Source organism: Streptomyces sp. NPDC041129 (genome assembly GCF_055592265.1).
In genome coordinates, this window is record NZ_JBVIYV010000003.1 from 164277 (window position 1) to 221621 (window position 57345).

Annotated in this window: 47 protein-coding genes, 2 pseudogenes and 1 riboswitch (2 of these 50 running past the window's edge); of the genes and pseudogenes, 16 read left to right on the plus strand and 33 right to left on the minus strand. The window is 72.3% G+C overall.

Annotation, left to right across the window (positions count from 1 at the left end):
• Positions 1-2916, plus strand: partial view of an SMP-30/gluconolactonase/LRE family protein gene (locus tag ACZ6B1_RS13550; RefSeq protein WP_468777814.1) — the 3' portion only. The gene continues 1464 nt to the left of window position 1, outside the view; 2916 of the gene's 4380 nt are visible here — the last part of the coding sequence; its start codon lies beyond the left edge, outside the window; the stop codon is at positions 2914-2916.
• Positions 2917-2988: 72 nt separating this feature from the next.
• Here the strand turns inward: ACZ6B1_RS13550 and ACZ6B1_RS13555 are convergent, their stop codons facing one another.
• The gene (locus ACZ6B1_RS13555) at positions 2989-3594 is read right to left on the minus strand and encodes an SMI1/KNR4 family protein (protein WP_468777816.1); all 606 of its coding nucleotides are present in this window, start codon (positions 3592-3594) and stop codon (positions 2989-2991) included.
• 75 nt (positions 3595-3669) lie between these two features.
• Positions 3670-4248: a histidine phosphatase family protein gene (locus ACZ6B1_RS13560; RefSeq protein WP_468777818.1), complete on the minus strand. Its 579-nt coding sequence runs from the start codon at positions 4246-4248 to the stop codon at positions 3670-3672.
• A 94-nt stretch (positions 4249-4342) separates the two neighbouring features.
• A riboswitch (cobalamin riboswitch) is annotated at positions 4343-4497 on the plus strand.
• A 36-nt stretch (positions 4498-4533) separates the two neighbouring features.
• On the opposite strand from ACZ6B1_RS13560, the gene ACZ6B1_RS13565 reads away from it, so the two are divergent.
• On the plus strand, positions 4534-4755 hold the full coding sequence (locus ACZ6B1_RS13565; protein ID WP_468777820.1) for a CbtB domain-containing protein: 222 nt from the start codon (positions 4534-4536) through the stop codon (positions 4753-4755).
• A 25-nt stretch (positions 4756-4780) separates the two neighbouring features.
• Complete coding sequence (locus ACZ6B1_RS13570) at positions 4781-5545, plus strand: CbtA family protein (RefSeq protein ID WP_468777822.1); 765 nt, start codon at positions 4781-4783, stop codon at positions 5543-5545.
• Between the two features lie 129 nt (positions 5546-5674).
• On the opposite strand, the gene ACZ6B1_RS13575 is transcribed toward ACZ6B1_RS13570, so the two are convergent.
• The 3 genes from ACZ6B1_RS13575 to ACZ6B1_RS13585 all read right to left on the minus strand — a co-directional run bounded on the left by ACZ6B1_RS13575 (position 5675) and on the right by ACZ6B1_RS13585 (position 7923).
• Complete coding sequence (locus ACZ6B1_RS13575; RefSeq protein ID WP_468777824.1) at positions 5675-6865, minus strand: spore photoproduct lyase family protein; 1191 nt, start codon at positions 6863-6865, stop codon at positions 5675-5677.
• Positions 6866-6943: 78 nt separating this feature from the next.
• Positions 6944-7444 (minus strand): TspO/MBR family protein, encoded by a 501-nt coding sequence (locus ACZ6B1_RS13580; protein ID WP_468777826.1) that lies wholly within the window; start codon positions 7442-7444, stop codon positions 6944-6946.
• A gap of 38 nt (positions 7445-7482) precedes the next feature.
• On the minus strand, positions 7483-7923 hold the full coding sequence (locus ACZ6B1_RS13585; RefSeq protein ID WP_468777828.1) for an SsgA family sporulation/cell division regulator: 441 nt from the start codon (positions 7921-7923) through the stop codon (positions 7483-7485).
• 272 nt (positions 7924-8195) lie between these two features.
• On the opposite strand from ACZ6B1_RS13585, the pseudogene ACZ6B1_RS13590 reads away from it, so the two are divergent.
• Positions 8196-8309: pseudogene (locus ACZ6B1_RS13590) on the plus strand (DUF4383 domain-containing protein); the annotation flags it as partial.
• A gap of 245 nt (positions 8310-8554) precedes the next feature.
• On the opposite strand, the gene ACZ6B1_RS13595 reads toward ACZ6B1_RS13590, so the two are convergent.
• From ACZ6B1_RS13595 to ACZ6B1_RS13605, 3 genes are all read right to left on the minus strand, one after another.
• Entirely contained in the window at positions 8555-10135 is a 1581-nt protein-coding gene (locus ACZ6B1_RS13595) for an FAD-dependent oxidoreductase (protein ID WP_468777830.1), read from the minus strand.
• Complete coding sequence (locus tag ACZ6B1_RS13600; protein WP_468777832.1) at positions 10132-10866, minus strand: methyltransferase domain-containing protein; 735 nt, start codon at positions 10864-10866, stop codon at positions 10132-10134. Before ACZ6B1_RS13600 ends, ACZ6B1_RS13595 begins: the two co-directional genes overlap by 4 nt.
• Before the next feature lie 70 nt (positions 10867-10936).
• Positions 10937-12133 carry a lycopene cyclase family protein gene (locus tag ACZ6B1_RS13605; RefSeq protein WP_468777834.1) on the minus strand — a complete coding sequence of 399 codons (1197 nt, stop codon included), beginning with the start codon at positions 12131-12133 and terminating at the stop codon, positions 10937-10939.
• Between the two features lie 293 nt (positions 12134-12426).
• Here ACZ6B1_RS13605 and ACZ6B1_RS13610 point away from each other — a divergent pair, with 293 nt between their 5' ends.
• The 4 genes from ACZ6B1_RS13610 to ACZ6B1_RS13625 are packed head-to-tail and all read left to right on the plus strand — an operon-like array spanning position 12427 to position 17244.
• Complete coding sequence (locus tag ACZ6B1_RS13610; RefSeq protein WP_468777836.1) at positions 12427-13698, plus strand: polyprenyl synthetase family protein; 1272 nt, start codon at positions 12427-12429, stop codon at positions 13696-13698.
• Positions 13695-15236, plus strand: coding sequence for a phytoene desaturase family protein (gene crtI / locus ACZ6B1_RS13615; RefSeq protein WP_468777837.1), 1542 nt, complete (start codon positions 13695-13697; stop codon positions 15234-15236). Before ACZ6B1_RS13610 ends, crtI begins: the two co-directional genes overlap by 4 nt.
• The gene (locus ACZ6B1_RS13620; protein WP_468777839.1) at positions 15233-16237 is read left to right on the plus strand and encodes a phytoene/squalene synthase family protein; all 1005 of its coding nucleotides are present in this window, start codon (positions 15233-15235) and stop codon (positions 16235-16237) included. Before crtI ends, ACZ6B1_RS13620 begins: the two co-directional genes overlap by 4 nt.
• Positions 16234-17244, plus strand: coding sequence for a DUF5914 domain-containing protein (locus ACZ6B1_RS13625; protein WP_468777841.1), 1011 nt, complete (start codon positions 16234-16236; stop codon positions 17242-17244). The genes ACZ6B1_RS13620 and ACZ6B1_RS13625 overlap by 4 nt, the downstream gene beginning before the upstream one ends.
• A gap of 249 nt (positions 17245-17493) precedes the next feature.
• Here the strand turns inward: ACZ6B1_RS13625 and ACZ6B1_RS13630 are convergent, their stop codons facing one another.
• Positions 17494-18531, minus strand: coding sequence for a MerR family transcriptional regulator (locus ACZ6B1_RS13630; RefSeq protein ID WP_468777843.1), 1038 nt, complete (start codon positions 18529-18531; stop codon positions 17494-17496).
• Between the two features lie 240 nt (positions 18532-18771).
• Between ACZ6B1_RS13630 and ACZ6B1_RS13635 the strand changes: the two genes are divergently transcribed.
• Positions 18772-19407, plus strand: coding sequence for an RNA polymerase sigma factor (locus ACZ6B1_RS13635; protein WP_468777846.1), 636 nt, complete (start codon positions 18772-18774; stop codon positions 19405-19407).
• A gap of 69 nt (positions 19408-19476) precedes the next feature.
• Here the strand turns inward: ACZ6B1_RS13635 and ACZ6B1_RS13640 are convergent, their stop codons facing one another.
• Positions 19477-20502: a DUF6424 family protein gene (locus tag ACZ6B1_RS13640; RefSeq protein WP_468777848.1), complete on the minus strand. Its 1026-nt coding sequence runs from the start codon at positions 20500-20502 to the stop codon at positions 19477-19479.
• Positions 20503-20806: 304 nt separating this feature from the next.
• Here ACZ6B1_RS13640 and ACZ6B1_RS13645 point away from each other — a divergent pair, with 304 nt between their 5' ends.
• Together ACZ6B1_RS13645 and ACZ6B1_RS13650 are read left to right on the plus strand one after the other, a co-directional pair.
• Positions 20807-21430 carry a lasso peptide biosynthesis B2 protein gene (locus ACZ6B1_RS13645; RefSeq protein ID WP_468777851.1) on the plus strand — a complete coding sequence of 208 codons (624 nt, stop codon included), beginning with the start codon at positions 20807-20809 and terminating at the stop codon, positions 21428-21430.
• Positions 21431-21491: 61 nt separating this feature from the next.
• The gene (locus ACZ6B1_RS13650; RefSeq protein WP_468777853.1) at positions 21492-23210 is read left to right on the plus strand and encodes an asparagine synthase-related protein; all 1719 of its coding nucleotides are present in this window, start codon (positions 21492-21494) and stop codon (positions 23208-23210) included.
• Here ACZ6B1_RS13650 and ACZ6B1_RS13655 read toward each other — a convergent pair.
• The 5 genes from ACZ6B1_RS13655 to ACZ6B1_RS13675 form a co-directional block, all read right to left on the minus strand.
• Positions 23194-24525, minus strand: a complete 1332-nt coding sequence (locus ACZ6B1_RS13655; RefSeq protein ID WP_468777855.1) for a hypothetical protein — start codon at positions 24523-24525, stop codon at positions 23194-23196. The two genes, ACZ6B1_RS13650 and ACZ6B1_RS13655, sit on opposite strands and share 17 nt — an antisense overlap.
• A 185-nt stretch (positions 24526-24710) precedes the next feature.
• Positions 24711-25376, minus strand: a complete 666-nt coding sequence (locus tag ACZ6B1_RS13660) for a M23 family metallopeptidase (protein ID WP_468777857.1) — start codon at positions 25374-25376, stop codon at positions 24711-24713.
• Positions 25377-25385: 9 nt separating this feature from the next.
• The gene (locus ACZ6B1_RS13665; protein WP_468777861.1) at positions 25386-26105 is read right to left on the minus strand and encodes a peptidoglycan-binding domain-containing protein; all 720 of its coding nucleotides are present in this window, start codon (positions 26103-26105) and stop codon (positions 25386-25388) included.
• A 23-nt stretch (positions 26106-26128) separates the two neighbouring features.
• Positions 26129-27646 (minus strand): esterase/lipase family protein, encoded by a 1518-nt coding sequence (locus ACZ6B1_RS13670; RefSeq protein ID WP_468777864.1) that lies wholly within the window; start codon positions 27644-27646, stop codon positions 26129-26131.
• 90 nt (positions 27647-27736) lie between these two features.
• Positions 27737-28453 carry an AfsR/SARP family transcriptional regulator gene (locus tag ACZ6B1_RS13675; RefSeq protein WP_468777867.1) on the minus strand — a complete coding sequence of 239 codons (717 nt, stop codon included), beginning with the start codon at positions 28451-28453 and terminating at the stop codon, positions 27737-27739.
• A 275-nt stretch (positions 28454-28728) separates the two neighbouring features.
• Between ACZ6B1_RS13675 and ACZ6B1_RS13680 the strand changes: the two genes are divergently transcribed.
• Genes ACZ6B1_RS13680 through ACZ6B1_RS13690 form a run of 3 tightly spaced genes read left to right on the plus strand, consistent with a single transcriptional unit; the run spans position 28729 to position 36999 of the window.
• A complete protein-coding gene (locus ACZ6B1_RS13680; RefSeq protein ID WP_468777870.1) occupies positions 28729-31941 on the plus strand; it encodes a hypothetical protein in 3213 nt (1070 codons plus the stop codon).
• Between the two features lie 5 nt (positions 31942-31946).
• Positions 31947-36533 carry a peptidoglycan-binding domain-containing protein gene (locus ACZ6B1_RS13685; protein ID WP_468777872.1) on the plus strand — a complete coding sequence of 1529 codons (4587 nt, stop codon included), beginning with the start codon at positions 31947-31949 and terminating at the stop codon, positions 36531-36533.
• A gap of 19 nt (positions 36534-36552) precedes the next feature.
• Complete coding sequence (locus ACZ6B1_RS13690) at positions 36553-36999, plus strand: hypothetical protein (protein WP_468777874.1); 447 nt, start codon at positions 36553-36555, stop codon at positions 36997-36999.
• 4 nt (positions 37000-37003) lie between these two features.
• Here the strand turns inward: ACZ6B1_RS13690 and ACZ6B1_RS13695 are convergent, their stop codons facing one another.
• Genes ACZ6B1_RS13695 through ACZ6B1_RS13745 form a run of 11 tightly spaced genes read right to left on the minus strand, consistent with a single transcriptional unit; the run spans position 37004 to position 47180 of the window.
• Positions 37004-38038, minus strand: coding sequence for a Rieske 2Fe-2S domain-containing protein (locus ACZ6B1_RS13695; protein ID WP_468777877.1), 1035 nt, complete (start codon positions 38036-38038; stop codon positions 37004-37006).
• A gap of 2 nt (positions 38039-38040) precedes the next feature.
• Complete coding sequence (locus ACZ6B1_RS13700; protein ID WP_468777879.1) at positions 38041-38277, minus strand: recombinase-like helix-turn-helix domain-containing protein; 237 nt, start codon at positions 38275-38277, stop codon at positions 38041-38043.
• Between the two features lie 32 nt (positions 38278-38309).
• Positions 38310-39254 (minus strand): PDR/VanB family oxidoreductase, encoded by a 945-nt coding sequence (locus ACZ6B1_RS13705; protein ID WP_468777882.1) that lies wholly within the window; start codon positions 39252-39254, stop codon positions 38310-38312.
• Between the two features lie 21 nt (positions 39255-39275).
• Positions 39276-40901, minus strand: coding sequence for a thiamine pyrophosphate-binding protein (locus ACZ6B1_RS13710; RefSeq protein ID WP_468777884.1), 1626 nt, complete (start codon positions 40899-40901; stop codon positions 39276-39278).
• Positions 40902-40912: 11 nt separating this feature from the next.
• Entirely contained in the window at positions 40913-41695 is a 783-nt protein-coding gene (locus ACZ6B1_RS13715) for an SDR family oxidoreductase (protein ID WP_468777885.1), read from the minus strand.
• Between the two features lie 56 nt (positions 41696-41751).
• Positions 41752-42501: an SDR family oxidoreductase gene (locus ACZ6B1_RS13720; RefSeq protein ID WP_468777888.1), complete on the minus strand. Its 750-nt coding sequence runs from the start codon at positions 42499-42501 to the stop codon at positions 41752-41754.
• A complete protein-coding gene (locus ACZ6B1_RS13725; protein WP_468777890.1) occupies positions 42494-43015 on the minus strand; it encodes a cupin domain-containing protein in 522 nt (173 codons plus the stop codon). Before ACZ6B1_RS13725 ends, ACZ6B1_RS13720 begins: the two co-directional genes overlap by 8 nt.
• A 2-nt stretch (positions 43016-43017) precedes the next feature.
• On the minus strand, positions 43018-43866 hold the full coding sequence (locus ACZ6B1_RS13730) for an alpha/beta fold hydrolase (RefSeq protein WP_468777893.1): 849 nt from the start codon (positions 43864-43866) through the stop codon (positions 43018-43020).
• Positions 43863-44657 carry an aspartate dehydrogenase domain-containing protein gene (locus ACZ6B1_RS13735; RefSeq protein ID WP_468777895.1) on the minus strand — a complete coding sequence of 265 codons (795 nt, stop codon included), beginning with the start codon at positions 44655-44657 and terminating at the stop codon, positions 43863-43865. The genes ACZ6B1_RS13730 and ACZ6B1_RS13735 overlap by 4 nt, the downstream gene beginning before the upstream one ends.
• On the minus strand, positions 44654-45637 hold the full coding sequence (locus ACZ6B1_RS13740; RefSeq protein WP_468777897.1) for a VOC family protein: 984 nt from the start codon (positions 45635-45637) through the stop codon (positions 44654-44656). The genes ACZ6B1_RS13735 and ACZ6B1_RS13740 overlap by 4 nt, the downstream gene beginning before the upstream one ends.
• Positions 45638-45695: 58 nt before the next feature.
• A complete protein-coding gene (locus ACZ6B1_RS13745; RefSeq protein WP_468777900.1) occupies positions 45696-47180 on the minus strand; it encodes an aldehyde dehydrogenase in 1485 nt (494 codons plus the stop codon).
• Between the two features lie 247 nt (positions 47181-47427).
• Here ACZ6B1_RS13745 and ACZ6B1_RS13750 point away from each other — a divergent pair, with 247 nt between their 5' ends.
• Together ACZ6B1_RS13750 and ACZ6B1_RS13755 are read left to right on the plus strand one after the other, a co-directional pair.
• On the plus strand, positions 47428-48795 hold the full coding sequence (locus ACZ6B1_RS13750) for an MFS transporter (protein ID WP_468777902.1): 1368 nt from the start codon (positions 47428-47430) through the stop codon (positions 48793-48795).
• A gap of 376 nt (positions 48796-49171) precedes the next feature.
• Positions 49172-49708, plus strand: a complete 537-nt coding sequence (locus ACZ6B1_RS13755; RefSeq protein ID WP_468777904.1) for a MarR family winged helix-turn-helix transcriptional regulator — start codon at positions 49172-49174, stop codon at positions 49706-49708.
• 185 nt (positions 49709-49893) lie between these two features.
• On the opposite strand, the gene ACZ6B1_RS13760 is transcribed toward ACZ6B1_RS13755, so the two are convergent.
• From ACZ6B1_RS13760 to xylB, 7 genes and pseudogenes are all read right to left on the minus strand, one after another.
• Positions 49894-50349, minus strand: a complete 456-nt coding sequence (locus ACZ6B1_RS13760; protein ID WP_468777906.1) for a hypothetical protein — start codon at positions 50347-50349, stop codon at positions 49894-49896.
• Between the two features lie 718 nt (positions 50350-51067).
• The gene (gene exaC / locus ACZ6B1_RS13765; protein ID WP_468777908.1) at positions 51068-52591 is read right to left on the minus strand and encodes an acetaldehyde dehydrogenase ExaC; all 1524 of its coding nucleotides are present in this window, start codon (positions 52589-52591) and stop codon (positions 51068-51070) included.
• Between the two features lie 56 nt (positions 52592-52647).
• Entirely contained in the window at positions 52648-53970 is a 1323-nt protein-coding gene (locus ACZ6B1_RS13770) for a GAF domain-containing protein (protein WP_468777910.1), read from the minus strand.
• 78 nt (positions 53971-54048) lie between these two features.
• Complete coding sequence (locus ACZ6B1_RS13775) at positions 54049-54651, minus strand: N-acetylmuramoyl-L-alanine amidase (RefSeq protein ID WP_468777912.1); 603 nt, start codon at positions 54649-54651, stop codon at positions 54049-54051.
• Positions 54652-54765: 114 nt separating this feature from the next.
• Positions 54766-54939 (minus strand): annotated as a pseudogene (locus ACZ6B1_RS13780) (acetamidase/formamidase family protein); the annotation flags it as partial.
• A gap of 319 nt (positions 54940-55258) precedes the next feature.
• Positions 55259-56482, minus strand: a complete 1224-nt coding sequence (locus ACZ6B1_RS13785; protein ID WP_468777914.1) for an ROK family protein — start codon at positions 56480-56482, stop codon at positions 55259-55261.
• A 70-nt stretch (positions 56483-56552) separates the two neighbouring features.
• A protein-coding gene (gene xylB / locus ACZ6B1_RS13790) for a xylulokinase (RefSeq protein WP_468777917.1) crosses the window boundary here: on the minus strand, positions 56553-57345 show its 3' portion. The gene runs 653 nt beyond the window's last position; the window shows 793 of its 1446 coding nt (coding positions 654-1446); the start codon falls outside the window, past its right edge — the gene reads right to left on this strand; the stop codon is at positions 56553-56555.

The window sequence follows — 57345 nt, forward strand, 5'->3', positions numbered from 1 at the left end:
GACTTCTACCGCTCGCCCAACTGGAAGGGCACCGGGATGGGCGGCTACCAGCCGCAGGGCCTGTTCCCGGCGGTGGTCCTGGAGGGTGACCCCAACGGCCGGCTCGACACCGAGGACGGCACCAACGACCGCTGGCACATCCCCGCGCAGATCCTCCTCGGGGTCACCGCCCAGGAATCCAACATGTGGCAGGCGGGCCGCTACGCCGTGCCCGGCGTGACCGCCAACAGCCTCATCGGCAACTTCTACGGCATCAAGTACTCCGCCGACGGCACCCAGAACGACCCCTGGAAGATCGACTGGTCCAAGGCCGACTGCGGCTACGGCATCACCCAGGCCACGGACGGCATGCGTCTGCCCGGTCACGACCAGCCCACCAAGTCCGTCCTCCAGCAGGAGGCCATCGCTCTCGACTACACCGCGAACATCGCGGCCGGCGCGCAGATCCTCTCCCAGAAGTGGAACGAGACGCGCAAGGCCGGACTGAAGGTCAACGACGGCCACCCGCAGTGGATCGAGAACTGGTTCTTCGCCCTGTGGGCGTACAACTCCGGCTTCTACGCCGACGCGGACTCCGCCGGGCACCAGGGGGTGGGCTGGACCAACAACCCGGCCAACCCGCTGTGGAAGGCCAACCGGCTGCCCTTCCTGGAGAGCGCGGTCGGCGGCGACGACTACAGCCACGCCGCGCACCCGCAGGACTGGCCGTACGAGGAGAAGGTGATCGGCTGGGCCGCCCGTCCCATCTCCGCCATGTTCGCCCCGGGCGACATGCAGGCCGGTTACCGCCCCGCCTGGTGGAACACCATCGGTGACCGCAGTAACGCCAAGCCGCCCGTCGACCTGTTCTGCGACTCCTCCAACAGTTGCGAGCCGTCGAAGATCGGCGACAACGACTCCAACGACCCCGGCCAGGGCGCCTGCACGCTCGACTCCGGCACCAGTGACACCAACCCGCACTGGCTGCACTGCTGGTGGAACAAGTCCGTCCAGTGGAAGAACTGCACCACCGGCGCGCAGTGCGGCAACCAGGTCCACCGCTTCAACACCAGCTACCCCGAGCAGCCCGACGCCAACTCCTACCCGCCGCGCTGCAGCAGCGGTCTGGCCTCCGACACCCTGATCGTCGACGACGTCCCCGACGGTGTCACCCCCGCCGGATCCGCCGGCCGCAGTTGCGGTGCCGTCAAGTCGGACGGGACGTTCACCCTGAGCTACAACGCGTGGAACGGCACCTACCCCGGCAAGATGGACACGCACCAGATCGGCGCCGGTTACGGCAACCACTTCTGGTTCGCCCACACCCGGCAGCCCGAGTCCGGCGACAAGGCCGACCGGATGGAGGTCACCGGCACCTGGAAGCTGGGCAAGGCGGTCCCCGGCGGCCAGGCCAGGGTGTACGCGCACATCCCCGACCACGGGGCGCAGACCGGTGAGGCCGTCTACCGCATCAAGACGCCGTTCGGCGTGAAGACCAGGACGATCTCCCAGTCCGCCAACCAGTCCAACAAGTGGGTCGACCTCGGCGCCTACCGCTTCAACGACAGCATCCCGGAAGTCAGCCTGTCGAACTTCAACAGCGGTGGCACCGGCGACAAGGACATCGCCTACGACGCCGTCGCGTTCGTGCCCGGCAACTACGACGGCATGCCGAACATCGCCTTCTCCGACCCGGACGTCAACTCGGCCCAGCCCGGGGACATCACCACCCCGCAGGACATGACCCCCGACGGGGTGGTCATCGGAGATCCGCTGGACTCCATCCAGCAGCAGTACTCCGACCCCAGGCACACCTACGTCCCGTGGTGCGCGGCCAAGCCCTTCGGCTGGGGGACCAGCCGCAAGATCTGGACCAACCGCACCGAAGGTTGCATCAAGGGCCGCTTCGGGTTCGTAAAGTCGGTCAACGGGGAGGTCACCGGCACCGCGACCTTCGAGTTCCAGGCCGAGATGAAGCTGTACCCCGACGAGACCGGCTGGAACACCGCGTTCAAGTTCCGGATCGTCGACGCGACCGGCGAGGCGATGACCGAGCCCATCTACGTCACCGTCGACGACACGTGCAGCCTGGACTGCAAGAAGAACGGCCCGCGCTCGGATTCCGGCAACCTGTGGTGGGAGTACGGCCTGGGCGACAAGCACGTGTACTCCATGTCGCAGATCTGGAACTGGGGTGAGTCCAGGCCGTCCGACCTGGCCTTCCTCAAGTGGTCGATGAGGGGCGAGATCGGCGGCGTCATGTCCGGCAACGACACGGACGTCACCAGCGGCGCCGAGGCGCAGATCCGCTGCGACTCCACCGTCCCGCAGGCCTACCCGGGCTGCGTGTTCGACCGGTACAAGCCGACCTACGTGATGAACTCGAAGAAGTTCCCCGCAGCGGCCGCCCACGCCTGGCTCGTCCAGAACAAGCTCCCCGGGCACTTCGGCAGCAAGACCCTCGGCACGCCGCTCACCTACCTCGGCAGCAACGTGATGTCGGCGAGCGATCCCACCAAGAAGCAGAGCACCGCCAACCGCGAGGTCATCTGCCCCAGCAGTTGGCCGCGCAACCCGGACGTCACCCTCTCGCCGGAGCTGAACGAGGGGGACCCGCCCAAGGACGACAGACCGTCCTGTGACGAGTTCGCCTTCGCCGCCAGCTACGACAGCGCGGGCATGGCAAACGGATACAACCCGGTCGCCTCCGGCGACGAGTGCCTGCAGACCTACGCCAAGAAGGGCAGCGACGGCATCTGGCACCTGCTGTCCGATCCCCGCTACCCGCTGCCCGAGTGGAACGAGAAGTGCGGACGCGCCACCATCTCCAACAACCAGAACACCCAGTCCATGCGGCCCTTCGGACAGTTCATCGTCCGCAACAGGCTGACGGACAAGGACCAGTACTGGCTCGACCTCGACGGGTTCACACCGTGACCGTGAACCGCTGAACAGCACTGTGGCCCGGAAGCCTTCCGCTCCCGGGCCACAGCCCTGTACAGGGGCCGGCTACCAGGCGATGAGACCCTCGCGCACCGTCGGCAGGTGCGGGGCCCGGCGGCCCATCACCGTGAACGGGCGGACCCCCTCCAGCGCGTCCGCCACCGTGCCCAGGTAGTCGGCCAGCGACGGAAAGGCCGGCTCGGGGAAGCTCTCCTCCTCGTACCTGCACAGGGGTGCCGGGTCCTGCCCGCCGGACACGTCGAGGAACAGCCCGGAGTGCGCGTCCTTCTGCCGGAAGGCCGGAATCCAGCCTTCCTTCCAGTACTCGTAGCGGGAACCCGGCTCCCGCATGGATTCGCTGGCCTGCCTGTTGCCCGTGTACAGCGAGCAGATGAGCCCGACGTCGTTGAACACCAGGCCGGAAGGGAACGGGGCGTCGCCGCCCGGAACGTCGTGGAAGGTGCGGGCGGCCGGGGCCCGGTGCTCGGCCGTGCTGCCGTTGTTCACCATCAGGACCTGCCGCAGGTCGGCCGGCAGGCCCACCCCCATCCGCGACTCGGCCCGCACGATCTCCTCCTCCGTCGCCGGAGGGTTCAGGGCGTCGGCGTGCGCAGGGGCGTTCACGGAGATCCAGCGGGCGATACGGGACCACGCCTCGACTGCGCTGCTCAATGCGGCCTCTTTCCTCACGGGAGCGCTTCGTGCCTCGGAGCTGAGTGAATGATCGCACGAATGCCCCGAGGCGCCTCAGGTCCCGCTCTGGCCCAGCGGCGTTCCCAGTGCCACGTTCCAGCGCCCCGCCCGGCCGCTGAACTCGGTGGCGGTCAGGGGCGGTACGTCCATCCGCCAGAAGGCGGCCTCCGGAGCGCCGAGCACCCGCACGGTCACGGCCCGCACGACCTCCGGCTCGACCACCGCCACCGTCCGGCCGGCGGACCGGGCGGCCTTCTCCAGCCAGCCCCCGACCCGGGCGCACAGAAGGCGCACCGACTCTCCGCCGTGCGGGCTCGCCGCGGGGTCGGCCAGCCACCGGGCCAGCGCCTCCGGCTCCCCTACGCCCACCTCCTCGAGCGTCCGGCCCCGCCAGCGGCCCATGTCGAGCCCGGCCAGGGCGGGTTCGGCACATGCGTCGAGACCCAGCGCGGCCGCCGTCTCCCGGCAGCGCACCGTGGGGGAGACCAGGGCCGTGGCGGCGGGCCGCAGTTCGCCCGCGGCCGACCGGGCACGCGCGGCTCCGGCAGCCTCGAGTGAGCACCCGTCGTCGAAGCGGGCCTCCCGCACGGCCGGGTTCATCGCCGGTGAGATCAACATCACTCGGGTCGTCATGAGGTCGCCTGCATGGTCAACAGCCCTTTCGGCGCAGGGGTTTCACAGCGTACGGCGGCTGTGGGGCGCACCGCCCCGCACCCGTGCGCCCTTGGCCGCACCCGCGCTTCGCGGTACCTTCTCGGCGATATCGACGACGGAATGCGGAAGCCGGTGGGAATCCGGCACGGTCGCGCCACTGTAAGCCCCGTTCACACCACTCCTGGTGCGGGCCGGGCAAGTCAGACCCGCCCGTCGTCCCGTGCACCACCGAGCAGGGACGCGAGTTCCCCAGGAGGTCCTGCCATGGCGCAGTCCGCCGTACAGCCCACCACCAACCCCACCGCCATCCCCGCCAAACTGCCGATCGGCGCCATCGCCCCGTGGGCGGTCTTCTTCGGCGTCCTGATGCTGGTCCTGCTCTACTTCGTCGGCGCCGAACAGGGCGCGACCTCCGTGATGTCCGGCGAGAACGTGCACGAGTGGGTGCACGACGCCCGTCATCTGCTCGGCTTCCCCTGCCACTGACCGGGGCGAGGAAACGTACGAGCTCATGAACTCGGCAACGGTCCGTAACCTGTTGGTGCGTGGCATGCTCGCGGGACTCGCCGCGGGCCTGCTCGCCCTCGTCGTCGCCTACTTCCTCGGTGAGCCGCGTGTCGACTCGGCCATCGCCTACGAAGAGGCGCACTCCCACGAACACGGCATGGAGGCGGTCTCCCGCACGATTCAGTCGACCGCCGGCCTGTCCACCGGCGTGCTCGTCTACGGCATCGCGTTCGGCGGCATCGCCGCCCTCGCCTACTGCTTCGCGCTGGGCCGCGTCGGCCGCTTCGGGCCGCGTGCGAGCGCGCTGCTCCTGGCGGTGGCCGGCCTCGTCGCCGTCTACGTCGTGCCGTTCCTGAAGTACCCGGCCAACCCGCCGTCCGTCGGCGACCCCGACACGATCGGCAAGCGCACGGCGCTGTACTTCCTGATGATGGTCCTGAGCGTGCTGCTGGCGGTCGCCACGGTGATCCTCGGCAAGCGGCTCGCCCCCCGTCTGGGCAACTGGAACGCGACGGTGGCCGCGGGCGCGTTCTTCCTCCTGATCGCAGGGCTCGCCTACGCGTTCCTGCCGGCCGTCGACGAGGTCCCCAAGGACTTCTCCCCGAGTCTGCTGTGGCAGTTCCGTCTGGCGGCGCTGGCCGTCCAGGCGACGCTGTGGACGGCGTTCGGGCTGGTCTTCGGGGTCCTCGCGGAACGCGTGCTCACCGCGGAGCGCCGGGCAGGCGAGCGGCAGGCGGCCGGGCTGCGCGCCCCGGCCGCGCACCACTGAGGCAAGCGGCGCTACGGCGCGAGGCACCGGCCCGCCCGCGGGCCGGTGCCTCGCGCGTTCGCGGGCCGGTGCGTCGCGTGTTCGCCGCGGACCCGCGGCCGTCGTCAGAAGCGGTCCGCGGGGCCCGGTTCAGAAGGCGTACCGGATGCGCAGCCAGGGAGCGTGCGCCGCGACCAGCCCGCGCAGGTCGTCCACGGCCCTGGCTTTGACCAGGTGGTCGTAGCGCACGTTCAGCGCCCCGTTCTCGGAGCGTTTGCCCTGCTGGATGCCGGGCCGCCAGAGCACGTCCTCGGCACGCGGATGCCAGCCGAGGTTGACCTCGTGCAGTTCCCGGTTGTGGGTCAGCATGATCACCTCGGCGGCCGCCTGCCGTTTGACCCGGTCCGGGAGCACGTCGTCGAGCTGCCGGAGCAGCTCGGTCCACGCCTCCTGCCACCCGGGGCGCAGCACCACGGGGGAGAGGTTGAAGTGCACCTCGTACCCCGCGTCCAGGAAGTCGGCCGCGGCGGCGACGCGCTCGGCCACCGGTGACGTCCGGATGTCCAGCAGCCGGGAGTCCTCGCCGGGCATGACCGAGAACCGGACGCGGGTGCGGCCCCGCGGATCCAGCGCCAGCAGATCCGGGTTCACGAACTTGGTGGCGAAGGACGCCTTGGCGGTGGGCCACTGCCGGAAGGCGTGCACGAGGTCGGCGGTGTTGTCGCAGATCAGCGCGTCCACCGAGCAGTCGCCGTTCTCGCCGATGTCGTAGACCCACGCCTGGTCGTCGCACTGGTTGGGTTCCCGCTTGGGCCCCTCTCGCGCGATGTGGTGCCCCAGGTGGGCGATGATCCGCTCGATGTTGGTGAAGACGGTGACGGGGTTGGCGTACCCCTTGCGGCGCGGCACGTAGCAGTACACGCAGGCCATCGCGCAGCCGTTGGACGGACCGGGAGCGATCCAGTCGGCGGACCGGCCGTTGGGCCGCGTGGTGAGCGTCTTGCGTTCGCCCAGCACCAGCGTCTCGCCCTTCACCCGCACCCAGCGCCCGACGTTCCCCTCGTTGCCGTGCAGCTCGGGAATGCGCCAGTGGGAGTCCACCTCGACGACTCGCGCGGCCGGATGGCGGGCGAGGATCTGGCGGCCGCGGGGCGAGGCGGCGGCAGCGGGCTCGCAGTAGATCGTCCGCACGGGCAGCAGCCGCCGGGCGGCGTCGGAGTCGCGGAACGGCGGACCGGTGGGCGGCGTCCGTTCCGGCTCGTCGCCGGGAGGCGCGACGCCGGGCAGGGCGTCGAGCCCGAACAGCGCGCCGTCGTCCGGCTCGGTGGAGAAATCCCTCATGTGCGGTTCGCTGGGTTTCCTCGCCGACGTCGCATACGCGCCACTGTACGCAGTCGCGACAGGAGGGAACGAAGGCCGTCAGCGGTTGAGCCGGACGATGGAGGCGTTCAGGGCGGCCGCGAAGGCGCACCAGGCGGCGTAGGGCATCAGGGCCCCGGCCGCGGTCCGGTCGGTGCGGGCGACCTGCCTGATGAGCTGCGCGTTGCCGAGGCTCAGCAGCACATTGCCGGCGAGCGCCGCCTTCGGAGCGCGGTGGGCGAAGAACAGTCGGCTCCACGCCGCGTTCAGCGCCAGGTTCGCGGCAAGGTCGCGCATGATCGCGGCCCGCCGGCGCGGATCCGGGGCGCGCCCGGGCGCGTGCCCCGCCGCGTAGGCGATCGACGCGTACAGCGGGGTCCACACCACGCCGAACGCCCAGGCCGGTGGCTGCCAGGACGGTTTGCGCAGCGAGGCGTACCAAATGCTGTCCGGATCGGTCGCGGTGGCGCCCACGGCGGCGGTGACGGCCACCGCCGCCGTGGCCGCGCCGTACCGCGGCCAGGGGCCGGGCCGTCGGGTGCTTCCGCGTTCGCTAATCATGTCCTCACGTCTTCCCGGGCGCCGTCCGAAGCCACCGGTCAGTCGCGGCGGCGCAGCAGTTCCGTCAGGATGTCGTTCCAGGGCAGGTGGGAGCTCTCCGTGCCCGCGGGTACGGCCTCGAACGTCTCGGTCAGCCAGCCCTCGAACGGGTCGGCCGGTATGTACAGCACGGCTGCCCCGCCCGGGCCGCGCAGCAGGATCCGCACCGTGGTGGATCCGTGGCAGCGGCAGGGCGGCCAGACGCGAACGGAGCCCTCGCCGGACGGAACACGCAGGCCGGCGTCGAGCAGGTCGCGTGAGAACAGCCAGGGCGCGATGGTCTCGGGGCCGTCGCGGAAGTCCATGCGCACGGCGAACGGATCGGCCGGGTCGTAGCTGAAGCGGACCTCGACCTGGAGGGCTTCCGCTTCGCTGAGGACCAGGCCGATGTCCAGGTCGGTGTGGAGACGCCTGGTCCGGTGGGGGTCGGCGGAGTTCATGACGCCTCCCGGATGAGCTGGATCGTGGGGTCCGCCCTGCGCGGAGCCCCGCACTCCACACTTCCGGGCGGGGGCCGGAGGCGGATGCGGGCGGGCGGCGGGCACCGCGGGGCGCAGGGGGGTTCCCGGAACCACCGGGGTGCAACCGTTCCGCACCGGCCGCCGGAAGAGACACCGACGTGGGTGGGAGGGCGGTCCGAGCCCGCTCCGCCTCCGGGGGGCCTGGCACGCATCGGAAAGGATGTGTCTCGAGGCTTCGCGACGAATGGCCGGTGGACCACAGGCTGGCGAAGGTCTACCGGTACGGCGCCGGCCTCTGCGGCGGCGTCCTGCTGCTGTTCGGCTGTCTCGGCTTCGCCGACGAACTCAGCCCCTTCGGCACGGCGCCGGGAGCGGGCCCGCGCCGCCCTGGCCCCGGCGGGGGACGCCCCGTCCCGGTTCCCGGCCACCCGCTTCTCAAGGCTGAACCCGTGTGCCGGCACGACGGCGTTCCCGGCACGAAAGTCTCCCGGCAGTCCTTCCGGCACGACAGCCTCCCCGTACGACAGGGGCGGCACCGCCACTCGCGGTGCCGCCCCGCACGACGGGAGGCCTGCCCCGACGGCTCACCCCCGCCCCGCCCCCGTCCCTCTCACCCACCGCCCCCCGCCCGAGCCGTCGCCCAGCGCAGGGCGGCGAGTCGGCCCTGGCCGGGCACGGTCCACAACGCGTGCCCGCGCAGGCCCCAGCGCCGCAGCAGCGTGTTGGCGGCGAGGAAGCCGCTGGTGGCGGCCCGTTCCATCAGGGCCACCGGCAGGCCGGTGCGTACCGTGTCGCCCGCGACGACCAGGCCCGGCGTGGGAGTGGTGACCGTGGGCCGGTCCGGGTAGCCGCCCACCGGGAACAGCGGGCAGTCGGCCCGCCACTCGTGCCGGGCGTCCACCACCCGCGCCCGGGCCGTCTCCGGGTAGAGACGGTGCAGTTCGCCGAGCAACTCCTTCTGCGTGGTCTCCCGGCCGGCGCCCTCGGGCACGGCGTAGGCGTGCAGTTCGACGACCGAGCCGCCGGTGCGGGCCGCCCACCGGGCCGCCTCGCCCTCCCAGCCGCTGAGCACACTGACGTTGTCCAGGGCCCCGAAGCCGCTGGTGCCGAGAAAGCCGGGCCGGTCCGCGCGCACGGGCCGGTCCAGCCACAGGCGGGACACCAGGAAGGGCGGGGCGGTGCGCAGCCGCGCCACGCGCTCGCGCCACCCGGCGTCCCCGAGATCGCGGCAGCGGCCCACCAGGGAGCGCAGGCCCGCCGGATCCAGGGCGAGCACCACGGCGTCGTACGGCTCCTCGCCGCTCGTGGCGGTCACGGCGAACCCGCCCGACGGCAGGACGGAGACGCCCTCCACCGCGGTGCTCGTGCGCACGTGCGCGCGGATCCGCTCCAGACGTGCGGCGATCGGGTCCCACAGAGCCTGCGGGAACGGTTCCCTGGGCACGTCGAACAGCAGGCCCTCGGCCGAGCCGAGGAAGTAGACGTGGAACATCAGCGCCATCTCCGCCGCCGACAGCTTCCGGGGATCGGCGAAGAAGCTGCGGGAGAACACCTCGAAGGCCAGGTGCCGCGCCGCCGGCGGGAACCGGATGCTCTCCAGGAAGTCGTACGCGCTCACCTCGTCGAGCCGTTCGTACACCTCGGGCACCCGCACGTCGAGCAGCGGCAGGGCCGCGCGCGGGCGCATCCGGGCCAGGTCGCGCACGGAGAACGACTCGCTCAGCGCCACGAATCCGAGCGCGCTCAGCGGCGGGGTGCGCGGCACGTGCCGGAAGCTGTCCTGCCGGCCGCTTCCGTGCCGCAGCGGGTAGTCGGGCAGACCGGTCAGGCGGTCCAGGGCCGGATCGGTCCGGCGCAGCAGCGCGCGCAGGTTGTAGTACTGCCGGAAGAACGCGTGGAAGCCACGGCTCATCGTCACCGTCGTACCGTCGGCCAGTCGCGTGGACCATCCGGCCAGCCTGCCGCCGAGCTGCGCGTCACGCTCGTACACGGTGACCCGCACCCCGCGCTCGGCCAGCGCGGTGGCCGCCGTCAGCCCGGCGATGCCGCCGCCCACGACCGCCACCCGCGGCGCGGTGGACTCCCCGGCACGACCGGCGCCGGGCGGTGCGGGCAGCAGCCGGGCCAGCCGGTCCCGGCCGGGGCGGGGCGTGCGGACACCGGACGCGGAAGGACGGCGCGGTACGGTCATCGGCCCGCCTCCCCGCCGTCGGCGAACGGGCGGCGGGCGACGACGGTGTGGGTGATGCCGGTCTGCCAGCCGGGCAGCGGCAGCACCCGCACCCGTTCGAACCCCGCCCGCTGCACCCGCCGCGCGAGCTGCCCGGCGGTGTCGAAGCAGACGACACTGCGCCACAGATGCCGGTAGAGCGGTCCGTCGCCGAGCAGCGTGGCGACCGGCAGGACGACCCCGCCGCACACCGCGTTCCACACCGCCCGGTGCGCCGCCCGACCGCTCAGCGCGTACTCGTGCACCGCCAGTCGGCCGCCCGGCGCCAGCAGCCGGTACGCCTCGGCGAGCACCGTGTCCGGGTCGGCGGTGTTGCGCAGCAGGTAGGCGGCGAAGACCGCGTCGAACGGGCCGCGCACCCCGGCCGCCGCGAGCCGCTCCACCGGCGCCTGCACGAAGCGCACCGGCCTCGGCCAGGGGCGCCGGGCCGCCCGCCGCAGCATCCCGGCCGACGCGTCGACGGCGGTGATGTCCGCGCCGGGCAGCGCGGCGGCCAGAGCCGCGGTCGAGGCGCCGGTACCGCAGCCGAGGTCCAGCACCCTCGGGCCCGGACCGGCGCCGGAAAGGCCGAGACGCCGGGCGGAGCGGCGCAGGTGGGCGTGGTAACCGGGATTCGCCGCCACGAGCGTGTCGTAGCTCCGGGCGGCGTGGTCGAACGCGGTCGCCAGCTCGGCGTCGCGCAGCACGGGCATGCCATCTCCGTGAGAGTCGTCGGGTACGGGGTCGTCGGATACGGGGTCGGGGATCAGGTGGTGACGGGGGTCAGGTGGCCTGGGCGCTTCGGCGCGGGGCGAACGGCAGGGCGAGCGCCGAGCCGAGCATCGCGGGGACGGGCACGTGCAGCCCGATGGACAGGTCCTCCGCGAGGCCCGTGCGCCCGTCCAGGAAACGCAGCAGGCGGGGCGCGGGCACATGGGTGAACAGGCGGGTGAAGAAGGCCGGCCCGTCCACCCGGCCGTGGTCGAGGGCGTGCAGCAGCACCGCGTCCATGAGCCGGGAGCGGGCCGAGTGGGCGCGCGGCGGGACGGGCCGCCGCCCGGCGTGCAGGGCGGCGGCCACCGCGCCGGTCTGGCGCTGCACGGCGCTGAAGGTGTAGCCGGTCGCGGGACGGGTGGCCCCGGCCGCCGCCCCGATGCGGAACACCGACGCGCCGGCCCGCCGGGGGAAGTCCGCGTCCGTCATCGGGATCACCCCCTGTTCGCAGTCCAGCACCTCGTGGTCGCCCGCGCCCAGCACGCCGGTGACGTAGTGCCGCAGCGCGCGGTCGTAGGCGTCCCGGCCGAGCGGGCTGCGGGAGAACTCGGTGTACTCGACGAGCGCATCCCGCGGGCCGGTCGGCAGGACGTAGCCGAAGGACAGACCGTGCGCGGGCTGCGGTGTGCGGAAGTCCATCAGCTCCACGACACCGGGATCGAACACCGGGCGGCGGGTGCGCACGAACCAGCCGCGGAAGTGCTGCAGCAGCGTCGTGCGGGCCGGTGGCAGCCGGTCGGGCGGACGTGAGTCGAACACCCAGCGGGCGCGCACCGTCACCCGGCCGCCGTCGGCCCGGCGGGCGTGCACCACCGCGCCGCCGGGCCCCGACTCGACCCGCTCGGCGACGGCTTCCACGGTCGTCACCCACGGGCTCCCCGCGAGCACTTGGCCGGCCAGGTCCTCCAGCGCGTCGGAGCGCAGCATCTTGTAGCGCAGGGGTTCGATGGCCGCGTCCACCGTCCGTCCGTCGCCGGAACGCACCCTCAGCCGCGGCCAGGAGGCCGTCAGCGCCTCGTCGTAGGGCCCCGCGCCCGCCTCCCAGAAGCACCAGGTGCGCCGGGCCGCGCGGAACGGTCCCGGCGGTGCCGCCAGCAGCACCGCCGTCACCCGGCGCCCGTCGGCCGGCGGGCGGGCCAGCCGCAGCGCCAGCGACAGCCCGGCGGCCCCGGCGCCCACGACGGCGACGTCCGACTCCACCTCCACGGCGGCTCCCTCCACGGCGGCTCTCTCTGCGGACCGGCGGATCCGGCCAGTCTTCCCGCGCACCTGCCCCGGCGGATGCAGCGGAGCGCGTGTCGTGCGGGCGGGTCCCCATGGCGCCGGCATGTCCACCGAACGGCGCATCCGGCGGGGCGACCCGCGCGGAATGTGTCACGACGACGAACCGGTCGCGACGGTGCCGGCACCGGCCGCGACCGGAGCCGGCTCACCGACAGTGCGACTCGCCCGGCCCACCGGCAGGTGGTCCGGCTCACCGACCCGCGAGAGGATCCGCGATGCGTTCCACCCAGGCGATCGGCCGTATCACGGCAGACCCGCCGCGCAGGCCGCCCGCCGTGGCCGGCCCCCACGACACCGGGGAACCGGCAGCCCCCGACGGCGCTCGCGCCGTCGACGAGGACGTGCCGGGCGCCGTCGGCCGCGAACTGCGCGAACTGCTCGCCGACCGTCTCGCGGGCTGCCACGGACTCGACCCGTTGTTCGCGCGGGACGTCGCCGAGCGGACCGCCCGCTTCACCCGGCGCGGCGGCCGCCGCATCCGCCCCCGGCTGCTGTGGTGGTCGCTGCGCGCCTGCGGCGGCGGCGACCCGGCCCAGGTGCGCGGGGCGCTGCGGACGGCGGCGGCACTGGAACTGCTCCAGACCTGCGCCCTGGTCCACGACGACCTGATGGACCAGGCGTCCACCCGACGCGGCGAGCCGGCGCTGCACGCCGACGTGGCCGAGCAGTACGCCGGTGACGCAGCGGGCCCCGGCGCCCAGCGGCTCGGCGCGTCCACCGCAGTGCTCGCCGGTGACCTCGCCCTGGCCTGGGCGGACGACGCCCTGTGCGGACTGCTGCTCGACCCCGGGCTGCCGCGCGACACCGCGCACCGGCTGCACGAGGTGTGGCGGGTGCTGCGCACGGAGATGGTGGCGGGCCAGTACCTGGACGTGCGCGGTCAGGCGGTGTCCTCCGGCACCCCGGCCCGGTCGATCCGGGCCGCGTGCCTCAAGAGCGCGCTGTACACGGTGGAACGGCCCCTGCAACTGGGCGCGGTACTCGCCGGAGCCGACGAACTCACCACCAGGACGCTGCGCCGCGCGGGACGCTGCGCGGGCCTCGCCTTCCAGTTGCGGGACGACCTCGACGACCTCTTCGCCGACCCCCGGGTCACCGGCAAGCCGTCCGGCGGCGACGTGCGCGAGGGCACCCCGACCTATCCGCTGGCCGTGGCCCGGGCCCTCGCCACCGCCGCCGGCGACCACCAGGCCCTCGGCGTGCTCGAGCACGCGATGGGCCGCGCCGGACTCACCGACGCCGAACTGGCCGGAGCGCGGGAGGTACTCGTCGCCACCGGGGCCCGCGACCACGTCGAGGCGCGGATCGCCCGGCTCGTCCGGCGCTGCCTGCGCCACCTCGGCGAGGCCTCCCTGGAGCCCGGCGCGGCCGCCCGGTTGCGCGGCCTGCTGGCGGAGATCACCGGCGCGGCCGGCCAGGTGCCCGAGCCGGCCGCGGCTCCGCGCGCCGCCGCCCTGGCCGCCACCGGAACGGAGGCCGGCCGGTGACCCGGACCATCGCGGGACCCACCGACCACGTGGTCGTGGTCGGCGCCGGACTGGCCGGTCTGTCCGCCGCCCTGCACCTGCTCGGCGCCGGCCGCCGCGTCACCGTCGTCGAACGCGACCCCCGGCCCGGCGGTCGCGCCGGCCGTATGGAACTCGGCGGCTATCTGATCGACACCGGGCCCACCGTGCTCACCATGCCCGAGATCGCCGACGAGGCGTTCGCCGCGGTCGGCACCTCGCTGCGCGACCGCGTCGACCTGATCCAACTCCACCCCGCCTACCGGGCGCGCTTCGCCGACGGCAGCACCCTCGACGTGCACACCGACGTCGAGGCGATGGAGGCGGAGATCGAGCGGTTCGCCGGCGGCGCCGAAGCGGCGGGCTACCGCCGGCTGCGCCACTGGCTGGGGCAGCTCTACCAGGCCGAGCGCGGCCGCTTCCTCGACGCCGACTTCGACTCACCGCTGCAACTGCTCGGCCCCGACCTGGTCCGGCTCGCCGCGCTCGGCGGCTTCGGCCGCTGGGAGGCGCGGGTCGCCCGCCACGTGCGCGACGAGCGGCTGCGCCGCGTCTTCTCCTTCCAGGCCCTGTACGCCGGTGTCCCGCCCGAGCGGGCGATGGCCGCCTACGCCGTGATCGCCTACATGGACACCGTCGCCGGGGTGTACTTCCCGCGCGGCGGCATGCACGCCCTGCCCCGGGCCATGGCCGACGCGGCGGCCGAGGCCGGGGCACGGTTCCACTACGGGCAGCGGGTGACCCGCCTGGAACGCTCCGGTGAGCGCGTCACCGCCGTGGTGACCGACGACCAGCGCATCCCCTGCGACGCCGTCGTCCTCACCCCCGACCTGCCGGTGACCTACCGCCTGCTGGGCCGCACGCCGCGCCGCCCCGCACGGCTCAGGCACGCCCCGTCGGCCGTGGTCCTGCACGCCGGCTGCGACCGCACCTGGCCGGAACTGGCCCACCACACCCTGTCCTTCGGCCAGGCCTGGCGGCGCACCTTCCGCGAACTCACGCACACCGGTGAGCTGATGAGCGACCCCTCCCTGCTGATCACCCGGCCCACCGCGACCGACCCCGGCCTGGCCCCGCCCGGCCGCCATCTGCACTACGTCCTCGCCCCGTGCCCCAACACCGACATCGGGCCGGACAGCGCCGACTGGCACGGGCTCGGCGCGCGCTACCGCGACGGCCTGCTGCGCGAACTCGACCGCCGGGGCCTCGCGGGCATCGCGTCCGCCATCGAGGAGGAGTGCCTGGTGACCCCCGCCGACTGGAGCGCGCAGGGACATGCCGCCGGGACACCGTTCTCCGCCGCGCACACCTTCGCCCAGACCGGCCCCTTCCGCCCGCGCAACCTGGTGCGTGGCACCGCCAACGCCGTCCTCGCCGGCTGCGGCACCACCCCCGGCGTGGGCGTGCCGCCCGTACTGCTGTCCGGGAAGCTGGCCGCGGCCCGCGTCACCGGCGGCACCCGCATCCGCACCACCTCCCGCCGGGCCGCCCGGCAGACCGCCGAAGGAGTACGGCCATGACCACCCGCGAGCTGGACGCCGCTCGCATCACCGACCCGGGACTGCGCGCCGCCTACACCCACTGCCGGGACCTGAACGCCCGGCACGGCCGCACCTACTTCCTCGCCACCCGCCTGCTGCCCCCCGACCGGCGGCCCGCCGTGCACGCCCTGTACGGCTTCGCCCGTTGGGCCGACGACATCGTCGACTCGCTCGAGGACGGCACCGGCGCCCCCACCGGCGACGAGGCGGCACGGCGGGCCGCGGCCCTGGACCGCCTGAGCGACGACCTGACCCTGGGCCTGGCGGGCGGACGCGGCGCCGAGCCGGTGGTCACCGCCCTCGCCGACACCAGCGCCCGCTACGCCATCGACCCGCGCCACTTCACGGACTTCCTGGCCTCCATGCGCAGCGACCTGACGGTCACCGAGTACGCCGACTACGCGGCGCTGCGCGGCTACATGCACGGCTCGGCGGCGGTGATCGGCCTGCAGATGCTGCCCGTCCTCGGCACCGTCGTGCCGCGCGAGGAGGCCGCCCCCTACGCGGCCGAACTGGGCGTCGCCTTCCAGCTCACCAACTTCCTGCGGGACGTCGGCGAGGACCTCGACCGCGGCCGTGTCTACCTTCCGCAGGACCTGCTCGCCGCACACGGCGTCGACCGCGAACTGCTCCACCGCTGCCGGGAAGAGGGCCGCACCGACCGCCGGGTCACCGCGGCGCTGCGCGCCTTCGCCGACCTCACCCGCGCCGCCTACCGGCGCGCCGCGCCCGGCGTACCGATGCTCGACCCCGTCGCCCGGCCCTGCATCCGCACGGCATTCGTGCTCTACGGCGGCATCCTGGACGCCGTCGCCGACGACGGCTGGGCGGTACTGAACCGCCGCGCGGCGGTCCCGCGCAGGCGCCGCGCGCTGGTCGCCGCGGACGGCCTGCTGCGGGTGGCGGCCGCCCGCCTGACCGCCCGTCGCGGGTCCGCCCGCGCCCTGTACCCGTCCGCACCCTGCGAGGAGGCCGCGTGACGTCCGATCGTCCGTTCCGCCGAGCCCGTCTGCCCCTGCGCCTGCGCCGCGATCCCGTCGCGTGGGAACGCCAGCGGCCGACGTGGCGCGAGGCCAGGCCCGCGCTCATCGCCGACGCGCTCAAGCGGGCGCAGCAGCGGCCCAGCGGCAACTGGTACGTCGTCGGGGCCACCCGCGACCTGCCCCGGGACCGCCCGTTGGCCCGGACCGTCGCCGGCCAGGAGGTCGTGCTCTGGCGCGACGGACGGAACCGTCTCGTCGCCGGCCCCGACATCTGCCCGCACCTGGGCGCGCCGCTGCGGGACAGCCCGGTGCGGTGCGGCACCCTGGTCTGCCACTGGCACGGACTCGCCCTGGACGGCGTGCCGTTCGCCGGCTGGGAGCCCTGGCCCGCGTACGACGACGGGGTACTGCTGTGGGTGCGGCTGGACGGCGTCGGAGGTGAGGAACCCACCCCCCGGCCGCCGGTACCGGACCGTCCCGCCGTGGCCGGCGCGCTGACCGCCGTATACACCGGGCAGGGCGTCTGCGAGCCGGCCGACGTGGTCGCCAACCGCCTCGATCCCTGGCACGGGGCCTGGTTCCACCCGTACTCCTTCGTCGACCTCACCGTCGTGGACTCCCCGGGCCGGGACGACGGCGAGGACGCGTTCACGGTCGACGTGTCCTTCAAGGTCGCCGGCCGGCTCGTCGTCCCGGTCCGCGCGGTGTTCACGGCCCCCGGCCCGCGCACGGTCGTCATGCGGATCACCGGCGGCGAAGGGGAGGGTTCCGTCGTGGAGACGCACGCGACACCGCTCGGCCCGGACAGCCGGGGCCGGCCGGGCACCGCTGTGGTGGAGGCGGTCGTGGCCACCTCCGGACGCCCCGGGTTCGCCGTCGCCCGCAGGACCGCCCCCCTGCTCCGCCCCGTCATGCGCTTCGCGGCGGCCCGCCTCTGGCGCGACGACCTGGCCTACGCCGAACGGCGCTGGGAGTTGCGTTCCACGGGGCGCTTTCCCGGGTGATCACCTGCCGACGGCCCGTGAACCGGCGGCCCCACGGCTCCGGATCCGCTCCGCCACGCGGGAGGCGTTCCGCGCGCCCCTCTTCCGCACGGCGGTGTACCGGGCCGGGGGAGCGGGCCGCCGGCCCGTGGGGCGAGGCCCGGGACGCAGGGGCAGGTGAGCGTGCGCGGGCCCCGAACCGTGCCTACCGGGCCGCGTCGGACACGGGGGTGAACCCGGGGCCGACGGCCCGCGACCGGTCCGCGTCGCTCACGCCCGCACAGCGGAACGGAGAACGCCCTCCGCGCCGTACAGGCCGCCCAGCGTCCGCACCGCGTCCCTCAGGCCGGCGCACCGCGGGAAGTCTCCGGCCGCCCTGCGGTCCCAGCCCGGTCCCGCCGGCAGGACGAGGGGCCGTCTGCGGGCACCCGCCGGCCCCCACTGAAGACCCGCCACGTGCCGGGCCAGCGGTCCGGACGCCGTCGACCGGGTCTGCGCCCAGAGCACGACGGCGACCGGGCCGGTGCGCCGCACACAGGCCAGCAGCGCCTCCACCGGCACGGCGGCACCCAGCATGCGCGTCGGCACCCCCTGCTCGGCCAGCGCCGCGTCCAGGGCCTCCAGCGGCAGTGAGTGCTGCTCGCCGGGCGCGCAGGCCAGCACCACCGGCTCGGTGCCGGTCGCGTCCGCCGGGCGCGGCAGCACCAGGGGCGCGCGGCGCAGCGCCGTGGAGATCTGCCAGGACAGCAGGTGCTCCACCTCCACGTAACGGTCGCCGGACGACTCCCACTTGCGCCCCACCGCCCGCAGCGTCGGCACCATCACCTCCTCCCACGCCGTGGTCAGCCCGTGCTGCCTGACCGCGTCCAGTAGCCGGTTCTCCAGCTCCGGCGCGTCCAGCCGCACCGCGGCCCGGGCCAGCCCCCGGCACTCCTGACGTACGTCACCGAGCGGGAGTCCGCCGCCGGCACCGCCACGGCTGACGGCCGTCGTGGGCGGCTGGACCGGCGGCAGGCCGCCGGCAGAGGCGGCCGGAACCCTCGCGGGCGCAGCCCCCTCGCCGTGCGTGGAGCGGGCCACACGTGCCGCCTCGGCGGGGGCGACGCCCGCCGCCGCCAGCCGGCACATCTCCTCGACCATCGCCACGTCCCGCGGACTCCAGCGCCGGTGCCGCCCCTGCGACCGCGACGCGGGCCCCAGCCCGTAGCGGCGGTCCCAGGAGCGCAGCGTCGTGGGGGAGACGCCCAGGCGGCGGGCCACCGCGCCCGTGGTCAGCCCGGCCGCCTGCGTCACGTCCACATCACTCATGACCGTCCGCCCCGTCGCCGCCGGGGCCCGAGGGCCCGTTCTTCCGCTTCCCGCCGCACGTCCACAGACTACTCGATGCGATATCGATGCGAGTTGTCGAGCCATGAAGACTCGACGCAGGCTGGACGCACGGGCAGCGGAGGACGCGGACGCGGCGGAGAACCGGGTCCGGGTCGCTGACCGGAGGGGCGCCGCGGGACACCGGCGACGCACACCGGGCTCACGAGGAGAGACGTGGTCATGGACCGTATCGCGGCTGTATCGGGCTCTGTCGTCACTGCCGCCCCCCGCACCGCCGACCCTTCGACGGCCACCGCGGAAGGCCTCACGCCGGCCGCGGACGACGCGTCCTGGTCCGAGATCCACCGGCGCTGGGGCGGGCTGGTCCACGGGCTGGCCCAGCAGGCGCTCGGCGACGCGCGCGACGCCGAGGACGTGGCCCAGCAGGTGTTCGCCGACGCCTGGCGCGGCCGGCACGGATACGCGCCGGAGCGCGGGACACCGGCCGCCTGGCTCGTGGGCATCACCCGGCGCAAGGTGGCCGACGCGCTCGCCGCCCGCGCACGCCGCGCGCGACTCGTGGCGGCGGCCGCCGAACAGCCCCCGACCCAGAGCCGCGACGACACCGGCCAGCCCGAGGCCGCGCTGGACCGGATGGTCGTGGGCCGGGCCCTGCGGCGGCTCAGCACCCCGCAGCGGCAGGTGCTGCACCTGGCCTACTACGAGGACCTGACCCAGACACAGATCGCCCGCGTCACCGGCTGGCCGCTCGGCACCGTCAAGAGCCACACCCGTCGCGGACTCGACCGCCTCCGCCACTGCCTGGAGGACGAGGGCATCGCCAACGCGGGTCGCGCACAATCGATGCAAGTGTGACCGACCGGTCCGAGTGAGCGCCGGTCAGGCCTCTCGACCCGACCGCCGATCGGACTCAGGAACAGCCGGTCAGCCGGAGACGTGACGTCCGCCCCGTCGGGCGCGAGGCGACAGCGGACCGGAGGCCGTACGCCGGCCGGGAGCGACCTGCTGGGCGAACGCCTGCATGGCCACATCGCTGTTGGCCGGCAGGACGGCCATCAGCCCGCGGTCCTGGGCCTCCGCGACCGCGGGGGCGGCGACGCTGCCCTCGGGGACGAAGGCCAGCCGGACGTGCCCGTCCCCGGAGCCACGCCGGTCCACCGGAGAGACCGCGCCGTGGGTACCGTCCGGCAGCGTGACCCACAACTGGAAGTCGTCGTACCGGACGAAGTCCGCGCCCTTCACCGGCCAGGGGTAGTGGTGCTCGCCGGGCACGCTGGGCAGGATGCCCTGGTGGTTGCCGTGGCTCAGGGGCACGCAGGCGTTGAACAGGGAGTCGGTCCACGCCTCGACGGCGTCGGCGTCCTCGATGGGCGTGCGCAGCAGGTCCTCGGCCCGCTCGTAGCCCAGCTCCGCCAGGGCGGGCAGGGTGAGCGGGAAGGCGTCGACCAGTTCGGCGGCGTCCAGCCGCAGCCGGTCCACCTTCGCCGGGTCGGCGCAGAACTGCATGCTCCACTCGATGCCCACCCGCGCGCGGAACATGAGCCAGCCGCGGGCTCCCTTGACCCACAGGCTGCCGCCGTGGTGCATCTCCCACCGCTCGGAGTTGGGCGGCCCCTCTTTCGCCTCCAGGGGCCGGGGTCCGTACGGCAGGTCTGCGTCGTCCATGAGGTGGAGGATCTTCCGGGCCGTCGCTTTTGCGGCCCGGAAGTGTGACGATTCAAAGCGCTTCGGATGCTCGACGAGGCGGATCTTCCACGGATGGTTCTCCGATTCGATGCCGCCCAGCCGGATTTCGGGCTGGCCCATCGCTGATCTCCTTGGCTCGGCCGCACGGGCCGGCTCCCCGGCTCGCGGGGCGGAGTCCCCCCTGATTCGTCCCCCCTGATCTCCTCCTGATCTCCATCGTGCTCCGCTGACCGGCAGGTCGCGACCCCAGCGACCTCCATCCACACGCGGGACTCAACAGAGCCCCGTCCCAGCCCTGTTGACGACGCGTCGCCTTTCCTCCCGCGCGGCCGTGTGCCGGTCCGTGGTCCGGTTGCGGGGCGTTGTGGGCGGAGTAGCGTGGAACTTGATCGGTCCTGCCTGATTCTGGAGGTGGGCGATGTTTCTCCGATTGCTGCGGCGTCGTAGGCCGCACCGGCTGGTCCTTCTCGGCAACGGCCGTCTGATCCGGGGCTTCAGCGGCGGAATGTACGACGGTCACGGTTACCAGCCCTGACACCGTTCGCGGTTGAATCCTGGAGGAAGTGCGGTGACAGAGGACACCCTCGCCCTGGCAGCCATGGCAAGGCTTCTGTCACCGCACTGCCGTGTCACCGGGATGTCCGACGGAGCGCTCGTCGCGGACTGGAAACGGACACGCTTTCTCGGCATGGCGGCGGCGGACGTCCGGAAGCTGGCCGAAGGCAGCCCCGAGGAACGTGCCGAGCTCCTCGATGCCCTGAGAAGCGCCGGGTGCGCCACGGACCGCCGGACGCCACCGGCGGACTCGGTCGTCGGGGTCTGGCTGCGTGGAGTGCACCTGCTGATCCGGACCGCCGGATTCGGGCGCGTCCTCAGGCTGCTGGCTCTGGCCGCGCCGGGCTACGCCCGTGCGGACGCCCCCTCCGCCGACGAGGTCGCACGGCTGAAACGAGCCGTGCGGACACACAGCCGCGGCAGCTGGCTCGTCAACGGCGACTGCAAGTCCGAGGCGGTGGCGGCCTTCGTCCTGCTGCGGCGCCGCGGCCTCGAGGCCGTCCTGCACGTCGGTGTGCGTGAGCACCCGTTCGCCATGCATGCCTGGACGGAGTCGGCGGGCCTGTGCATCCCCGACGCGGATCCGCGCGGGCACGCCTTCACATCGGTGCTCGCGATCGGCTGCTGGGGACGGTGACATGGACGCGCTTCGCCTCGAATGGGCCGGTGGCGTACCGAGACTCCGGACAGCCGGCACCATGAGGCGTCAGGGACTCGTGACGACGGTCTGCTCGCCGTCCGGTACCGCGGCCGTCGTCGGCTGGGCCGGCTCGGCCCGCGACCGGGAGGCGGGCGCGCGCGGCCTCCTCGACGCCCTCGGCCGGCCGGGGGCCGCCCCGGCGTTGCCGCCAGGCGACTACGCGGCCGTTCTCGTGTACCGCGACCGCGTCCTTCTGCTGCGCGACGCGCAGGCACGCGTCCCGCTGTTCTTCAGCGAGTCCGCGGGCCGGGTGACCGCCGCGAGCACCTCGGCGAGCAGTCTCGGGAGCGCCACCGAGCTGGACCGGCGCTACTTCTGCCGGTACCTCACCGGAAACCTGGCGCAGCCGCACACGGACCTCACCCCCTTCACCGGGGTCCACCGCGTCCTGGGCGGAGAGGTCGTCGAGCTCTCCCGCACCGGCCGGATACGCGGCCGTACGCCGCGACGCGTCCACCGGGTGACCGGCCCGCCCGAGGCGGCAGCCAACGGACTCACCCGCGCCCAGGCCGCGCGGGAGCTCCGGCTGGCGCTGGAGAAAGCCGTCCGGAGCCGTATGGGCAGCGCGACGGCATGCCATGTCTCGGGCGGCACCGACTCCACCAGCGTCGCGCTGCTCGCCGCACGCCTGCTGGCCGGGGAGCGCGGTGGCCGGGGGGAACTGGTCCTGCTCGCCGGGCGCTTCGCCCATGGCGAGCTGGCCGCCGAACGGCCCTACCTGGACATGGCGTTGGAGGAGATCCGCCGCCACGCGCCCTCGGCCCGCCCGCTGATCGTCGACACCGACGACGTGGCCGACTTCGACGACTTCGAGCACCACGCGGGAGACGCGGACGAGCCGCATCCGCACGCCTTCCGCGCTCCGTTCTGGAGCCGGCTCCACGCCGCGGCCGCCGAACTGGGCTGTGACACCCTCCTGACCGGCTGCGGAGCCGACCCGGTGGCCGACGCCAACCCGTACCTCCTGCACAGGCTGGCCCGCACGGGCCGGCTCCGGCAGCTGAACCGGCAGGCACGAGCCTGGGCCGCGGGCAGCGAGCGGGGTCTGCGGGACGTCGTCCACGCCTACGTGGTCCAGCCGGCTCTTCCGCTCGCGGCCGAGCGGGTCACCGCCCTGGCCCGCGGCGGCACGGTGCTCGGCGGACTCGGCACCTTCAACCGCCCCGGATGGCTCCGGCCCGGGTTCGCGCGGGCCCACGGCTACCGGGACGCCGGTATCGCGGAGAGCCGCTTCGTGTTCGGAAGCAGACCGGAACAGTCGCTGTACGACGCCGCCAACTACGCGGCCGCTCCCGACCCGCTGTCCTGGCAGCGCGCGCCACGGGACGGGTTCCTCCTCTCGCACCCCTTCCTCGACCCGGACGTCATCGCCACGATGAGCGGCCTGCCCGCCTCGGTCACGTTCGAGCCGGGCCGTCCCAAGGCCGTTCTGCGCGCGGCCATGGCGGACCTGCTCCCCGCTCCGATCGCCGGCAGGGCGCTCAAGGTCCCCTTCGACGACCTCTATGCCCGCGGCCTGCGCGCACACGGCGACGAACTCATCGCCCTGTGCCGCCGCGCACGGCATCCGCTGGTTCCGGAGATGTTCGACGTGGAGACGCTGTGCCGGGCGGTCCGGGAGGCCCGGCTCGGCACGGGGGACTCGTACTCCTGGGACCGGGTGAACAGCTCCCTCGCCCTGGTGGCCTGGCTGGAGCGGCTCACCGCTGGCTCTTGATGTCCCACAGGGACCGCTCGACAGGGCCGGCGGCGATATCGGTGAGACCGTACCGGCTCACCAATTCCCGCTGTTCCTGCCCGGAGAACTTGCTGTTTCTGTCCGCTCCCTCGCGCGTGACGCTCGTCTGCACGCCTGCACCCTGGGGGCCGAACGTCCAGTAGATGAAGACGAAGCGAGCGTCCCTGGTGTTCTCGTCGATCGCGTTGTTCTCGTGCACCCGGGCACGGTAGACGAGGGAGTCGAGGCCGCTCTTCTGCTGGTCCTTCACCCATGACGCGACATCACCACCACCCCAGGAGGTCGCCATGACGTTGAGCGGTGGGTCCAGCACGATCTGGTCCTTGCGTGCGAGTTTCGCGGTCGCGTAGAAGGCCACCTGGTCGTAGGGCGTGTCCCTGGGTACTTGCACCACCGCACGTGTGGTGAAGGCGTCACCCGGCTCGATCCAGTCTCCGGGCGACATCCAGGGTTTCGCCTCTATCATCTGGCCAGGCTGTCGAATCTCCCTGCGGGAGAGCGGGTTGATCTCCCCTGAGGACTTCGCCCACTGCTCGGCATCCGTTCGCCAATGCTCGCGGAGACGGTCCCGGTCCCTGGGGCTCAGCCGTACTCGTTCCCCCATGGCGTGAAATTCGGTGCCGAGCACGTAGAAGCCCACATCGGCGCGGTTCTGGATCGTGATGTCGACCGGTACGGCGAACGCTTTGCGGTCCTTGCTCGGCACAGCCTTCCCCACCGACAACGTGATCAGAGGCCTGGCCTGCTGCCGGTTCGGCAGGTAGAGGTTCTGGTAGCCGAAGTTGGCGACGGCGAGGACCGAGGAGACGACCAGCGCCGCGGCCACCCGCTTCGGGGCGGGGATCGTGACCGACGTCCGCCACACGGCGAATACGGCCCATGCCGACCCCGCCACAAGTGCGGCGAACAGCACCTTGAAGGTCACCGAATCGCCGCTCAGCAGCGTCCTGAGCAGGAGCATGGCGTTGGCCAGCAGCGCCGCGAACACGCCGATCAGCACGACCAGGCCGGAGTACTGGAAGTTGTGGCGGATCCAGTGGTCCAGAACCGCCCCCGCGGCCAGGAGTGTGGTGAAGGCGACCGCGATGAGGACGGCACCGGTGAGGCGGCCGGGGAAGGTCAGCGCATGGATGAAATTGCCCAGGCCGAACCAGCCCAGCAGCAGCGTCGTCGCGAGGAGGATCAGCAAGATCATTGCCATGCTCAGTCGGGCCTGCCGGGTGTTCAGCGAGGGCCGTCGCGCTTTGGGTCGCAAGCCGTTGCGCGGCTTGGGGGGAGTCCGCACGTCGATCACCTCCCGAGAGCGTGGGTCGCGTGCCCGAAGACACACATGTGCCGTGCGGAGACACAGGTGTGCGGCACGGCAGCGGTCGACCCGCCGCCGTGCCGAGGGTTCGTCGTCATCGTCCTCGTCGGTGGTGAGCCACCGGGCCGCCGTCCGGCGCCCCAGGCTGTGGGACCTCCCGGCGCTTCCACGGTTCACCAGTCGGGTTCCCCGACCAGGCCGTAGGACCAGCGGGAGCCCTTGGACATCTCGAAGTGCAGATGCGGTCCTGTGGCGTTGCCCGTGGCCCCGACCTCGCCGAGTCGCTGCCCGGCGGTGACCTTCTGGCCGTCGCGCACCTGCCGCTGTGACAGGTGGCAGTACGTGTAGATGTGCCCGTTGTCGGCGCTCAGACCGATCCACTGGCCGTACGCCCCGCCCTTGCCGTTCGACCAGGCGATGGTGCCGCTCCGTACGGCGACCACGGGGGTGCCCGTCGGTGCGGCGAAGTCCTCACCCGTATGGCGGCTGAGGCCGTCCGGCTTCCAGGCGTAGGGGCCGCGTGCGTAGAAGGGAAAGGTGACCTTGTGGCCCGGCACCGGAGACGGGACCCGCCCGCCACCGGTGGTGCCCGGGCGTTCGACGGTGAAGCCGGCGCGCCGGCCGAGCGCGGCGAGGGAGGTGTAGCCGGGGATGCCGTCGGCGTCGGCTCCGGTGAAGCCCTGGGCGAGCTGCTCGGCACGGTAGGCGGCCCGGGTCTGTTCGCCGAAGAATCCCGTGGGGCCGTCGGGGATCCGGTGGCCCTGGGCGATCAGGGCCTTCTGCACGGTGCGGACGTCGTCGTTGCTCGCTCCGAAACGGACGTTTGACAGTGAGACCATGACCGGCTCCTAGTAGCCGTGAGGACGACGGTGCGGGTCCGCCTGCTGCACCCGGGCGGCGAAGTTGGAGCCGGACGGGTCGACGTGATAGCGGTCCCGGACGTAGTTGATCGTTGCGCACATGTCGGCGACCACGTCGTACGGGGTGGTCGCGGTCCCCGCCTGGTGGTAGGCGGCGAACGTGGTGGGAATGCACTGGGTGGCGCCCCGCGAGCAGTTCTGCGGGTGCCCGTCGGGCGCTCTCCGGCCCCGGGCGTTGACGTCGTTGAGGTTCACCCGCCAGCGCGGGTCGTTGTAGGCGGACTCACGCTTGGTGATGGTCACCAGTGCCGGGACGCCGTAGAGGGGGTCCATGCCGGTCAGTTCGCACGCCTTCCGCGCGTAGCGCTGCATCGCCTCCAGCCCGGCTTCGTCGTCCGGATCGCCGTAGGTGACCTGGCTGAGGGTGAGCCGCCCGTTCCCCGCCACGGACACGGTGTCCGGGCGTTCGACGGTGAAGCCGGCGCGCCGGCCGAGCGCGGCGAGGGAGGTGTAGCCGGGGATGCCGTCGGCGTCGGTCCCGGTGAAGCCCTGGGCGAGCTGCTCGGCACGGTAGGCGGCCCGGGTCTGTTCGCCGAAGAATCCCGTGGGGCCGTCGGGGATCCGGTGGCCCTGGGCGATCAGGGCCCGCTGTACGGTGCGGACGTCGTCGTTGCTCGCGCCGAAGCGGACGTTGGACAGTGCGACCATGACGGTTCGTTCCTTTCGGGTCGTCAGCGCCAGGGGGTCACGGTGAGCCGGATCCGCGCGTCGTCCCCGAGGATCGGTGCCGCGGTGGCGGGCAGCGGGATACGGCAGACCCAGGCGCCGGGGGCGGGGTCCTCGTCGCCGAGGGCGTGGCCGTCGGGCCGGTAGGCGCTGATCGGGCCGGTGATCTCCGAGTTCCAGAGGGCCGTGAGCGCGGGCACGGGGGCGGCGGGGTCGGCACGGACGTCGATGACGAGGATGTCGTCGAAGTCGGCGGTCTGTTCCAGATGGTCGTCGAAGCTCAGCAGCCCGTCACGGCGCCGCAGCGACAGGACGCGCAGATGCAGCGCGTACCGCATGGTGCCGGTTTCGTCCGGCCGCAGGCCGCTGCACAGGAACGTCGTCACCAGGGAGACCGTCGCCCCGTCGTCCGATGTGCCGTCCGTGCCGCCGTCGGGCAGCTGGACGGGGCACCAGTGGGCGCTCGTGCGCTCGTGGGTGACGATCCGCAGGCCGCGGACCGACAACCGGACCTCGGCCTGCCACACCGTGTCGGCCCGCCGCGGCAGCCGGACGCCGACGAGCTCGGCCTCGGCCCGGCAGTCCCCGAACAGGAAGCGCCGCAGGTTCTGGTAGCCCTCCTCGGAGTTGACCAGTCCGTAGCGCCCGCTGTGACTGCGGTGCACATACGCCTGGTGCGCGCCGGGGACGTACGCGTTGTCGATCTGCACCAGACCGTCGCTGCGCGGCCCGACCGAGGCCGCGGACAGGCCGAGCGCCACGTCGTAGTCGGTCGGGTCGGTGCCGATCAGGCAGAAGACCCGCTCCCGGGAGAACCGTCCTTCCCCGGGCATCGCGCGGGCGTCCCACGCCGGCGGCGGCCCGTCCGGGTCCGTCTCGGACTTCGGCGTCAGGTACTCGTACATCCGCTCGCGCCCGAAGATCTCCGCGCCGTTGACGCCGGTGACGTCACGCAGCCTCTCCAGCAGGCCGAAGCCGACGTCGAACGCTATGCCGCCGTGCGGGGTGCCGTAGGTGAAGAGCTTGTCCACGCAGTCGTCCGGATCGCGGCCGAGGTCCGGGAGGATCTTCTGGATCAGGCAGCGGCACACCAGCCCGCCCATGGAATGGGCGACCAGATGCACCCGCTCCGCTCCCGACTTGGCCCGGATCGTGTCGATCAGCCGCAGCAGGTCCGTGGCGGCCGTCTCCAGCCGGAACTCATGGGGGCGAGCGCCCCAGGTGCTCGCGTACGGGTCGTAGAACCGGTGGATCCAGATGGTGTCCGGCGGGATCGTGTCGTGACCGGCGAGATAGAGGGCCTGCCCGCCGTCCACGAGGATCCGGTAGCCCTCGTCCAGGTGCAGACGGAGCAGGGGGCTCTCGAACTCGTGGAAGCAGGGCGCGTCGTCCGGTCCGATACGGATGTGCGTGGAGCCCTCGTTGAACCCGTAGAACGGGTCGGTCACCGCCTTGTCGATCGCGGCGGTGCCGCCGGCGTATCCCCGGACATAGACGATCGGCAGTTTCGGGGTCGGTGTCATGCGTCCTCCAGGCGGTCCAGAGGGATCGGCTGCCTCGAAGGCACACCATCGAGGCTACGGACGGGCCGTCAGCCGGACGTCAGCCCGACGTCACCGGCCCCGGGGACAGCAACCGTGGCGGACCAGCATCCGCGTGAAGCGGGGTGACGGCTCGACCCTCAGCTCGTCCCACAGCCGCCGCCGGAAGGACCGGTAGTGACGCACCGCTTCGGTGAGATTGCCTTCCGCGAGGTGCGCGGCGACGGCGGCCCGGTGCGCGCTCTCCCGAAGCGGTTCCGTGCGCACGCTCTCCCACGCCGCCTCCAGGGCGAGCGCCGGCCGCCCCTCGTGCACCAGCGCCTCGGCGAGCGCGTCGAGGGCGTGCAGCCGCAGCTGGCGCAGTCGTTCGCGCTCCAGCAGTACCCACTCCTCGTCCCAGCCGGGCAGCAGGTCCTCTCCCCCCAGCAGCCCCTGAGGGAGCCGGCCGGCGAGTGGCGGGCCGCAGCCCTGGACCACGTTCAGGGCCGTCTCGGTGAGGGCGTGCACGTCGACGTTCAGGGTCTCGGTGGTGACGAGCGAGTCTCCGGAGCACCGGATCAGCGGCTGATCACCGTGCGGGAGTTTCCACAGGGTGGTGCGCAGGCTGCCCCGGGCGTGCTCCTCGGTGACCTCGGGCCACAGCGTTCCGGCGAGGACCGTGCGGGTGACGCTTCCGCGCAGCGCCACGAAGGCCAGCAGGCGCTGACCGTTGCGGCACAACTCGACGGCCTCGGCATCGCACTCCAGCCGGAAGCGGCCGAGCAACCGCAGTTCGAACGGAGAAATCACCTTGCGCCTCTCGTCCTCAGTCTCGGCCGGTGCGGACGGGCGCCGCAACTCCGGGAACGGCGCATTGATCGCCGCGACTGATGCCACGTCATGTTTATTTGAAGCGTCACTGGTTGACCGTGAAACCGCCTGGCGCGGTGCCCCGGCTCCAGTGGCAGGGAAACGCCGCCGGGGTGAGAATCGGGGGAGAGGTGAGCGGCGCCGTCGCGCGCCGCCCTCGGTTCTCACGCCCTCGAAGATCTTCACGCCCTCGAACTCGAACGAGGCGTTCACCCATGGCTCTCCCCACGACGCGTCCTGTGGTCCTGAGGCTCTACCACGACCTGCGCGACCATCCCGCCGAGGGCCGTCACGGCGGCGGCGGTGGCGGCGGAGGCTTCGGCGGGGGCCGGCGCTCCGGCGGGGGCCGGCGCTCCGACGACGGCCGCCACTCCGACGGGGACAGGCCCCGCGGCCCGCGCGGACCAGGCCCGGACAGGCCCCCGGACCCCGGTCCGGCAGACACCGAGGACGTCGCCGAGGGTCCGTTCCGGGTGGTGCGGCCGGCGGACATGCTCGTCGTCGACATCAGCCTGGTCAATCTGCGCCGGGACGGCTCTCGTCTGGTACCGCGGACCCCGGGTGCACCGGCGTTCGTCCTGGCCGTGCTGCCACCGCAGCACATCATGGAGCAGGCCTTCCCGGTGGGCACCGCGGCACCGTCCGCACCGGTCAGAGCCTTCACCGCCGGCCCGACGACGCTGTCCTTCTCGGTGCCGGTCGATCTGAACGGTCTGGACCTCTCACTGGAGGCGCTGCTCGACTGGAGGCGACTCGTGCCGTTGGCGGACCTGTCCGGCCTGCGCGCGAACGCCGCCGGGCCGACGGGCTTCCAGCAAGTCCCCGGAAGCGTCCTGGAATTTCCCACCCGGTTGCTGATCACCTATGACGGGCCGGTGGACTGGCTGAGCAGACCGGAACCCCACCGGGCCGACGGGCGCACCGCCTTGTGGCACGCGCGGCTGCACTCGACACGGGGCGGCGACGTGGAGCTGCGGGCCTTCGCGGCGGTGCGGGACCGCAGTCCGCATCTCGGTAACAGCTCCCTCAGTGACAGGAACCGGGATGACATCGTCACCCTCACCAGCCGCGCCGAACTCGTGCCACCGGGCGGCCCGCCCATCCAGGTCCCGAGCGCGTCGTTGCACTCGGAACAGTTCATCGTCACGCCGCTCGGCGCGTCGGCCCATCTGCACGGCGCATGGGAGGCACCGCTCGCCGGCGACGAGGACCGGTACGAGGCGGCCGGGCGGACCTTCCCCAACCTGGAGATGTACGACCACATCACGGGTCTGGGACGCGACCAGTACGTACGCGTCGTCACCCGTGGCCGCCTGTGCACCAAGCACCGGGCGTCACACGTGGAGGAGTACCGGCGGGTCTTCGTCACGGACCCGCACGGCGGAATCGTCGCCTACCTGCGACGGGAGGACCGCATCATCGTCAAGGAGCCGGAGGTTGAGTACGGGGCGGGCGGCTACACCCACGGGGGGCGGGAGATGCCCTTCACCAGTCTGCGCATCACCGACCGTGTCACACCGCTGATCATGCCTCCGGTCCCGGCTTCGACGCGGCGTGATCCTGACGCGCCGTTCATCGACAACGTCGCCTTCTGGGTGAGGCGCGCCGACGACGGACAGGACTACCAGTTCACTCTGATCGGCACGGACCACGAGGGCAGGAAGGTCAGCTTCCGGATGCCGCTGATCTATGTGCCCGACGGACAACTCGTCGATCCGGCCGCACCGCTGGCGGGCGGTCAGTTCGCGGCCATCGGTACCGAACAACTGGTGCAGAAGGTGCTCAACGAAAAGCCCGATCGCATGACGGGCAGGCTGAACGGCCAGGTGATGGCCATGGCGCCACCACCGGCGGGTGCGTCCGGCAGCACCAGCCATGCGGTCGATGACCTGACCTTCGGGCTCTACACGGTCGGCACGCCCTACGTGACGAAGGCGAACGTACGCGTCCCCGCCGTCGAGCAGTTCACCGGCAACGCCGGATACCGGGGGGTCAAGTTCAACGGCACCTACCTCGATCAGTCCATGGAGAGGCATCCGGCGGGTGCCTACCTCAATCTTGATTCCCCGGTCACGGTCGCACTCGGTACCGAGCAGGCCGGTGGGGTGGCCAGCCCCAGATCCGAGCTCCAGTTGATCACGGCCCAGGCGGGTGTCGTACCGGACGTCTACGGAGCGGACAAGAGCATCGAGGACATCAGGAAGCTGTTCACGGGAGCCAGACTGCTCGGCAGAATCCCCCTGGAGGTGTTCCTGCAGGACATTCCCCACGCGGGCACGGTGCAGAACCTGGACGACGAGCAGATCAAGAACATCCTGAGCGCCCCGGACGGTGTGCTGCCGGCGCCGGTTCTGCGTGTCCGCGACCTGCAGAACGGCCAGGGCAAGGAATTGCGCTACGTGTGGAAGACCAAGCTGGGCCAGAGACCGACTCCGAAGCCCGATGAACCGCTGCCGCTGCCGGTCATCGTGGAGAACTCCATGCTGACGCTGGACGCCCGGACCGTCCGCTCGCAGGGCAACGTCGACAATTCGGCCGTGCAGGGCACGCTGACCGACTTCGCGCTGGATTTCCTGCACATCGCCCAAGTGCATTTCGACAAGCTGACGTTCAGGTCCGGCCCGGGGAAGAAGCCCGACGTCACGGCCGACGGCGTGAAGCTGACGTTCCGGAACGACCTGGAGTTCATCAACACCCTGCGCAGCGCACTGCCCGCCGACGCCTTCGGGTCCGGCGCCTACGTGGACATCGATGCGAGCGGTGTCCGGACGGGCTACAGGCTCGCGGTCCCGAGCCTCCCGATCGGCGTCTTCATGCTGTCCAACCTCTCGCTGGCCGCCGAGGTGAAAATCCCCTTCGACGACCGGCCCGTCTCGTTCAGCTTCTCCGTCGCCGAGCCGCAGCATCCTTTCCACCTCACCGTGTCCCTGCTCGGTGGCGGCGGCTATTTCTTCATGGAGGTCGACACCACCGGTCCACGGCGGATAGAGGGGGCGATGGAGTTCGGCGGCGCCGCCGCACTGGACCTCGGGGTCGCGAGCGGCGGGGTCTCGATCATGGCGGGTATCCGCTTCACGCTCCAGAGAGGCACAGCGCAAGAGGGTGGCAAGCCGGCAACGCCGGACAGCGTCTCGCTCACCGGCTATCTGCGCTGCAGCGGCTTCCTGTGCGTGCTGGGCATCATCACGGTGTCCGTCGAGTTCTACCTCGAACTCCGCTACGAGGCACACGGAGATCAGTCCGTGGTCCGTGGCAGGGGCACCCTCACGGTCAGTGTGCGGATCGCCTTCTTCAGCAAGTCCGTGACGCTCGAACTCGAACGCAGTTTCTCCGGAGCCCCGTGCGACCCGTCCTTCGCCGACTGCGTCCCGCTGGAACCGCACTGGCGCGAGTTCTGCGAGGCGTACGCTCCCCAACCCCACGGGTGATGTCCATGCCCCTCGAACAGCGCATCAACTGGACGGTCCTCCCGGCCGGGCTCTCAGAGGACGGCACCCGGGCACGGGTGTCGGTGTTCGTGACGCCTCGGCTCTACCCGTCCGACGAGGCGAACCCGACGCTGCTCGGTTTCACCGACTTCCACGACTGGCCGCGGACGGTCATGGCGGCCACCTTCGCGTTCGCCACGACCAGTGGCCCCGAGTCGCCGCCCGTGCCCTTCACCGATCCGCTCCGGCCGCAGGTCCCGGAACCGAACACGAGCCTGTGGACGAGCCTTTTCGATGGCGGCACCCGGCTGGAGCCCTACCCCGACCCGCCCGAGCAGCACTTGACCACCTACTCCGCTCAAGGGGTCCGCACCTACACGAAGGCCGTCTATGCGGCGGCGGCGAAGGACCACGCGGAGGCGCCGCCCCCGACAAGGGAACTGCTGCGCTCACAGTCCACGGTGCCCGCCGGCTCCCAGACGAGGCTCCACCGAGGTGGCGTCACCGACGCCGACGCGGTTCCTCCGGAACTGGAGGCTCTGCATGCGTTCTACCTCCCCTCGAAGGCTGCCGGGCCCACGGCCGGCGGGTCGCCGACCGGATTGGGGACAGCGGTCGCCGCGGAGCCTGCGCCCGGTGAGCCGCCCGCGGCCGGCCAGGACGAGCAACCCCCGCCACCACCGTCCCCGCCGCATCCCGACTTCCACACGATGCTCGGCTCACTCGGCGACCACCCCGTGCTGCTCCAGCACCTCGGACTGGTGCTGACCTTCGAAGTACCGGGGCTTGCTCCGTCCGGGCTCCCTCCGTCCAGGGGCGAGCGGTTCCTGACCGTCGTCCCCCACTGGGACCCGGCACCGGGCGTCCTGTCGTACGACGTCGCCTGCCTCACCCGTTACTACTTCGGCGTGGACCCCCTCTCCCCGGATCCGTCCACCCCGGGCCGTCGCGTCTTTCTCGCCGCGCAGCCCCCTCCCGCCGAGCCCCCGCCTGCCGATGACCCGTCTACGGCCCTGGCGGCTCCTTCCCGTGGCCTGGAGGAGTTCTCGGCGGACTTCTCCGTCGAGCAGGCGGACGTCGACGGTGCCGCGCTCAATATGGTGGGGGTGTCCGAGGACGCCATGGGACTGACCCCCCTGCGCAACCCCGGTATCTCGCTGGTCCGGAACGGACGCATGGCCAGTCTGGAGCCGGAGTTGGACCGGGCGCGGACTCACAACGACAGGTTCGACGCGCTGGTCGATCATCAGAAGCAGCAGGACGGCCAGGCCCCCCGGAACCTCGGGAACCCCCAGCCCCCCCAAGATCAGCCGCCGCCGCCCGTGCTCACCGCCCGGGACCTGGTCCGCGGCCACCGGATGGACATATGGGACGAGCAGCGGAACGCCTGGTTCTCGCTGCACGCGCGCGACGTGGAGTACCGGAAGGCCCACGGCGGGCCGCTCCTGCTGACCGCCTCCGACGAAGGCTTCTTCCAGACCCACGCGGTCTCACCGCCGGACGGTTCCGCGCTGCACGTACCCGAACCGCTGGCCGTCTGGCGTGGCTGGTCCCTGTCCGCTCCATTCCCGGGCCTCGTGCTGGACACCGACGAGGGGGACCCCTCCGGCCACAGGCCGCCCAACTCCCCCGTGCCACTCCGGAACGAGGCACCGCCGGGAGTGCCGTTGGAGATCACGGTCAAGGCGGGGCACGCCGCACTGCCGGCACTGCGGTACCGCCACGCGTACCGGGTGCGCCTGCGTACCGTCGACCTGGCCGGCCATGGCCTCGACCTGGAGCAGGCCGATGCCCTGACGCACCTGCCCGGCGTGACGGTCCCCGACCGGCCGCTGGTCTTCCAGCGGTTCGAGACGGTGTCGGCGCCGGCGGTGGTACCGCGACTGCCGTTCACCGAGGGCGCCTCCACCTTCCGGATGGTCATCCGCAGCAGCCCGGGGGACCGGCCGCCACCGGCCGCTCCGCCCGGCCCGGCGCGGAGCGGGACGAGTATCTCGCTGGCCAATGTCAAGCCCGAACTGAGGAACGCCGACGTCGCCGTCGTCCAGAGGGCACTCCTCGCCTTGGGCCACGACATCCCGGGAGGCGCGGACGGTCACTTCGGGAGGCTGACGAGAGACGCCTACGCCGCGGAGCAACGCAAGCAGGGCTTCTCCGGGAGCGGCGCGGACGGCGTCCCCGGCTGCGCGTCCCTCACCAGCCTGGGCCTCAAGAGTGGCTTCACCGTCGTCGACTGCCCTCCGAGCTCGGGGCCGGCCCCCGACGGCGGCAGCACGGCGGAGCAGTACGCCGCGGCGTTCAATCGGTCGCCGCTGGTCGCCGAAAAGGGGCACCGCCCCTACCGGGGTGTCGACGAACGGCACGTGGTGGCGCCGAAAGTGGCGCTGCAGTGCGTGGAATGGCACGGGCTGCTGGACGAGGCCATCGGCTCCACCGATCCCACCGTGCAGAACGCGGTCTACGAACTGGCCGTACGCGAGAGCGATTCCCTGGACGACCCCGGCCCGGACGTCCGTCTGGAGCCCGTCGACTCACCGGCGGCGGACCCCGAGCACCCGGCGGTGATCGCGCTGCACACGGGTGAACAGGTCGACATGCGCGGTCTGCCCGACCCCCTGGCCCGGGCGGCCGCCCTGTTCGACCTGCCGGGAATGCCCGCCGGCCGGCCGTTCCTCATCCCCTGGGGCGGCGACGTCTGGCACCGTCCGAGATCCTTCCGGCTGCGGCTGACCGAAGGAACCGCGCCGCCCGGCTTCGACGAGGCGACCCGGGTGCTGACCGTGTCTCTGCCCAAGGGGGCCGTGGCCACCGTCCGCGTGTGCTCCAGCATCGACTTCGACGAGAACCTCATGGGCATGGCTTCCTGGTGCCGTGAGGTGACGACACCGGCGGGACTCGCGCCGCAGTCGGAGGAGCAGGCCGCGGCGTCGAGTGCGATGGAGTCGCGGAAGGCGGACCGCGCGCTGGAGCTTGCCGCGGCAGGTCGTCACTGGATGTTCACTCCCTGGCACGAGCTGACTCTCGTCCACGCGGTCGAGAAGCCCCTGAGGACCCCCGTCCTCGACCTGTTCCCGACGGGGACCCGACGCCCCGAGAAGGCGACGGCGGAGCATCTGGCCGGGACCATCGCGCTGGACGAGAGCAGTACGGGCCGGGTCGATCTGGTCGCGGAGTGGACCGAGGTGACGGACGCGGGCCCCGACGGACGTGCCACCCAGGAGATGACCGCGCCGGTGTTCGGGCTTCTGACGGCGAGGGCCGGCCCGGAAGGCAGCCCTGAGAAGAAATCCGCCGTCCTCCGGAACGGCGTCCTCACCTTCAGCACCGAGACGGCCGAGCAGGAGGCCGCGAAGGACACCCCGCCCCTCATCGGGAAACACGAGTTCGGTGACACCAAATACCGCATGGTGCGCTATCACCCGCTGGCGGGAAGCCGGTTCGGCGACTGCTTCCCGCCGGATTTCGCCGGGCCCGGCGCCGGCGAGCTGACCGTACCGGGCACCGCGCAGGAGCACCCGGTGCTCAGCAGCGCGGCCCCCATGGCTCCGCGGGTCCTGTACTGCGTACCCACGCTCTCCCTGGAGCAGGACCACGGGACGTCCGACGTCATAGTCCGGCGACGGCGCGGCGGAGGCATACGGGTGTACGTAGGCCGCCGCTGGTGGTCCTCCGGAGACGGTGAACTGCTCGGCGTGGTCCTCGGCGAGCCGCCCGGCGGCGACCCGGAGTCCCTGCGCGACGCCAAGGTCACCCTGATGGGCAGGGACCCTCTCCACCGTTCCGCCCCGGTCGTGGCCCCGACCCCGGAGATGTTCACCAACGCGGTGGGGGAGCCCAGGCGACTCGCCATGGGCCTGCTCCCCGGGAACCTCCCCGTGACCGTCGTGAGCTTCCCCCCGCAGTTCGACGCGGACGACAAGGACGACAAAAACGAGGAGGACGAGGAGAACGGCCGCTGGTTCTTCGACCTGGACCTGGACACCGGCGACACCTGTCTGCCCTTCGTCCGCCTCGCCCTGGTCCGCTACCAGCCCCACTCGATCGACGGAGCCGAGATCTCCCCGGTCGTCCTCGCCGACCTGGTCCGCACCCTGCCCGACCGGGAACTGACGGTCCGGCCCGGCCGGTCGCTCACCGTCAGCCTCACCGGCCCTTCCTGGAACCCGACCGATTCCCCGCCGCCGCAGATCACCGCCACGCTGCAGCGTCGGCACGACGTCATCAGCGACAAGGATCTCGGGTGGGTGACCCTGGACGAGACCGCCACCACCCTCGTCTCGGCCGAGGCGGAGTCGTCCGACAGGCCGACCTACTCGGGCCACATCGAGGTACCGCCCGTACGGCGCGGGGTCCCCCTGCGCCTGCTGGTGATGGAGACCGAGGGCGTCCCGGCCGACGGCCCCACCCCGCCCACGCCCGCCGGCCCGGTGATCTACTGCGACACCGTCGACCTCCCACCCTTGAACGACGGTCCTGACGGCGATCGTGACGACCATGACGACGATGACCGGCGCGACAGACATGACCGTCCGGACGACGACCAGGACGGTCGCGGCCGGCGCGGCCGAGGCGGCGACTTCCGCCACCGCTGACTCCCGAAGGGAGATCCTCATGCCTGACGAAACACTGCAGGACACCTTGCCCAGTCCGCAGACCGACGCCACCGACCGGTTCGAGGCGGCCCCCGACCCGGACGGGACCCTGATCCCGATACCGAGGGAAGCACCGGCCGGGCATCCGATCCGCGACGACGCCACGATCAGTGTCAGCCCGCTCCAGGGCAGCGGCTACTACGTGACGATCTACAACGGTCCGCCCGAGAGCTCGGGGGAGCTGGACGACTTCATCGCCGAACTGCTCACCGAGGCATCGCTGGCGCGCCTGGAGCAACTGTTCGCCGAGACCGCGGCCGGAGGCGTCATCAGATTCCTGGCGGCACCGGTCGGAGTGCTCATCTCGCTCCTGACCTCGACGCCCACGCTGAACGAGCAGTTCATCCGCACGAGACTGGACGACGGCACCCAGGTCACCTACGCGGTTCTGTCCCCGGGGGAGTGAAGCGCTACCGCCCCGGACGGCGCCGGTCTCCGGAGGCCGCCTGGTCCTCGGCCTGTGCCCGGTACAGGCGGCGCAGCCGCACCACGCCCAGGTCGTGCTGGTAGAGGTTCTCCCGCTGGTCGGCGTCGGCCGGCATGGACTCCAGCATCACCCGGTCCTGCTCCAGGACCTCCCAGTGGCGCTTCTCGATGAGCGTCTTGTATAGGAAGCGCCAGGTGTCGCGCTGCCAGCCCTGCACGCGCCGGTAGCGCCAGAAGAAGACCCCGCAGCGATCCTCGTCGACCGGGCACACCATGCCGACGATGCCGAACGCGCCCCCCGGGCCGGCGGACCGCGGGTACGGGATGGACAGGTCGACCCAGTCGATACCGGTGCGGCACAACTCGACCCAGTCGAAGTTGACGCCCCGCTGGTCGGTCTTCTCGAAGAAGTAGCCGCGGTCGGTCTCCCGGATGCGGAACTTCGCCGTCGTGTCCCCCTCGAACATCGTGTGCGACTCGTGATGGAGGAAGGCGCCGTGCATGGGGTCGAGCAGATTCTCCACCGCGTAGCGCCACGGTACGTTCCACTCGGCGTAGCAGAGGATGGCCTCCGTGTCCGGGTCGGTGAGGGGGCCGGGGAGGGTCAGCGCGACCGGGTCGGGGTGCTCCTCGTCCCCGAAGTACGCGAGGATCGCGCCGCCGACCTCGCGCACCGGCAGCGAGGTGACGAGCTTCTTGCCCTCGAGGTTGCAGCCGGGCAGGCCGGGAACGGACGAGACGGTGCCGTCGGTCTCCACCTCGACGCCGTGGTACCAGCAGGCCACCCGGTCGCCCAGGTGCTTGCCGAGGGACAGGGGAGCGCCGCGGTGCGGACAGCGGTCGGCGAGCATCGACAGGCGGCCGTCGGAGCGGCGGAAGAGCAGCCACTGCTCGCCGAGCGCGGTGACCTTGCGCATGGCCCCCGGGGCGACGAAGTGCGAGGGGACGACGGCGTGCCACTGGTTGCGCAGGCCGTTGGCGTAGATGTGCTCGGCGGTGGCGGAGGTCGACAGCGTCATGGTCAGGCTCCCAGTCGGTGCATCTCGGCGCGGAAGGACTGTTCGGTCCACGGGGCGCCGTCGGGCGCGTGGACCTTGCGGGCGTTGAGCCCGCGTACCACGTCGGCCGGCTCGTGGCCTTCCCGCGTGAACACCTCTTCGAGGGTGGCGGCCAGCTTGTACTCGTAGGGGGTCGGCTCGTGCGTACGGCTCTGGTGGATCTCGAGGTACGGCCATGTGCCGGTCGCGGAGTTGGTCACGGTGCGTCTCCTGAGAGCGGGGGAGGAGGGGGTCACAGGTCGAGGACGAGTCGGCCGGAGGCACAGCGCGAGACGCAGATCATCATCGTCGCGCCCGCCGCCTGTTCGGCCTCGCTGAGCAGCAGGTCGCGATGGTCCGGGGTGCCGTCGAGCACCCGTGTCTCGCAGGAGCCGCAGATACCGTCCCGGCAGGAGCTGCGCACGCTCAGCCCGGCGTCCTCGGCGGCCTGGAGGATCGAGGTGCCGGCGGCCACGGACAGCGTGACGCCCGAGGTGCGGCACTCGACCTCGAACGCCTCGTCGTCGCCGGAGCGCTCCACGACGGGCGCCGCGAACCGTTCCAGGCGCAGTCGATCGCCGGGGCAGCGCGCCTCGACGGCGGCGAGCAACGGTTCCGGGCCGCAGGAGTACACGAGCGTGCCTCCGGGCAGGTCGGCGAGCGCCGCGTCCAGGTCGATGTGCCCGTGCTCGTCCTGCGGGACGAGGGTCACCTGGCCGCCGTGCACGGCCAGGGCCGTCAGTTCCGCGGTGAACGCCATGGAAGCACGGGTGCGCCCGCCGTAGACCATGCGCCACGTGGCGCCGCGCCGGGCGGCCTCCCGTGCCATCGCCAGCAGGGGGGTGATACCGATGCCGCCGGCGATGAACACGTACCCGGCCGCGTCCTCCAGCGTGAAGTGGTTGCGCGGCTCGCCGACGGTGACCGGCCGGCCGGGGCGCAGCGTGCTGTGCACATAGCGGGAACCGCCGCGTGAGGCGGGCTCGTTGAGCACACCGATCCGGTAGCTGTCGGTGGTGCGTGGGTCGCCGCACAGGCTGTACTGCCTGATCTGCCCGCCGACGTGGACGTCGAGATGCGCCCCGGGCGTCCACCCGGGCAGTGGCTTGCCCTCCGGGTGGACGAGTTCGACGGACAGGACGCCCTCGGCCTCCCATGTCATCCGGTGGACGATCAGCCGCAGGGAGTTCTCGCTCATGCCTGCCGCCTCCTTCCTGGCTTACTGGCCCGGGATCTTCACGGGCGGGGTGAACGGGTTCTTCATGGGGCCCAGCGCCGCCAGGTCGACCTCGACGAGCGCCGGCCCGCCGGACGCGACGGCCTGACCGATCACGGGCGCGGCGTGCTCTTCGGCGCCGATCCGCAGATACGGCAGCCCGCAGGCCCGTGCGAGGAGATCGAAGTGCGGGGGGGCGAGGTCGACGCCGGAACGGCGCTCGCCGTAGCGGTCCTGCATGTTGCGCAGTACGCCGTAGCCGCCGTCGTTGAAGACGATCAGGGTCAGCCGGGGCCTCTCCTGGGCGAGAGTGAGCAGCTCACCGAGGTGCACCGCGAGCCCGCCGTCGCCCGCCAGCACCACGGTGGGCGCGTCGGGGCGGGCCAGCGCGGCGCCGATGCCCATGCCGAGTCCCTGCCCGATGCCGCCGCCGCGCGGGAAGACGTTGTCGCGTGGGTCGTAGATCTCCAGGAGCCGGTTGCCCCAGCTGCTCGACGCGATGGTGACGTCGCGGGCGACGACCGCCTCGCGGGGGAGTGCGGCTCGGAGGGCGTCGCAGATGGCGGCCTGGGGGCCGATGTCGTCGTGAAGGACGGACCGCACCTCGCTCCGGACCTTCGTCACACGCTCCGTCCAGTCGCTGTCGGCGAGCCGCGCGTGCGGCAGCATGCCCGCCAGGACCGTGGCCGCGTCGCCGTGCAGCGCGTGCCGGGCCGGGTGGACGCGGCCGAGGGCCGCGGCGTCGATGTCGGTCTGGATGTGTGCCTCGGGCAGCTTCAGCCCGTAGTCGGCGGTCTCGTTGGAGCGGAAGTGGGTGCCCACGGTCAGCAGCACGTCGGCGTCGGCGAGCAGCGCCCGCCCGGCCGGGGTGGTGGCGAAGTTCCCGATGACCTGCGGGTGGTCCTCGGGCACCGATCCGCGCCCGGAGTTGGAGGTGAGCAGACCGGCGCCGGTCGCGGACAGCAGCGCGCCCAGTTCGGTACGGGCCCGGGTGGCGCCGCCGCCCGCCCAGATCAGGGGCCGTCGAGCGGAGGCCAGCAGTGCCCCGGCGGCGGTGAGTTCACCGTCGGAGGGTGCCGGGACGGTGCTGGCCGGGGCCGGCTCGGCGATGTCCGTCTGGGCCGCGTACTGCAGGTCGATCGGCCATTCCACGCTCGCCGGTCCGCCCGGCGCGGTGAGCGCGGCCCGGGCCGCCTCGCGCAGGATCCGGCCCGCGTCGTCGGCGGACGGCACCGTGGCGGCGTACTTGGACACCGCCGTCAGCATGCCGAGCTGGTCCTTGGTCTCGTGGATGAAGCCACGCCCGCTGCCGAGGAACCGGCTCTCCACCTGACCGGTGACGTGCAGTACGGACGTGCCCGAGCTGAGCGACTCGATCAGGGATCCGGCCGCGTTGCCCGCTCCGGTGCCCGTCGAGGTCAGGGCGCAGCCGATGGAGCCACGGGCCCGCCCGTAGGCGTCGGCGGCGTTCACGGCGGACGCCTCGTGCCGTACCGGCACGAACCTCAGTTCACGGTCGACGGCCTCCACCAGCGGCAGGTTGTGCACGCTGACGATGCCGAAGACGGTGTCGACGCCCAGGTCGCGCAGGACCGCGACGAGGAGATCGCCTCCGTTGTCGTAACGCATGATGGGTCTCCTCAGAGGATGGAGCGGCCGACGCCGCCACAGACGTCGATGCTGGTGCCGGTGATGTACGAGGCCCGGGGCGAGAGCAGCGCGACGACGGCGTACGCGACCTCCTCGGCCCGGCCGAGCCGGCCGAGCGCGATGCCGCGGTCGGCGGCGAGCTCCGCCTGCCAGTCCTCGTAGCTCGTGCCCGGGTCGGCGGCCGCGTGGCGGCGGGTCCACTGACCCGTGTCGATGAGCCCCAGGCAGACGGAGTTGACCCGGATGCCCTCGGGCGCCAGCTCCACCGACAGGGACTTGGCGAGGTTGAGGATGCCGGCGCGGGCGGCGCTCGTCGTGATGAGCCGGGTCTCGGGCTGCTTGGCGAGAACCGCGTTGATGTTCACGACGCTCGCCGCGTCCGAGGCGGCGAGATGGGGGCGGGCCGCGTGGAGCGGGTTGAGGACCCCGGAGAACTTCAGCTCCAGCTCGTCGCGCCAGTCGTCGGCGGTGGACTGGTCGAGGTTCTTCATCCGGGACTGGCCGGCGTTGTTGACCAGTCCGTCGACGCCGCCGAACGTCCCGGCCGTGCGCCGTACGAACTCCTCGACGGCGGTGGCGTCCCGTACGTCGCAGACGCCGGTCAGCAGCCGCTCGTCGCCGAGCCGGGCGGCGGCCTTCACCAGCCGGTCGGTGTCGCGGCCGCACATGGCGACGTTGGCGCCCTCGTCGAGCAGGGCGCGGACCGTGGCCAGGCCGACGCCCGAGCTGCCGCCGGTGACCACGATGGTGCGGTCGGCGAGGCCCAGATCCATGGCAGTTGTCTCCTGTGGGGCGGGTGCGGTCGAGGGGATGAGGGGGGCCGGCCAGGTCAGTGCATCGTGAAGCCGCCGTTGACGGCGATGACCTGTCCGGTGAGGTAGCGGGACTCCGGGCCGAGCAGGAAGGCGACGATCCCGGTGATGTCGTCGGGTTGCTGGGGGCGGGAGATGGCACGGCCCGCGCGGTAGAGGTCGTGCCGCTCCGCGGGCACGGTCTCGGTCGCCTCGCACTCGGTGAGGCCTGGCGCGACGGCGTTCACGGTGACGCCCCTGTCGCCCAGTTCGCGGGCCATGGCCCGGGTCAGCGTGATCACCGCTCCCTTGGAGGCGATGTAGTGGGCGAGCCGCGGCGACCCGTACAGGGCGGCGTCGGAGGCGAGGTTCACGATCCGGCCGCCCGCGCCGTGGGCGAGCAGCTGGGGCAGCAGGGCTTTCGACACCAGCCAGGGGCTGCGGGCGTTGACCGTCATGATCCGGTCCCACACGTCGACGTCGATGTCCTGGAACTCCTTGCCGCCGACGCCATTGGCGAGTGCGGCGTTGTTGACGACTCCGTGCAACGGCCCCAACTTTGCGACAGATGCCGCGAGTTTCTCGACGGATGACGGGTCCGCGACATCACAGCGGACGAAATGGGCGTGGGAGCCCTCGTCGCGCAGCCGCGCGGCGGCGTCCTCACCCCGGTCCCGGTCCAGCTCGGCGACGACGACGCGGAAGCCGTCCGCGCCGGCCCGGCGGGCCATGGCCAGTCCCAGGCCACGGCCCGCGCCGGTGACGACGACGGTGCGCCGCTCAGTCACGGGTGACACCGTGCATCGGCGAGTGCTCGGGGTACGTCGGCACCTGCGGCTTCCGCGTACCGATCACCACACAGAACAGGGCGTCGGTGTCGCCCTCGTTCTTGAGTGAGCGGGCCACACCCGCCGGGACGACGATCATGTCCCGGTAGCCGAGGGTGCGGTACTCCACCTCGTCCTTGCCGCGGTGGATGCCGACCCGGACCTGTCCTTCGAGGACGAAGAAGGCCTCCTCGACGTCGTGGTGGGTGTGCTCTGGGCCCTCCGCGCCGGGCGGGAGCAGCATGTTGGAGAAGGTGAAGCCGCCGGACGGCAGGATCCGGTTGTCGCCCTCGTGGTTCCCGGTGGCGCCGGAGCCGACGTAGCGGATCTGGGCACGGCGGTACTGGTCGCCGGCCTTCGCCTGGAAGGCGAGGGTGTTCCAGTCGGGCTCGCGGGAGTCCTTCGTCGCGATGAGCGAGTCGGTGTACCGGGCGAGGTCGCCGCCGTTGTCGTACTCGGTGGTGGTCACAGGCATGGTCACAGCTCCTTTTCGGGGGTGGACGCCGCTTCCGGGCGTTCCGGGATGCGGTCGGTGATGCGGAGGTGGGCGAGGACCCAGGCGTTGAAGGCCCCGGGCTGCTCCTGGTTGGCCAGGTGACCGGCGTCCTTGACGATCACGTAGGCGGTCCTGCGGACGGCGCCGGCAATGGCCTGACTGGCCTCGACGCCGGTGACGTGGTCCTGGTCGCCGCACAGGACGAGCGTGGGCGCGGCGATCGTGGCGAGTTCGCCGCGCAGATCCGCCGTCGCCATGGACTCGGCGGCGTGTGCGTAGCCGGGCAGCCGTACGGACGTGGCCATCGTGTCCACGACCTTGCGCACCAGCTCCGGGGGCGCGCCCGCCGACACGAGCCGGGGCCCGCGGCCCTCGGCGAACGCCCGGGGTCCGAGTTCGGCCAGTTCGGAGGCCCGCTGCCGCATGCCGGTGGCCTTCGCCGCCTCGGTGCCCGACCCGGGGCTGGAGTCCGCGACGATCAGCGAGGCGACGAGCTCCGGGTGACGGACGGCGAGCCTGAGCGCGATGACGCCGCCCCAGGAGACGCCGAGAACATGGGCGTTCGCGCCGCGCTCGCGGATGAGGGCGGCCGCCGTGTCAGCGAAGTCGTCGAGGGTGAGGGGGCCCTCGGCGTCCGCGGACCTGGCGTACCCGGGGGCGTCCCAGGCCACCACCCGTGCGTACGCGGACAGTTCGGCCAGCTGGGGCGCGAAGGCCGCGGACGAGGAGCCGATGCCGTGCAGGCACAGCAGCAGCGGTCCGTGCTCGCCGGCCTCCTCGACGTGGACGCCGGCCGTGGTGCGGCTGCGGACCGTCGGGGCGCCGGTCACAGGATCTGCCCCGTACGCCCGGCCAGCGCCGCCAGGCTGCGCAGTACCGCGTGCGGAACGACCTGGCTGGTCGCGGGGTTGCCCGGGTCCGGCAGGTGGGCCACCTCGAAGCGGTACGCGCCGTGCGGCCCGGACGCCTCGACGACGTGCGTGGTGCGGTGGGCGCCCGGATCGGCGACGACCCGGACCCGCACAGCGTCCAGGTCACCGACGGCCAGCGCGACCGACGCGGCCACGTTCGTCGACTTCGGGAACTTCACCGGTACGTCGCGTGCGGTGCCGGACATGACATCGACCGGACCGGTCGCGGTACGCATCCGGGACAGCAGCTCTTCGTCCATCCACGGCTGTTCGAGCGTGGCCGGCAGCTTGGTCGTCACCAGGCTCACCTCGTCCAGCGGGCCGAGCGAGCGCACCGCCTGCAGCAGGTCGAGGCCGCCGACCGCGCCGCCCGTGAAGTACACCCGGCCGGGCCCCCCGGCGAGCAGTCGTTCGGCGAGGTCGTCGTCGGTCAGCGCGCCGGTCGAGGCGATCAGCAGGTCGGTGCCGGAGGCCAGTACGCGCTCGCCCCACTCCCGTACGACGCCCTGGCCCGCCGCCTCCACGATCAGATCGCAGAGCTCCAGTGCCTCGGCGAACGTGACCTGGGCGGCGGGCGCGGCCTCGCCCAGCGGGCGGTTGTCGACGACGCACACCAACTCGGCGCCGGGCACCCCGCCTTCGGCGAGTGCCGTCCCGACGACCCGGCCGATCGCACCCCAGCCGACGATGCCGACCTTGCGTGTCATCATGCGCGGACTCCCTCGGACACGGATCCCGATGCCGACGCGGATGCGGTGGCGACGGTGGCCGTGGTGGCGAGCGGGCCGGGGTCGGGGGAGCCCGCCATGTGGCAGCGGATCTCCTTCGACGGCGGGCCCGCCGTTCCCCACAGGTCGGAGAGCTCGGGAACGCGTCGCCACACCCGGGCGATCCAGGCGTCCTCGACGATCTGGGCGACCTCCGAGGTGTACTCGCAGACCAGCCCGGACGGGTCGGTGAAGTAGGAGAAGGTGTTGTCGCCCGGTCCGTGCCGGCCGGGGCCCCACTGCGGGGTGATGCCGTGGTGGCGCAGCCGGCCCAGACCCCGCATGAAGTGGTCGACCGAGGTCATCTCGTACGCCACATGGTTCAGCGACGCCCACTCCGCCTGGTTGAAGGCGATGCAGTGGTGGTCGGCGTTGCAGCGCAGGAACGCCATCTGGTGTTCGGACCAGTCCGAGACGCGTAGTCCCAGGACATCGCGGTAGAAGGCGACCGAGGCGTCGATGTCCGTCGTGTTGAGCACGGCGTGGGTGACCCCCACGGGCACCGCGCCGTCACGGCCGCGCGCGGTGACCGCCTCGACGTGGGCGCTGATCTCGATGAGCCGGTGCTCGGGATCGGTGAACCGCAGCCCGTAGCCGCCGCCCGCCTGGTCCAGCGGGCCGGGGCCGAAGACCGGGACGATGCCGCGTGCCTCCAGCCGCCGGGCGGCCTCGTCGACCTCGGCCGGGGTCGCGACGGCGAAGGCGATCCGGCCGAGGCCCACCCGGTCCCGCCGTGTGAGGTGCAGGACGTGGTGCTCGTCCCCGGTGCCGCGCAGCCAGCGGGCCCCGGTGTCGCACGCGACCGTCTCCAGACCCCAGACCTGTTCGTAGAAGTCGGCGGCCTCGGTGAAGGCGGGCGTGTGGAGCTCGACGTAGCGCAGCGAGCGCAGCCGGGCGATCGGACCGGGCGGTGGTGGGTGCATGGGTGTCTCCAGACAGACGGACAGACGGGCGCGCCGCCGGGCGGAAGGGGGTGCCGGGTCAGTTGGCCCAGGGGAGCGGGGCGTCGGAGGTGCCCCAGTACAGGGACTTCTGGCGCTGGTAGGCGCGGATCGCCTCGCGGCCCTTCTCGGTGCCGAGGCCGCTGGCCTTCCAGCCGCTGAACGGGGTGGACGCGCTGAACTGCTTGTAGGTGTTGATCCACACCGTGCCCGCGTCGATCCGGCGCGCCAGGCGCCAGGCGGCCCGGTGGTCGCGGGTCCAGATGCCGCACGCGAGTCCGTACACGGTGTCGTTCGCCTGGCGGACCAGATCGTCCTCGTCGTCGTAGGGCAGGGCGACGAGTACCGGGCCGAAGATCTCCTCCTGGCAGGTGCGCGAGGTGTTCGGCAGACCGTCGAGGACGGTCGGCAGGTAGTACGAGCCGTCCTGGTACTCCGCGCCCTCCGGTACGGCCCCGCCGCACAGCACCCGGGCGCCCTCGGAGCGTGCCAGGTCCACGTAGGCGGCGACGGAGTCCCGGTGCAGACGGTGCACGAGCGGTCCCACCTGGGTGCCGGGATCGGTGCCGGGGCCGACACGCAACTTCGATACACGCTCGACGAGTTCGGTCAGGAAAGCGTCGTAGATGTCGCGGGCGACGAAGAGCCGTGAACCGGCGATGCAGGACTGGCCGCTGGAGGAGAAGATCCCGAACATCACTCCGGCCAGCGCCTGTTCGATGTCGGCGTCCGCGCGGACGATCGTCGGTGACTTGCCGCCCAGCTCCAGCGACGCGGGAATCAGCCGGTCCGCGGCGACGGCGGCGATGGACCGGCCGGTGGCCGTGCCGCCGGTGAATCCGATCCGGGCCACCAGGGGATGCCTGACCAAGGCGTCGCCGACCACCCGGCCGCTGCCGGGCAGCACCGAGAGCAGCGCGGTGGGCAGGCCGAACTCCTCCAGCGCCTGTGTGATCAGGCGGCCGAGGGCCAGGGAGACCAGAGGGGTCCAGGCGGCGGGCTTGAGGAGGACGGCGTTGCCGGCCGCGAGCGCGGGGGCGATCTTCTGGGCGTCGCTGGCGACGGGGGAGTTCCACGGGTTGATCGCACCGACCACGCCGAGGGGCTCGTGCACGCTCATCGTGACGTACTCGCCCCGGGAGGGTGTGATGGTCTCCTCCGCCGTCTCCAGGGCGGCCGCGATGAAGCGGAACGTGCCGGCCGCGCTGAGCGTGAGGGCCCTGGTCTCGGCGAGCGTCTTGCCGGTGTCCGCGGTCTGCAGGGCGGACAGTTCGCCGGCCGCCTCCTCGGTCAACTCCGCGATGCGGTGCAGCAGCCGGGCCCGCCGATGGGGGAGCAGGTCCCGCCAGGCCGGGTCGGCGGCGGCCTGGGCAGCGGCCTCGGCGGCCTCCGCCACCTCTTCGGGCGAGGCGCCGGTCAGCGTGGTGAGCACCTGGCCCGTGGCCGGATCGACGGACTCGAGGGGTTCGCCCGCGCCGCGACGCCACTGGCCCGCGATCAGGATGTCGGTGGGGATGCGAGACACGGCACTACCTCCGGGCAGCGGGACGGGGGATCACCCGGAGCCCGGGCCGGGCTCTCGGTCGATCGTCTCGATCAAGCACTAGAAATCTAAGCGCTTAACTATCTCCTGACAAGCCCCTTGGGTAGACGGGCAGCTCGGTTGCGGATTTCTCGAGGAGCGCCAGAGATAGTTAGGCCATTAACCATTGACCGCTTAGGTAACGCGCCCTACTGTCTCGGCAACCTCTCTGTTCGCGGAAGGAACCCTCATGACGACTGTGGCCGGCCGGCCCGCCCTGGGAGCGATAGCTGCCAGACTCGAGCGACTGCCCCACTCCCGCTGGCACGTGAAGGTCCGGTTCCTGATCGGCGCCGTCACGTTCTTCGAGGCGTTCGACCAGCTGCTGACCGCCTCCGCGCTCCCCGTCCTGACGAAGCAATGGCATCTGACCACGGGGCAGGCCACATTCGTCGTGACCGCCGGTTCCATCGGCATGCTCCTGGGTGCGCTGGCCGCCGGCTGGATGGGCGACCGGATCGGCCGGGTGCGGACGGTCGCCCTCGGTGTCGCCGTCACCGCTCTGGGCTCGCTCGCCGTCGCCCTCTCGAACGGCATCGAGGTCTTCTCGCTGTTCCGCTTCGTGCAGGGGCTCGGCATCGGCGGAGTGGTCCCCGTCGCCGCCACCTACATCAACGAGATCGCCCGCTCCGACCGGCGCGGCCGGTTCGTCCTGCTATACGAGATGATCTTCCCGGCCGGTCTGGCGGCCGCGAGTCTGGTCGCCGTCTGGGTCGTCCCCCACCTCGGCTGGCGGGCCATGTTCGTCCTCGGAGCACTGCCGGTCCTGCTCGCCGCGACGCTGCGGCGCCAGGTCGCCGAGTCCCCGCGCTGGCTACTGGCCCGCGGGCGCACCGAGGAGGCCGAGGAGGTCATCGCCCGGATCGAGGCCGAGGTAGTGCGCTCGACGGGCGGGCCGCTCCCCGCGCCCTCCCCGTCCACCGCGGCCGAGGACCGGGAACAGGGCCGTCTGCGGGAGCTGTTCACCGGGCGATACCTGCGCCGTACCGCGGTCGTCTCGGCGCTCTGGTTCGCCGCGTACTACGTCAACCACGGCATCTCCACCTGGCTGCCGTCGCTCTACACCAAGTACTTCGGCCTCGACCTGACCGCCGCCCTCGTCTGCACCCTGCTCAGCAATGTCACCGGACTGCTCGGCACGCTGGTCGTCGCCCTGTTGATCGACCGCATGGGCCGCAGGGCCGCCCTGGCGGCCGCGCTCGGCGGGACCGCGGTCACCCTCGGCGCGCTCGCACTCGTGGGCGTGACCTCCGGCTTCCAGGTCGCCGTCTTCGCCTCATGCGCGACCTTCTTTCTGTACGCGGTCAACGCGGGCCTGTACCTCTACTCGCCCGAGCTGTACCCGACGCACAACCGGGCCAAGGGTGCCGCGTTCGGCGGCCTGTGGAATCGGCTCGGTGTCATCCTCGGACCGATCACCGTCGGTGCGATCCTCGGCGCCGGCGGCAGCCTGACGACCGTTTTCGCACAGCTCGCCGGGGTGGCGGCGGTGGGCACGGCGGTCGCCCTGTTCGCCGTGGAGACCAAGGGCAGGACGCTGGAGGAGCTGAACTCCTGAGAGCGGGCCGGAGCGGCAGGTGGACGGGAGCGGAACCACCGCGCCGGTGCACCTGTCTTGAGTGTCCGTCCCCGGGGCCCGAGCAGCACCGCCGGCCGGTGCCGATCCGAGGGACCCAGCCTCGCGAGCAGCTCCCCCTCCAGGGCCGCCCCCATCGCAGTGGCCCGGTCGGATGGCTCGATGCCGGCCGCGGTTCCCGCAGCGGCGGTGCTGCCGGCCCTTGTGGCCATCAGAGCCTCCGTGCGCCGCTCCGACCGCCGAGCCGAAGCCGGCGGCCGCCTCGCTCGCGTCCCACGATCACCTCAGAGCTAAGATTCTCAGGGGCATGATATGTACCGCGCCAGCGCCCGGGCCGCGGGCGCACGAGGGGACGAACATGGCAGCACGCAAGGCGGCGCGTCGGGATGCCGTGGCGATGGTGATCGACGACTGGGCGCGGGAACGGCCCGAGCTGGACACGAGCCCCCTGGAGGTTCTCGCCCGGCTGCACCGCTCGTTCCTGCGCTACAGCACCAAACTCACCACCTCGATAGAGCGGCACGGGCTGTCCGTCGCCGGCTTCGACGTGCTGACCGCGCTGCGGCGTTCCGGGGCGCCGTACCGGCTGACCGCGGGCCAGCTCGCCGACTCGGGGCTGGTGTCGTCCGCGGGGGTCACCTTGCGGATAGACCGCCTGGAGAAGGACGGCCTGATCGTGCGCGAGCGGGACGCCGAAGACCGCAGGGTGGTCTATTCGCGGCTCACCGAAAAGGGCCTCGCCACGGTGGATGAGGTGTTCGCCGAGCATCTGGACAACGAACGTCGGATGCTCGCCGATCTCTCGCCTCCCGAGCGTCGCCAACTCGCACGGCTGCTGGGCAAGCTGGAGGACTCGATTCTCGCGTCGGACGAGGAGCCGCCCTCCGCTCCCTGACAAGGAGGCGCCGGGACCGGCGGAGACGGTTCGAAGGGCGCGCCGGCGCACACCTTGGACGAGCTTGCCATGCGGCCCCCCGGACGCGAGGTCCAGAGGGCCGAGCCGACACGACGCCCATCCATGTCCGGCCGGGCCCATCCGCGCACTACCTGCACGAACCGGCCCGCAGAGAAGGCTACCGACTACCCGCAGTGGACGCCGTCGTGGGAAACCTGGGCCGTGCCCCACGAGCCAAGGATTTCCCCGTAGATCGATATGCACCGATCCGTAGCGGACAATGAGACGGGTCCGGCGTAATACGCGTAGAGCCCCTCGTCGGTCACCTTCTTCTCCGAGTAACAGCCCGAACCGGAAGTGCCGGCCTTGCATCGGTCAAGGGTGACATTCGTCAGGGTCGGCGTACCGTACGCGCCGGACGAGTTCTTGACCGTCGCCGCGCAGTTGTAACCGGTGGAGGAGTCGTAGTAGAGGTAGACATTGCCTCTCGACACCCCACCGTTGTCCTTCACCGGATACGTGCTGATAACAGACCCTGAGCAGCCGTATCCTGCGGCACTCGCCGCCGGCGCGGCGATCAAAGTGGCCCCCACGGTCGCCATGGCCACAACAAGTCCGGAAGCAATGGTTCGTTTCCGCATGCACCCTCCATGATTAAATCCCCCCGCGGTTGACCACGAGTGGGTGACGCTGTTCCGACTGGCCATGCGTCACGACGTCGGCGCGCGACCGGTCGAAGCTATTACAGGAATCCCCCGAACTGAGCGCCATCGGAACCCGTCTGGCGATTCAGAGAAAATGACAGGGGGTTATGTTCGCGCGCCGACATAGTAACATCAACTGAATCATGCGCAGGTCGTCGGACGGTGCAAACCTTGGGAGTTGGCGCGATGGCGGCGCCTCTTCGGGTGCATCAACGCACACTCAGGGCTTCATCGATTCGTCGGCCGGTGCCCGTCCGTCAAGCGCGCGTGCGGTTCGCCGGCTACCGCTTTCCGTAAAGGCGTCAAGGGTGCCTTTTCTTGGTGGATTCGGTGCGAAGCCGCCCCATCCGTGCCGCACTTCCACGCCCGTCTCTCAGGCGTCCGTCATCGACCGGCCGAAGTATTCGGCGACGGGCGTACGCGGCGTTCAGCGTTCCGCCGGTGGAGGAGGTCCACCGGCGCCATCCTGAGTGACTGCAGCGGCGCGGCCCTCGGCAGTGCTTCGACAGGGGCGCCGTTCGGCCCGCGGGTGGCCCGGGGCGGATTCACTCGGAGTCCGTTCATTGACGCGAGCCGTCGGGGCAGTTGCGGAGTGTGGTTGCCCTGTCGGGTTGCCTGGAGCGCGACGATGCCTCCAGGCAACCGACTTCAGGTTCTAGAAGAACCCAAGTTTCTTCGGGCTGTAGGAACAAAGAAGGTTCTTCGTCTGCTGGTAGTGGTCGAGCATCATCCTGTGCGTCTCGCGGCCGATCCCGGACTGCTTGTAGCCGCCGAACGCGGCATGCGCCGGGTAGGCGTGGTAGCAGTTCGTCCAGACGCGGCCCGCCTGGATCGCGCGGCCCGCGCGATAAGCGGTGTTGACGTCTCGGGTCCACACGCCAGCGCCGAGGCCGTACAGGGTGTCGTTCGCGATCTTGATGGCGTCGTCGAAGTCGTCGAACGAGGCCACCGAGACGACGGGTCCGAAGATCTCCTCCTGGAAGACCCGCATACGGTTGTCGCCCTCGAAGATGGTCGGCTGGACGTAGTAGCCGCCCTTCAGCTCCCCGTCGTACTCGATGCGTTCGCCACCGGTGAGGACTTTGGCGCCCTCCTGCCGTCCGATGTCCAGGTAGGAGAGGATCTTCTCCAGTTGGTCGTTGGAGGCCTGTGCGCCGATCATCGTGTCGGTGTCGAGCGGGTGCCCCGGCTTGATCAGCCGGGTGCGGGCCACGGCAGCCTCCAGGAAGTCGGCGTAGTGGCCACGCTGGACGAGCGCCCGGGAGGGGCAGGTGCACACCTCTCCCTGGTTGAGCGCGAACATCGTGAAGCCCTCGAGCGCCTTGTCCCGGAAGTCGTCGTCGTGCGCCCAGACGTCGTCGAAGAAGATGTTCGGGGACTTGCCGCCGAGTTCCAGGGTGACGGGCTTGATGTTCTCCGAGGCGTACTGCATGATCAGCCGCCCGGTCGTGGTCTCCCCGGTGAACGCCACCTTCGCCACCCGCGGGCTGGAGGCCAGCGGCTTGCCCGCCTCCGCGCCGAAGCCGTTGACGATGTTCAGCACGCCCGGCGGCAGCAGGTCGGCGATCAGGCTCACCCAGTAGTGGATGGACGCCGGGGTCTGCTCGGCCGGCTTGAGGACGACCGCGTTGCCCGCGGCGAGCGCCGGCGCGAGCTTCCAGGTGGCCATCAGGATCGGGAAGTTCCACGGGATGATCTGCGCGACCACGCCCAGCGGCTCGTGGAAGTGGTACGCCACCGTGTCGTCGTCGATCTCGCTCAGCGAGCCCTCCTGCGCGCGGATGGCGCCCGCGAAGTAGCGGAAGTGGTCGATGGCGAGCGGGATGTCCGCCGCGAGCGTCTCCCGCACCGGCTTGCCGTTCTCCCAGCTCTCGGCCACCGCGAGAGCCTCGAGGTTCGCCTGCATGCGGTCCGCGATCCGCAGCAGGACGTCGGAACGTTCCGCCACCGCCGTGCGGCCCCATCCGGGCGCGGCCTCGTGCGCCGCGTCCAGCGCCCGCTCGACGTCCTCCGCGGTGCCGCGCGCGATCTCGGTGAACGGCTGCCCGTTGACCGGTGACGGATTCTCGAAGTACTGCCCGCGTACCGGCGGCACGTACTCGCCGCCGATGAAGTGGTCGTAGCGCGCCTGGTAGGAGACGATCGCGCCCTCGGAGCCGGGCGCCGCGTAACGGGTCATGCTGGTCTGCCTCCCGGTGAAGCGCTGCCCGCCGTTGGGCAGCTCTCGGCGCGAGGCTAGGCGCGCGGACGTTGCGCGTACGTTGCGCCGCGGCCCGGCGGCGGCGCGGGCGCCCGCCGGGGTGGTGGTGCCGGCAGGGCGAGCTCGCCCTCCAGCGCCGCGAGCCGCGCCCGTACCGATGCCGACGGCCGCACCGCCGCCAGGGCCCGCCACACCTCCAGGTCGTCCTCCCCCCACGGGGCGCGCGCCCAGCCGGCGAGCAGATCGGGGTCGCGGTGGGCGATCAGCGCCGACCGCATCTCCTCGGCGAGGCGTCGCCTGAGCCGCACGACCGCCGGCGCCTGCGATCCCGGCAGCAGCGGACCGGTGTACGCCGTCACCGCCCCGGTCAGCGCGCCCGCCTCCAGCCGCCGCTCCACCACGGTGACGTCGGCCTCCACCGGCACCGTCAGCCGGTACGGCCGCGAGGCGAGCAGTCCCGGTCCGATCAGGCGGCGCAGCCGCGCCAGCTCGGCGCGGAGCGTCACCGGGGGCACCGCCTCGTCCTCGTACAGCGCGCAGAGCAGTTCGTCTCCGGTCAGCCCCTCGGGATGGCGGGCCAGCAGCACGAGGATCTCGCTGTGCCGGCGGCCGAGCCGGACCCGCCGTCCGGCCAGGCGGAGTTCGGCCTCGTCCCGGCCCAGCGCGCCGAGCAGCGCCGTGTCCTCGGCGTGCCGGGGCGGCGCCAGCAGCGCGAGCTGCGACTCGGCGGCCCGGGCCACCGCCTGCACGAAGCCCAGGCTGTGCGGGTGCGCCAGCCCGTCGCCGCCGGTGATGTCGACGGCGCCCAGGACGCGCCCGGTGCGCGGGTCGTGGACCGGCGCGGCCGCGCAGGTCCACGGCTGAACCCGCCGTATGAAGTGCTCCGCCGCGAACACCTGCACCGGCCGGTCCAGCGCGACGGCCGTCCCCGGCGCGTTGGTGCCGACCGCCGCCTCCGACCAGAGCGCGCCCGGCACGAAGTTCATCCGGTCCGCCAGGCGCCGGGTCGCCGGGTGCCCCTCGACCCACAGCAGTCTGCCGTGCGCGTCGCACACCGCGAGCAGATGCTCGCCGTCGGCGGCGAACGAGCCCATCAGCTCACGGAACAGCGGCATCACCCGGGCCAGCGGGTGCTCGGCCCGGTGGGCGCCGAGATCGCCGTCGGTCAGCTCCACGTTCGCCGTGCCGTCCGGCCCCACACCGGCCCGTGCGCTGCGCCGCCAGGACTCGGCCACCACCGAGCGCACCGGGCGGGGCACCGTGCCCGCCGTGGTGAACGTCTCGTGCGCCCGGCGCAGCGCCCGGACACGCTCGGCGGGATCGGCCCCCGGTTCCAGGGCCACCCAGGGATCGGTCAACTGGCCCTCCCGGACGGTGAAACGGCTGGCACCATCGTCACTCGCCGTGTTGGTGGGGACAACCGGTTCGACAGCCGCCTAGGCGAAATTGACCAGTCTGATGTAGCGCACCCAGTCCCAGAGCGGTCCGGGATCGGAGTGGTCGCTGCCCGGTACCTCGTAGTGGCCGATGATGTGCTGTCTGTCCTTGGGGATGCCGTAGTGGGCGCAGATCGCCGCCGTCAGCTTGGCGGACTGCTCGTAGAGGGCGTTGGTGAAGTAGGCCGGCTGGTCCACCCAGCCCTCGTGCTCGATGCCGACGCTGCGCGTGTTGTAGTCCCAGTTGCCCGCGTGCCAGGCGACGTCCGCCTCGCGCACGCACTGCGCCACATGACCGTCCGCCGAACGGACCACGTAGTGGGCGGACACCCTCTTGTCGGGGTTGCGGAAGATGGCCAGCGTGTCGCCGTACGTCTCCTGAGTGATGTGGATGATCACGCGGTCGACGGAGTAGCTGCCGGGGCGGTTCGACGCCGTGTAGTTGGTGGAGATCGCCGGCTGCCACTCGGCCGAGGGGTAGTCCACGGCTGCCTGCGCGCCCGCGCGGGCGTCGGGGAGCAGGGCGTAGGGGACCGCGGCGAGTGCCGCGCCCATCAGGATCCGTCGCCTGCTGAGTTGGAGTCCGGGCCGGTTCGTGTCCATCGTCGGCTGCCTTTCGGGAGCGGGTGGGGGGACGGGGCCGTGCCGTGGGTGGCTGACGCGACGTCAGAGGTGGAGAGAGGCCGTGTGGCCTCGCGCGGCCGCGTGTGCGCCGCCGCGCACCAGCCACCGCACCAGGTCAAGCTGCGATATCCGGAAGGCGTCCTCCAGCGGACGCGCCGAGCCGGTCGGGTTCGGCTGCGTGTCTGACTCCAACCGGGGCCAGGTGGTGGCATCCGTGAGTCGGCCGACGGTCACCACGGTGTTCGGTGCGCACGCCACGGCCACCCCTCCCCCCTGTATGCCGGCGTCTGCCGCGATGGGTGCCGGCCGGCCTCACTCGATGCGTGTGCGTTCCTTGTCGCGAGGCACTGCCGCGAGGGCGCCGGCGGGATGGCCCGGCGGTTGTGTCTCGTGCGAATCACGGTACGGCGTGGGGGAGTTGGGCAGAAGAGTGCGCCGTGGATCAGTGGACAGAGCGCGCTGTGTGAACAACTCGGCCACCCGATCGGGTGAGGCCGGGCAGCCAGCTTCGGGCCGCCGGCTCCGGGTCGCCGGCCTCGGGCAGCCGACTACGGGTCGCCGTCCTCGAGCCCCCCGCCTCGGTCCGTCAGCCCCGTTTCGCCACCGGCCGTTCCGCGACCGTCGCCGGATCGTCCAGCACCGCGCGGACGACATAGTGGGCGGCGCCCAGCAGCGGGCCCTCGGGGCCCAGCGTGGACACGGCCACCGGGCAGGCCGGTCCTGCCGTACGGCCCGTCAGCTCCGCCTCCAGCGAGGGCAGCAGCCAAGGGGAGAGGCCCGCCAGCGCCCCGCCCAGGACAACCGTCTCGGGGTCGAGCAGGTTGACGGCCCCGGTCAGCGCGATGCCCAGGGCCGTGCCCGCGTCCCGCAGGGCCCGGCGTACGGCCTCGTCGCCCTTTTCGGCGCGCTCCCCGAGCAGTCCGGCCAGGTCCTCGCGCGGCTCCAGGCCGGCCGCGCGCAGCACCGCCTCCACGCCGGCGTACTGCTCCAGGCAGCCGCGCCCGCCGCACGGGCAGGAGGGGCCGTCGGGCCGGACGGGCACATGGCCCAGCTCGCCCGCGAAACCGCGGGTGCCGCGCAGCAACTGCCCGTCCACGACCACCGCGGCGCCGATACCGATCTCGGCCGACACATGCAGGAAGTCACGCGGTGTGGCGGCGCCGAGCCACAGCTCCGCCAGAGCACCGAAGTTGGCCTCGTTGTCCACGGTCAGCGGCGGCCCGCCGGGCAACAGGGCACCGAGGTCCACATCGTGCCAGTCGAGGTTCGGGGCGCGCACGACGGTGCGGGCGTCACGCGCCACGAGTCCCGGCACGGCGACCGCGAGTCCGGCGGGCCACAGGCCTTCGCGTTCGGCCTCCACGACGACCCGGCCGATCAGTTCCGTCAGCTCCTCCAGCACGGGCTCCGGGGTCCGGCCCCGGTTCGCGCCGTAGCGCACGGCACGCGCGCGGACGGTGCCGCGCAGGTCGACCGCGCACACCGCGAGGTGGTCGATCCCGATCTCCGCCCCGATGCCGGACGGGCCGCGTCCGCTCACCGCGAGAGCCGATCCTGGGCGGCCGACCCGGCCCGGCCGCTCCGGGCCCAGTTCCTCCAGCAGCCCCCAGCGGATCAGCTCGTCCACGAGGGTCGACACCGCGGCCCGGGTCAGCCCGATGTGCGAGGCGACCGCCGCCCGGGACAGCGGGCCCGCCGCGCTGACGGCGTGCATCACCCGGGCGAGGTTGCGCCTGCGCATGCCCTGCTGGGTGTCCGGCAGGGAGCCTCCGGTACCGCGCGGGCGGCCCTCGTGCAGTGGTGCGGTCATGCCCTTCGTCAACCCTCGGTGTCTGAGCCCGGACCCGGTCCGGCACCCGGCCCCGGCTCCGGGCCCGGGCTCAGTGCGATTCCGTCCCCCGCTCCAGCAGCGGGGCCGCGTCGGAGAGTACCCCGCTGATCCGCGCCAGCGTCGTCTCGTCCCGCTCCATGGCCTCCAGCACCGGGCCGGCGGCCGTGTTCCAACGGCGTGCCACAGCGCCCGGATCCTCACCGGTCAGCAGGCCGGCGGCCTGTGCGGCGGCCCCGAGGGCGACCAGTTCCCCCGCCCGGGGAATCTGGACCGGCCGCCCCGACAGCCGCCGTACCGTCTGCTGCCAGGCGGTGCCCCGGGCCCCGCCGCCGATCAGCAGCAACGGCGTGCTGCGGTCCGCGTCCTCGTCCAGGACCAGCTCGAGCGCCCCGAGCAGGGCGTGCACCGCGCCGTCGTAGGCCGCCTGCAGCAACTGGCCGGCGGTCGTGTCATGACGCAGCCCGTGCAGCAGGCCCGAGGCGTGGGGGAGGTTCGGGGTGCGCTCGCCGTCCAGGTACGGCAGCAGGGTGACGGAGGTGCCGGCCTCCACGGCCTCACGGTCCCGGCCCAGGAGCGCCGCGACCCGGTCCACGGCGAGGGTGCAGTTCAGTGTGCACGCGAGTGGCAGCCAGTCCCCGTGCGCGTCAGCGAAGCCGGCCACCGTTCCCGTCGGATCGGCGGGGCGGCGCCTGGCGACCGTGTACACGGTGCCCGACGTGCCGAGGCTCAGTACCGGGGTGCCCGGCCTGAGCCCGAGCCCCAGTGCGGCGGCGGCGTTGTCACCGGTGCCCGGTGCCACCAGAGTGCCCCTGGAGAACGGCAGGTCGTGGCCGTCGCGCACG

Excerpts from the sequence above, each read along its gene's own strand:
- ACZ6B1_RS13580 (WP_468777826.1), bottom strand. The coding sequence starts at position 7,444 with ATGATTAGCGAACGCGGAAGCACCCGACGGCCCGGCCCCTGGCCGCGG.
- ACZ6B1_RS13650 (WP_468777853.1), top strand. The coding sequence starts at position 21,492 with ATGAGGCGTCAGGGACTCGTGACGACGGTCTGCTCGCCGTCCGGTACC.
- ACZ6B1_RS13660 (WP_468777857.1), bottom strand. The coding sequence starts at position 25,376 with ATGGTCTCACTGTCAAACGTCCGTTTCGGAGCGAGCAACGACGACGTC.
- ACZ6B1_RS13630 (WP_468777843.1), bottom strand. The coding sequence starts at position 18,531 with ATGAGTGATGTGGACGTGACGCAGGCGGCCGGGCTGACCACGGGCGCG.
- exaC (WP_468777908.1), bottom strand. The coding sequence starts at position 52,591 with ATGACCCGTTACGCGGCGCCCGGCTCCGAGGGCGCGATCGTCTCCTAC.
- ACZ6B1_RS13665 (WP_468777861.1), bottom strand. The coding sequence starts at position 26,105 with ATGGTCGCACTGTCCAACGTCCGCTTCGGCGCGAGCAACGACGACGTC.
- ACZ6B1_RS13620 (WP_468777839.1), top strand. The coding sequence starts at position 15,233 with ATGACCACCCGCGAGCTGGACGCCGCTCGCATCACCGACCCGGGACTG.
- ACZ6B1_RS13635 (WP_468777846.1), top strand. The coding sequence starts at position 18,772 with ATGGACCGTATCGCGGCTGTATCGGGCTCTGTCGTCACTGCCGCCCCC.
- ACZ6B1_RS13755 (WP_468777904.1), top strand. The coding sequence starts at position 49,172 with ATGGCAGCACGCAAGGCGGCGCGTCGGGATGCCGTGGCGATGGTGATC.
- ACZ6B1_RS13595 (WP_468777830.1), bottom strand. The coding sequence starts at position 10,135 with ATGACCGTACCGCGCCGTCCTTCCGCGTCCGGTGTCCGCACGCCCCGC.
- ACZ6B1_RS13685 (WP_468777872.1), top strand. The coding sequence starts at position 31,947 with ATGCCCCTCGAACAGCGCATCAACTGGACGGTCCTCCCGGCCGGGCTC.
- ACZ6B1_RS13735 (WP_468777895.1), bottom strand. The coding sequence starts at position 44,657 with ATGATGACACGCAAGGTCGGCATCGTCGGCTGGGGTGCGATCGGCCGG.
- ACZ6B1_RS13775 (WP_468777912.1), bottom strand. The coding sequence starts at position 54,651 with ATGGACACGAACCGGCCCGGACTCCAACTCAGCAGGCGACGGATCCTG.
- ACZ6B1_RS13705 (WP_468777882.1), bottom strand. The coding sequence starts at position 39,254 with ATGAGCGAGAACTCCCTGCGGCTGATCGTCCACCGGATGACATGGGAG.
- ACZ6B1_RS13610 (WP_468777836.1), top strand. The coding sequence starts at position 12,427 with ATGCGTTCCACCCAGGCGATCGGCCGTATCACGGCAGACCCGCCGCGC.
- ACZ6B1_RS13740 (WP_468777897.1), bottom strand. The coding sequence starts at position 45,637 with ATGCACCCACCACCGCCCGGTCCGATCGCCCGGCTGCGCTCGCTGCGC.
- ACZ6B1_RS13715 (WP_468777885.1), bottom strand. The coding sequence starts at position 41,695 with ATGGATCTGGGCCTCGCCGACCGCACCATCGTGGTCACCGGCGGCAGC.
- ACZ6B1_RS13565 (WP_468777820.1), top strand. The coding sequence starts at position 4,534 with ATGGCGCAGTCCGCCGTACAGCCCACCACCAACCCCACCGCCATCCCC.
- ACZ6B1_RS13725 (WP_468777890.1), bottom strand. The coding sequence starts at position 43,015 with ATGCCTGTGACCACCACCGAGTACGACAACGGCGGCGACCTCGCCCGG.
- ACZ6B1_RS13585 (WP_468777828.1), bottom strand. The coding sequence starts at position 7,923 with ATGAACTCCGCCGACCCCCACCGGACCAGGCGTCTCCACACCGACCTG.
- ACZ6B1_RS13670 (WP_468777864.1), bottom strand. The coding sequence starts at position 27,646 with ATGACACCGACCCCGAAACTGCCGATCGTCTATGTCCGGGGATACGCC.
- ACZ6B1_RS13710 (WP_468777884.1), bottom strand. The coding sequence starts at position 40,901 with ATGCGTTACGACAACGGAGGCGATCTCCTCGTCGCGGTCCTGCGCGAC.
- ACZ6B1_RS13695 (WP_468777877.1), bottom strand. The coding sequence starts at position 38,038 with ATGACGCTGTCGACCTCCGCCACCGCCGAGCACATCTACGCCAACGGC.
- ACZ6B1_RS13575 (WP_468777824.1), bottom strand. The coding sequence starts at position 6,865 with ATGAGGGATTTCTCCACCGAGCCGGACGACGGCGCGCTGTTCGGGCTC.
- ACZ6B1_RS13690 (WP_468777874.1), top strand. The coding sequence starts at position 36,553 with ATGCCTGACGAAACACTGCAGGACACCTTGCCCAGTCCGCAGACCGAC.
- ACZ6B1_RS13560 (WP_468777818.1), bottom strand. The coding sequence starts at position 4,248 with ATGACGACCCGAGTGATGTTGATCTCACCGGCGATGAACCCGGCCGTG.
- ACZ6B1_RS13680 (WP_468777870.1), top strand. The coding sequence starts at position 28,729 with ATGGCTCTCCCCACGACGCGTCCTGTGGTCCTGAGGCTCTACCACGAC.
- ACZ6B1_RS13570 (WP_468777822.1), top strand. The coding sequence starts at position 4,781 with ATGAACTCGGCAACGGTCCGTAACCTGTTGGTGCGTGGCATGCTCGCG.
- ACZ6B1_RS13600 (WP_468777832.1), bottom strand. The coding sequence starts at position 10,866 with ATGCCCGTGCTGCGCGACGCCGAGCTGGCGACCGCGTTCGACCACGCC.
- ACZ6B1_RS13750 (WP_468777902.1), top strand. The coding sequence starts at position 47,428 with ATGACGACTGTGGCCGGCCGGCCCGCCCTGGGAGCGATAGCTGCCAGA.
- ACZ6B1_RS13760 (WP_468777906.1), bottom strand. The coding sequence starts at position 50,349 with ATGCGGAAACGAACCATTGCTTCCGGACTTGTTGTGGCCATGGCGACC.
- ACZ6B1_RS13785 (WP_468777914.1), bottom strand. The coding sequence starts at position 56,482 with ATGACCGCACCACTGCACGAGGGCCGCCCGCGCGGTACCGGAGGCTCC.